The following is a 54,261-nucleotide window of genomic DNA, read 5'->3' as shown; positions in this document are numbered from 1 at the left end:
CGCCGGATATGCTGGCCCGCCACGGGTGCGCGCGCGCAGACCACGCCGCGATAGGTTTCCTCGGCATCCTCCAGCGCGACCACGGCATCGGCGCCGGGTGGAATCACGCCGCCGGTGTAGATGCGGATGGCCTGGCCGGGCAACAGCGGCTGCGGCTGCGTGCCGGCGTAGACGACCTGCTGCAGCGGCAGGCAGGCGTCAGCGCGGCAGTCTTCACAGCGCACCGCATAGCCGTCCATGGCACTGCGGTCCGCCGCGGGCGTATCCATGACCGCGGCCACGTCGCCGGCCAGCACGCGGCCGGTCAGCAGGCCCAGCCACACGGTTTCGGTCTGCCGCACGGGCTCCGCGCACATCGCGAAGACCGCCTGCGCCTCGTCAAAGTTCAGCATGCTGCGCCTCCGCGGGCGGCATCCAGTGCGGCGCCGGTATAGTCGACATAACCATCCTGGCGGCAGAAGCTGAGCAGGCGCAGACCGGCCTGCTCGGCGATGCGTATCGCCAGCGAGGTCGGCGCCGAGATCGTCGCCAGCATCTGGATATTCATGCGCGCCACCTTGCGCACCAGTTCATAGCTGGCGCGGCTGGACAGCAGCACGAAGCCGTCGTCCATCGCCACGCGCTGCATCGCCAGGTGGCCGATCAGCTTGTCCAGGCCGTTGTGGCGGCCCACATCCTCGAACACATGCAGGATCTCACCGCCCGCATCGCACCAGGCCGCGGCGTGGACGCCCCCGGTGGCCTGCATCAGCCGCTGGTGCGACGGCAGCGCCGCGACCGCGCGCTCGATCATCTCGCGCGACGGCGTCAGCCGGGTGGCCGGCTCGGGCATGCGCGCCGGCTCCAGGTCGAGCAGCTCGATGCTCTCGATGCCGCAGACGCCGCAGCCGGTGCGCCCCGCCAGCGCGCGCCGGCGGGCCCGCATGGTGGCAAAGGCGTGCTCGCTGATCTCCATCTGCACCTCGGCGCCGTGCGGGTGCACGCGCACTTCCAGGTCGTGGATCTCGGCATTGCGCCCGACGATGCCCTCGGTCAGCGAGAAGCCGACCGCGAACGCCTCCAGGTCCAGCGGCGTGGCCATCATCACGGCGTGCGAGATGCCGTTGTACACCAGCGCCACCGGGAGTTCTTCTGCCACGTTGTCCGTGGCCGGCTGCACCAAGCAGTTTTTGTGCCGCACGATGCTGCGCGCTTCATAGCCTGTGTGTTCGACCAGTTCGGTGCATTCCATGGGATCTCTCGTAAAATCATGTGCAGCGCCCGCTTGCATGCTGACGGTTTGTTCCCCTCTCCCGCTTGCGGGAGAGGGGAAGGTTCACCAGGGGTGTCAGTCGCTTGACGAGCGGTATTGCGCGCAGCGCGGGATCAGCTCGCCGCCGCGTTCTGGCGACGGGACGGCGTCAGCAACACCGGCACCGACTTCGACGTGGGCGTGCCGCAGCCATCGCCCGTGCTTTCCAGCGGCACCAGCGGATTGGTCTCGGGGTAGTACGCCCCCAGGCAGCCTTGCGGGATGTCGTATTCGACCAGCACGAAGTCCTCGACCTGGCGCTGCACGCCGTCGTCCCAGACACTGGTGATGTCCACGTGCTGGCCCGCCTTCAGGCCAAGCCGCGCCAGGTCAGCGGGGCTGATGAAGACCACCCGGCGCAGGCCGAACACGCCGCGGTAGCGGTCGTCCAGGCCATAGATCGTGGTGTTGTACTGGTCATGCGAGCGCGTCGTCATCATCACCATCAGCTTGTCGCCATACTTCTGGCGGGCCCGGCTGATGGGGGTGTCCTTGTCGATGCGGTTGACCAGGAACTGCGCCTTGCCCGACGGCGTATGCCAGACCCGGTTGCATGCCGCCGGCGTCAGGTGGAACCCGCCCGGCACCGCCACGCGCTCGTTGTAGCTCTCGAAGCCGTCGATCACCTGCTCGATGGCGTCGCGGATGCGGGCGTAGTCCTGCGCATACCAGAGCCAGTCGATCTTCTCCGAGCCCAGCGTGGCGGCCGCCATGCGCGCGACGATGGCAATCTCCGACAACAGGTGCGGCGACGCCGGCGCGTTCATGCCAAAGGAGATATGGACCATGCAGACCGAGTCCTCGACCGTCACGCCCTGCGCCACGCCGTCCTGCTGGTCGATCTCGGTGCGGCCCAGCGTCGGCAGGATCAACGACTCCCTGCCGTGCACCAGGTGGCTGCGGTTGAGCTTGGTGGCGATGTTCACGGTCAGGTCGCACTGGCGCAGGGCCTCGAAGGTGCGTGGCGTATCCGGCGTGGCGGTGGAGAAATTGCCGCCCAGTCCGACAAAGACCTTGACCTTGCCCTCGAGCATCGCCGAGATGGTGTGGACCACATCATAGCCATGCTTGCGCGGCGGCTCGAAGCCGAAGGCGGCCTGCAGGCGGTCCAGGAATTCCGGCTCGGGCTTCTCTTCGATACCCACCGTGCGGTCGCCCTGCACGTTCGAATGCCCGCGCACCGGCAGCAGCCCGGCGCCGGGGCGCCCGATGTTCCCGCGCATCATCATCAGGTTGGACAGGATCTGCACCGTCGGCACAGAGTGCTTATGCTGCGTCAGGCCCATGCCCCAGCAGGCGATCACGCGCTTGCCCTTGGCGTAGACCTGGGTCAAAGCATCGATGTCTTCCTGCGACACGCCCGACTCGGCGACGATGTCGGCCCAGCTCTCCGCGCGCAGGTCTTCGATGAAGTCGCCGTAGCCGATGGTGTGCTCGCGCACGAAATCCACGTCGATCAGGCGCTCGCGGCCGTGCCGGATGGCCTCTTGGTCGAGTTCGTCCAGGCGCTTGGCCATGCCCTTGATCAAGGCAAAGTCGCCGCCCAGCTTGGGCTGCACGAACATCGAGGCGATCTTGGTGCTGGAGCCGGTCAGCATCTCCACCGGGTGCTGCGGGCTGGTGAAGCGCTCCACGCCGCGTTCGCGCAGCGGGTTGATCGAAACGATGGTGGCGCCGCGCCGCGCGCATTCGCGCAGCTCGCCCAGCATGCGCGGATGGTTGGTGGCCGCGTTGTGGCCGAACAGCAGGATGGTGTCGGCATGCTCGAAATCATCCAGCACCACGGTGGCCTTGCCCACGCCGATGGTCGGCGGCAGGCCCCGGCTGGTGGCCTCGTGGCACATGTTCGAGCAGTCGGGGAAGTTGTTGGTGCCATAGGCACGCACGAACAGCTGGTAGAGGAATGCGGCCTCGTTGCTGGCGCGCCCCGACGTATAGAATACGGCCTGGTTCGGGTCCGGCAGCGCGCGCAGGTGGCGCCCGATCAGCGCAAAGGCCTCGTCCCAGGCGATCGCACGGTACTTGTCGGTCTGCGCGTCATAGACCATGGGGTGTGTCAGCCGCCCGTGCTGCTCAAGCTCATAGTCCGTCTGCGCCATCAGCGACGTCACCGTGTGCTGCGCAAAGAACTCGGGGGTCACGCGCATGCTGGTGGACTCGGCGGCCACGGCCTTGACGCCGTTCTCGCAGAACTCGAAGGTGGAGGCGTGCTGCCGGTCCGGCCAGGCACAGCCGGGGCAGTCGAAGCCATCGGCCTGGTTCTGCTTGAACAGCATCTTGTACTTGCCACCGGCAACCTTCTCCTTGATCAGGTTGATGGCAACGTACTTCAACGCACCCCAGCCGGCGGCGGGGTGGGTGTAGGGGGCGATGTGGCCTTTTTCAGGGGTCGGGGAGCTCATTGGCGTGGTGTCCTGTAACGACGGGGGCGCTGTCCGGCGGCCTGCCAGTGCTGCGGCGGGGACCGGATCGTTGCGGTGTCACCAGATTAGATTTCCCGGGTGCCCCCGGGTACATACAAAGGGGCGCTTGCCCGGGGAGCACAGTTGCTTCAGACCAGCGGGAACGCCTTCACCACATGCCGCAGCAGGCTGTCGGCCACCGGGGACAGGTGCCGGCCGGTCCGGGTGATGATGTGGATGCGGCTGTTGTTCAGGATGGGATTTGCCAGCGGCAGCGACACCAGTTGCCTGAACTGCGGCTCCTTCAGCGCCACCGAGCGTGCCGTCATGATGTAGCCCAGCCCCATCGCTGCATATTCCCACAGCACCTTGAACGAGTTGGTGACAAGCATCGGCTTCAGGGTGACGTGCTCGTCCAGCTCCGCCGCCTGGATATGCTTGCGCACACCAAACGATTCCGTCAGCGCCGCTCCCTGGTGCGGCGCCAGATCCGCCAGCGTCAGTGCGCGGCGCTTGCGCGCCAGCGGGTGGTCTTTACGCACATGGACGCGGATCGGCGACAGCCGTGAATAGTGCGAGCGCAGGCGCACATCGTCGGGCGGCTGAAAGACGAAGCCGACATGCGCCAGGTCCTCCAGGATATGCCGGACCGTTTCATCGGTGCCGGCCACCTGGATGCTGCAGCTCACGTCGGGATGCTTGCGCAGGAAGCCCTGCAGCACGGGCTCCAGCACCAGGTCGACGAAGCCTTCGCCAAAGACCAGCTCCACGTGGCCGCGCCGCGCATTCTTCAGGTTGTTGACCTCGGCCAGAAAGGTATCGTTCAGGTCCTGCTGGCGCCGGGCAAACAGCGCCAGCAGGCGCCCGGCATCGGTGGCGACAACACCCCGGCCGCGCCGCTCAAGCAAAGTCAGCCCGGTTTCCTGCTCCAGTTTCGCCACGGCGCGGCTCACTACGGACGGGTCCAGCTCAAGCACCTCGGCCGCGCCGCGCACCGTGCCGGTCTCGATGATCTGCAGCAAGCACAGCGCCCGCTTGCGGTCCAGCACATCTTCCATGTCTTCCTCCTCTGGCTCGTGCCGCCCCCTCAGGACGGCAGCACGGACTTTTTAATGTTGCAAATTATGCAACGTTTCTGCCTCATCATTGTCATGGTTTCGGCAAGCGCCTGCGTAGAGAATGCTGTGGACGACCACGCTCCGATACCGCCATGAACCAGGCCCCGCTTGCCGAACTGCACCAATCCATCCAGACCCTGTCGCCGGAGTTCGTTGAGATCCGCCGAAAGATCCATGCGCACCCCGAACTGGCCTTTGAAGAGCGCCAGACCAGCGACCTGGTCGCCGGACGGCTGGCGGCATGGGGCTACGAGGTGCATCGCGGCATGGGCACCACCGGCGTCGTGGGCAGGCTAAGGAAGGGGCAAGGCAGCAAGGCGCTGGGCATCCGCGCCGACATGGACGCGCTGCCGATTCAGGAGAAGACCGGCCTTGACTACGCCAGCACCATCGCCGGCAAGATGCACGCCTGCGGCCATGACGGGCACACGGCGATCCTGCTGTGTGCCGCCAGGTACGTGTCCGAGTCCGTTGATTTCAATGGCACGCTCAACCTGATCTTCCAGCCGGCCGAGGAGAACGAAGGCGGTGCGCTGCGCATGCTGGACGATGGGCTGTTCGAGCAATTCCCCTGCGACGAAATCTATGCGCTGCACAATTCCCCGGGGCTGCCGGTCGGCCAGATCGGGGTCATCGCCGGCCCTGCCATGGCCTCGTTCGACCGCGCCACGGTCACGCTGCGCGGCCGCGGCGCCCATGGCGCCATGCCTCATCATGGCATCGACGCCATGCAGTGCGCCGCCAGCATCGTGCTTGGACTGCAATCGATCGTCAGCCGCGAGATCGATGCGCTCAAGTCCGCGGTCATTACCGTAGGCTCCATCCAGGCTGGCACCACCTACAACGTCGTGCCCGACAGCGCAACGATCAAGATCGGCGTGCGCACGCTGGACCCGCAGGTGCGTACGCTGGTCGAAGCGCGCATCAGCGAATTTGTCGCCGCACAGGCCCAGAGCTTCCGGCTGCAATCCGAGGTCGTCTACGAACGCAAGTACCCGGTACTGGTCAACCACGACGCGCAGACCGAGCGCGCGCGCCAGGCCGCGATCCGGCTGGTGGGCGCGGACAACGTGGTCGAGCGCCCGCCGGTGATGGGCAGCGAAGACTTCGCCTACATGCTGGAGCACCGGCCCGGTGCCTACATCCGGCTCGGCAACGGCCTGGGCGAGGATGGTGGTTGCATGGTCCACAACCCCCTGTACGACTTCAATGACAAGGCCCTGCCTGTCGGCGCCGCATTCTGGGCGCACCTGACGCAAAGCTATCTGGTTTGAACAACAATTCTTCGGGGACATCCACCATGGCTTCACTGAACCGCCGCCGCTTCCTTCAATATGCCGGTGTTTCCGCCGGCACCTCCGTGCTGGCCAGCCTGCCGGCCTTTGCCGCAAACAACTTCCCCGCCAAGTCGCTGTCCCTGGTGGTCCCCTACCCGGCCGGCGGTGCCAGCGACACTTCGGCGCGCATCTTCGGGGAATCCATCAGCAAGAGCGTCGGGCAGCAGGTGGTCGTCGAGAACTACGGCGGCGGCACCGGGCTGATCGGCGCCAACAAGGTGCTGGGCGCACCGGCCGATGGCTACACCTTCTTCCACGGCTCGATCAACGAGGTCTTCCTGGCTCCCATGCTCAACCCGGCGGCGCGCTACAAGCCGCAGGACTTCCAGCTGGCCGCGCCCATCAGCGACGCCAACATCGTGCTGATGGTCAGGAACGGCATTGCCGTGGATACCCTGGACAATTTCCTGGACTATGCGAAGAAAAGCAAGGGGAAACCGCTGACCTACGCCACGGTCGGCATCGACTCCATCTATCACCTCATGGGCGATGCGCTGGCTGCCCGGCTCGGCGTGCCCTTCCTGCACGTGCCGTACAAGGGCGGCGCTCCAGCGCTGCAAGGCCTTGCCGGCGGGGAGGTCGACTTTGCCATCCTGCCCTACCAGTCCAGTTTCGACAGCATGCAGCAACAGGGCCGGCTGAAGGTGCTGAGCAGCTTCGCCAAGGCCCTGCCCCCGGCGCTCAAGCATATTCCGCTGATCTCGCAAAGCCGGCTGGTGCCCGACTTCGAGTACTCGATCGGCGGCGGCTACTTCGTCAGGCAGGGCACGCCCGCCAGCCGGGTGGCAGTGCTGCGCAAGGCGATTGGCGAAGCCCTGGCCAAGCCCGAGATCCGGGCCAAGCTCGAAGCCGAGGGACGTACGGTCGCACAGCCGATCAACAGCCAGGAGCAGGCGAATCAGGTCTTCGACCAGTACCTGGGACGTGTCACGCAACTGATCCGGAACGTGGGCCGCAAGACCAACGCGTCCTGAAGTCATGTCGCAGCGCGCGCCTTAGCTGGCCGGCCAGGCTGCCTTGGGTGACACACCCGGGGCAAGCCGTTCCGCCAGGAAGGCCTGCATTGCCGCCCAGGACCGGCGGTCCGCCGCCGCATCATAGGCAATGCCACGATCCGGAAGATTCGCCCCCTCGAACGTGAATGCATGCAGGGCATGGCCATAGGCATGCAGCTGCCAGTCGGCGCCGGCGCCGGTCAGCTCCCCTGCAATGCCGAGAACATCGTTCGGCGGCGCGACCGGGTCTTCCCAACCATGCAGGAGCAGGATGCTGGAAGTGATGGGTGCTTGCGGGCCGATCCGCGGCGGTTGAAGCACCCCGTGGAAGCTGACGGTAGCCAGCAGGTTCGGCGGGGCCGCGCGCGCCAGGTCCAGGGCGCACAGGCCGCCGAAGCAATACCCAAGCGCAGCCATCCGCTTCGCATCGACCCCGGGAAACCTGGTGGCCGCATCGAACCCGGCCAGCAGGCGCCGGCGCAACAAGCGGCGATCGGCCATCATCGGGCCCATGAGATGCGCGTTGTCTCCCAGCTCGTCACCACGGACGCCCTTGCCGTACACGTCTGCGGCAAAGCAGATGTAGCCCAATGCCGCAAGCCGGTCGGCGCAGCAGCGCATCGCGGCGTTGAGTCCGCTCCATTCGTGGGCCAGCAGCACGCACGGCGTGCGTTGGGCCAGCCCGGCGGGCCGCGCTACATACCCTTCGAAGACAGTCGTGCCATCCGTGTATTCGACCAACGATTGTTCCAGCGGCAGATTCCCAGCGTCCATAGCATTCTCCTTTTGAGCCGCCAGCATGCGGCAGGCGGGGAACGCTGTATTGAACGTTTGGGACGCCAGGTGTTGCGTCGTCAGAGATAGAAGGCCGGGGCATCGTCTGGCAGGCGTCCGAAGTACTCGGCGAGCGGCGATGGCCCGTTGCGCGCATAGTCGCCCGGCGTCTGGGCCAGGCGCCGCCGCCAGCTCCGTATCTGATGTGGCTGATCGCTATAGCCTGACAGCGCGTCGCCCGCGCCGCGCTGCACCGCCTGGATGCTGGACTGCAGTCGCTCCAGGTCCATCAACTGCTTGGGGCCAACGCCAAGGTGCCGCTCGAACCAGCGGTTCAGCTGGCGCCGGTTGACGGCGGTCAGGCTGGCGACTTCCTGCACTTGCCGTCCCTGGCGCAGCAGCGCATGCGCCGCCCTGATCGTCGCCAGTTCCGCAGCCGGCCGGATAGCCGTCATGCGTCGCAGCAACCACGCGTCCAGCTGGCAGGCAACCCTCGCCGGGGTCCAGGCGGCGCTCAGGTCGGCGCTGAGCGCATGGGTCGCGCCATCGCCAAGGTATCCGGCCAGGTCCAGCAGCTGATCCTTGCAGTCCGGCCCGATGCCGGGGAACAGCCGCGCCAGGCCCGCGCCACTCAGCATCGCCATGACGAAATAGGTGTCCGGCCACGACCGCCATTGCCGGCTGGTCGACTGGAAGCCCAGCAGCGACACCTGCGGCACGGTCGGGCCGCCCTCCATCGCGTTCGGGCGTCCGAAGTTGATCGAGAGCACCGACCCCGGGTACGGGCAGGTCACGATCCGCCTGCCCGCGTAAACACCCGCCAGGTCCTCGACGAACCAGTAGCCGTTGACGTAGGGCGCCAGGGCGGCGCAAGGAGCAATCACCTGGAACATAGCGGACGTGTCGTGGCATGCGCCGGAAACAGGACAGCCGTACCTTTATCACAAAGCGTCGACTAGCGCCGGTGGTCGAACCGCCGCGCCAGCCGTTCACCGGCAAACTGCACCAGCGTGACCAGCGTCACCAGGATCGCGATCACATGGAACATCACGGCGGTCTCGTAGCGTTCGTAGCCATAGCGGATCGCCAGATCACCCAGCCCGCCGGCGCCGACCGCGCCCGCCATCGCCGACGAACCGATCATGGCGATCACGGTCACGGTGGCGCCGCCGATGATCGCGGGCATCGCCTCCGGCAGCAGCACGTGGCGCACGATATGCCAGCGGCGGCATCCCATGGCTCGGGCCGCCTCGACAAGCCCCGGGTCGATCTCATTGAGTGCAACCTGCGAGATGCGCGCGAAGAACGGTATCAGGTGGGCGCTCAGCGGCACCACCGCCGCCCACGTGCCCATGGTGGTGCCGACGATCATGCGCGTCACCGGAAGCATCGCGACCAGCAGGATGATGAAGGGAATCGAGCGGAACATGTTCACCAGCACCGACAAGCTCCGGTGCAGCCGCGGCCGCGGCGCCAGGCCGCCGGGAGCGGTCATGGTGAGCACGAGGGCCAGCACCATGCCGGCAGCGAACACCACGGCGCACGCGCTGGTGGTCATCAGCAGGGTCTCGCCCAGTGCCTTGAAATACTTGTCAGCCATTGGCAGCAGCACGATGTGCAGTCTCCTGTCTGGTTGTGTCCGGCACGGCGGCCATGCGGTGCCGCAATGGCCGCAGCAGCGCGATGGTGGCTTCCGCGTGCGGCTCGGCAAACACCTTCCAGACGGTGCCATGCTCGATGACGTGGCCGTGGTCGAGCACCAGCACGCGGTCGCAGGCTTCACTGATCACCGCCATGTCGTGCGTGATCAGCACCACGGTCAGCCCCAGCCGCTGGTTGATGTCGCGCAGCAGCGCCAGGATCTGTTCAGTGGTCTCCGGGTCCAGCGCGGAAGTGGCCTCATCGCACAGCAGGATCTCGGGCCGGTGCACCAGCGCACGGGCGATGCCCACGCGCTGCTTCTGCCCGCCGGACAGCATCGCGGGATAGGCACGCGCCTTGTCGGTCAGCCCGACCAGGTCCAGCAGCTCCATCACACGGACCGCGATCTCGTGGCGCGGCACACCCGCCACGCGCAGCGGCAGCGCGACGTTGTCGAATACGGTCTTGGCCGACAGCAGGTTGAAGTGCTGGAAGATCATGCCGATCCGGCGCCGCAGCGTCACCAGCCCGTTCTCGTCCAGCAGGCCGATATCGGTGCCGTCGATGCGGACGTGGCCGGTGTCGGGACGCTCCAGCATGTTGATGGTACGCAACAGCGTCGACTTGCCGGCGCCGCTGCGGCCGATGATGCCGAAGCGCTCGCCGCGGCCAATGGTGAAGGAAATATCGGCCAGCGCGGGGGCGCCTGCCCCCGCGTAGGTCTTGCCGATCCCCGCGAACACGATATGCGGCGCGGATTCGCGCAACGGTAGGACAGCGTGCATGCTGGCTCGTCAGAAGGCAGGGATCACGGAACCCTGGTATTTGGTCTGGATGAACTTGCGCACCTCGTCGGACTGATAGGCCTTGACCAGCCGCGCGACCCACGGCGCGCCCTTGTCCTTCTCGCGCACGGCAATCACGTTCACGTACGGGTTGTGCTCCCTCTTTTCCACCGCGATGCCGTCGCGCGTGGCGATCAGGCCGGCCTGGTACGCAAAGGTATTGACGATGGCGGCCGCATCGACGTCTGGCAGCGCGCGCGGCAGCACCACCGAGGCGCTTTCCACGAACTCCAGCTTCCTCGGGTTGGCCGTGATGTCGGCCAGCGACGCCGTGCCGGTATAGGGATCGAAACCATCCTTGAGCTTGACCAGCCCGTGGTCGCGCAGGATCACCAGCGCGCGCGTCTGGTTGCTCGGGTCGTTCGGGATGCCGATGCGCGCGCCGTTGGGCAGCGCCTCCAGCGACTTGACTTTGCGCGAATAGAACGCGATCGGCGAGATCAGCGTATCGCCGACATTGACGATCTTGTAGCCCCGCTGCCGGACCTGGTCGCGCAGGAACGGGATGTGCTGGAAGGCATTGGCATCGAGGTCGCCATTGTTGAGGGCCTCGTTGGGGCTGGCGGTGCCGGTGATGACGATGGTCTGCACCTTCAGCCCCTGCTTGTCGGCGACGCGCGTCACCACTTCCCAGATCTCTTCGTCGACCCCGCCGCGCACGCCGACCTTGAGTGGCCGGTCGCTGGCTTGCGCGTGGGCGTTGCCGATGGAGAGCGTGGCAAGCGCCGTCAGCGCGGCGAGTGCGAGGGTGGCAAGGAAAGGGCGTCGTGTCATGGCAGGTGGGCAGTGATAAGGAAGGACCAGTCTAAGAAACGCCCGTTGCCCAGTCCACGAAGGAATACGACGTAGCAAATGCGGACTTCTGCTTACGCCGCAGCCTGCGCCGGTACCCGTCCCGCGGGCCGTTCGCGGCCCAGGTGCGAGCGCAGCGTGGTACCCGCGTACGCAGTGCGGAAAATGCCGCGCCGCTGCAGGATCGGCACCACGCCATCGACGAAGGCCTGCAGCCCGTCGGGCAGCGCATCGGGCATCAGGTTGAAGCCGTCCGCGGCACCATGGCGGAACCAGTGTTCGATATCGTCGGCCACCTGCTCCGGCGTGCCCACGATCACGCGGTGGCCGCCGCCGCCCGCCAGCTCGCGGATCAGCGCCCGCACCGTCAGGTTCTGGCGCTGCGCCACCGCCACGGTGGCGCGGAAGAAGGTGTGGTTGCCGTTGGCCGGCAGCGCCAGGTCATCTGGCAGCGGCGCGTCCAGGCTCAGCCGTTCCACCGGGATGCCTAGTGTGCCGGCCAGCCGCACCAGGCTGTAGTCCCACGGAATCAGGTCGACCAGCTCGTCGCGGCGCTGCCGCGCCTGCGCCTCGGTGGCGCCGATGATGGTGGTCAGCCCCGGCAACACCTTGACCGCGTGCGGGCCGCGGCCCAGCGCTTCGGCACGTGCGTTGATCTCGCGCTTGTAGGCCAGCGACTCCTCGAACGACTGCGACGCGGAGAACACCGCCTCGGCATGCCGCGCGGCCAGCTCGCGCCCGTCGCTGGAGCCGCCGGCCTGGAACAGCACCGGATGGCCCTGCGGCGGCCGCGGCAGGTTCAGCGGGCCCTGCACGTCGAAGAAGGTGCCATGGTGCGCCACCGGCTGCAGCCTGGCGGTATCGACAAAGCGCCCGTCGTGCTTGTCGCCGATCAGGGCATCATCTTCCCAGCTGTCCCACAGCGCCTTGACAAGATCCGTGAACTCGTCGGCACGCGCATAGCGCTGTCCGTGGTCCGGCGGCGCGGCGCGGCCGAAGTTGCGTGCCGAGCCGGCATCCGCCGTGGTCACCACGTTCCAGCCCGCGCGGCCGCCACTGACATGGTCCAGCGTGGCAAAGCGCCGCGCGATGTTATAGGGCTCGTTGTAGCTGGTGGAGGCCGTGGCCACCAGTCCGATATGGGTAGTCGCCGCGGCGACGCAGGCCAGCAGCAGGGTCGGCTCCAGCGCCGTGATCGGCCGGAAATGGATCTGGTCGGCGATCGACGCATTGTCGGCCAGGAAGATCGCGTCAAACTTCCCCGCTTCAGCGATGCGTGCCAGGCGGATGTAGTGCTGCACGTCCACGAACGCACGCGGGTCGCTGGCGGGCAGGCGCCACGCCGACGGCACGAAGCCGGAATGGAGCGCGTTGATATTCAGGTGCAGCTGGCGCTGCGGTGAGCTTGTTGTCATCGTTCGCCTCCGGCGGCTCAGAACACCCGGCCTTCGGCCAGGTGCGTGGTGTCGCCGTTCAGGTGGTAGGCGCCGACCACGCGCGCCTTGTGCAGCAGCGGGTTGTGGCTGAAGATCGTGCGCAGGTTGCGCCAGTGCCGGTCGAAGTTGTGCTGCCTGGCGGTGGCCGAGGCGCCGCCGGCCTCGAACATGCGCTCGGCCACGTGCAGCGCCAGCTTGCTGACCACCAGCTGGGTCTGCGCGGTGGCCAGCGCGCCGGCCAGGACCAGCGCTTCGGCGTCTTCGGAGCGTGCCAGCAGCGCATCGGCCGAGCGGTCCAGTGCGCGCGCATTCTCACGCACGAGTGCGTCGATGGCATGGCTGTGCGCGGCCAGGTCGCCGATCACCTGCTGGATGAAATGGTCTTCGCGTGCCGAGGATGCCGGGCTGTGCAGCACCGGACGGCCATGCTCGCGCACATAGCGCAAGGCATCGGCCCAGGCATTGCGCACGATCCCCGCCGCCACCGCCACCAGGTGCAGCTGGCGCAGCGCGCCGCAGTGACGACCGACCAGCGTGCTGTTGGCGCGCCGCGTCACTTCATCGGCGAGCACCTGCACATCGTCCAGCACCAGGCTGCCGCTGGCGGTCATGCGCTGGCCCATGCCGTCCCAGTCGTCAACGACGTTGAAGCCGGGGCGATCGGTCGGGATGATGATCGAGGCATCGGCGCCATCGGCATCCTTTACATTGATGCGGGCGTAGTCGGCAAAGGCTGTGCCGGTGGAGTAATACTTCTTGCCGCTCAGGCGGTAGTGCCCGCCGTCGCGCCGCAGCGCCGTGCTGATTTCACCGGGACGCGACGTGCCGCGTTCGGTGGAGGCACCGCCGAAGATCGCGCCCCCGACAATGCGCTGCACCTGCAGGTCATTGAACGCCGAGCGCGGCGCCAGGCGCAGCGACTCGGTCTGGTCGAAGTGGATGCGCAGCGCGTGCGCGACGTTCGATTCCTCCGCGGCAAGCGCGGCAATGACCTCGAACAGGTCGGCCAGCGAGCCGCCCAAGCCACCCTGCTCCACCGGGAGCCGGAGCACGCCAAGCCCGGACTCGCGAAACAGCGCGAAGGCCTCATAGGGCAGCAGCCGCCGTGCCTCGCGGGCGGCCGCGTCGACGCCAATCTTCCGCGCCAGCGCCGGCACGGCGTCCAGCGCGGCGCGCAGCGCGTGCCGCGCATCGAAGTCCAACGGGGCATTCATAAAGGATTCCTTCCTTGCGGATGAGCAGGCTCACAAGATAGGGAACCCTGCATCACACGGGAACGAATGAATGCCTATATCGTTATCTACCCAATGGACTACAGCCGACTCCGGAATAAGTGCCACTAAGTGCACTCGACTGAAATTGTAGAGATCGCTACAGAGTTGATCCACACTCTACAAGCACTTAGTATCGGCCCATGGAACCAGCTCCGGAACTGTGGACCCTCCTCGTCATCAGCCTGCCAACCAAGTGCGCCACTGCCCGGATGCGCATCTGGCGGGCCCTCAAGGCACTAGGCTGCGCTGCACTGCGCGACGGCGCCTATCTGTTGCCGACGCCAAGCGCGCAAAGCGCTCAACTACGTGACCTGGCCGATGAAGCCATCCAGGAAGGCGGCCAGGCCTGGCTGCTGAATGTGCGCGCGCATGATCCGGCGGAGGCTCACGCCTACCGGACCCTGTTTGACCGCACGACCGACTACGCCGTCTGGCTGGCCTCCCTCTCCGAAGACCGCAAGAACTTGTCCGGCCAGGACGAAGCCGGGATCGCCCGCCTTCTGCGCCGGCACGGCCGTGCCTTTGATGCCATCGCCGGGACCGATTTCTTCCCCAATGACGCATCGGTCAACGCCTCCTTGCAATGGCGGGACTTCACCAGTGCGATCGAAACCCTGCGTTCGCCAGGCGAGCCCCAGCCTGCAAGCGGCGGCATCCCGCGCCGGGATCCTGCCCAATACCAGGGGCGCGATTGGGCAACGCGGCGCCACCTTTGGGTGGACCGGGTCGCCAGCGCGTGGCTGATCCAGCGTTTTATCGACCCCCATGCGCGCTTCCTGTGGCTGGAGCATCCCGCGGACTGCCCGCATGACGCGCTGGGTTTCGACTTCGACGGCGCCGCCTTCACGCATGTGGGCGACAAGGTTTCATTCGAGGTGCTGCTGGCCAGCTTCGGGCTGGACGCCGACCGCGGGCTGGCCCGCCTGGCCAACATGGTCCACGCCCTGGATATCGGCGGGGCCCAGGCGCCGGAAGCCAGCGGCTTCGAAGCTGTGCTTGCCGGCGCGCGCGAGCGCCTGGCGGATGACGACGCGCTGCTGGCCGAAATCGGCCGTACCCTCGATTCTCTTTATGTGCATTTTTCCGGAAAGCGATAGCACCATGCCCCTGAGGTCCACGACGTGAGCAACGTCTCGCAGGCCCCAACCCCTAAGGCCGCGCTCACGGAACGGCCGCGCTACACCCTCTGGCAGCTGGTCGGCTACATGCTGCGCCTGGGTACGCTCGGCTTCGGCGGTCCGGTGGCGCTGGCTGGCTATATGCATCGCGACCTGGTGGACCGGCGCCAGTGGATCACCGACGCCGACTACAAGGAGGGGCTGGCCCTGGCACAGCTGGCACCCGGCCCGCTGGCCGCGCAGCTGGCCATCTACCTGGGCTATGTCCACTACCGCATCGCGGGCGCGACGCTGGTCGGGATCGCGTTCGTGCTGCCGTCATTCCTGATGGTGCTGGCGCTGGGCTGGGCCTATGTGCGCTTTGGCGGCCTGACGTGGATGCAGTCCGTGTTCTACGGCGTCGGGGCCGCGGTGATCGGCATCATTGCGATCAGTGCGTACAAGCTCACGACCAAGAGCGTGGGCAAAGACCGCCTGTTGTGGGCGATCTACCTGGTGCTTGCCGCGGTCACGGTGGTCACCGAATCCGAAATCGCGTGGATGTTCCTCGCGGCCGGGCTGCTGGTGTGGTTCTGGCGCGCCCCGCCGAAATGGCTGCGCCAGGGCGGCCTGCATGCGGCCGCGGCGACACAGCTGCCCCTGGCCGGGGGCGTGGCTGGCACCATTGACTGGCCCCTGTTGGCACAGATCGCCGTGTTCTTTGCCAAGGCGGGCGCATTCGTGTTCGGCTCGGGGCTGGCCATTGTGCCGTTCCTGTACGGCGGCGTGGTCACCGACTTCCACTGGCTCAATGAAAAGCAGTTCGTCGATGCCGTGGCGGTGGCCATGATCACGCCCGGCCCCGTGGTGATCACCGTCGGCTTTATCGGCTACCTGGTGGCCGGCTTGCCCGGCGCGTCGGTTGCGGCGCTGGCCACCTTCCTGCCGTGCTACCTGTTCACCGTCCTGCCGGCCCCCTACTTCAAGAAATACGGCAAGCTGCCCGCCATCCTGGCCTTTGTCGATGGCGTGACCGCTGCCGCGGTGGGGGCCATCACCGGCGCCGTGATCGTGCTGGCCAGGCGTTCGATCGTGGATGTGCCGACGGTACTGCTGGCGCTTTGCACAGTGGCGCTGCTGCTCAGGTTCAGGAAGCTGCCCGAACCCGTGATCGTGGCCGGCGCGGCGCTGATCGGCCTGGTGATCTATCCGCTCATGCATCATTGACGGGAGCGCCGCGCCGGGTCCATGAAATCGCTTTGCGAGCTTGGGCGCACAACCGGCCCACTGCCCTGGTGGCCGAAGCCACTTGCGATGGACGGCTTTGGGGAATCTAATCCGACGGAGAGGCGTCCCGAGGAGGGTCCCATCGCGCAATGCACAAAATGCGGATCTGAGAACCCCGTGGGCGCCGATTCTTGCCAAACGCCATGCCAGCCTCCCGCTCAGGAACCACCGGCTTCCCCACGATCCTGTTTGGCGCTTTCGATCGCCACAACTTCGGCGACTTGCTGCTGCCGCATGTGATGCGAAGCCTGATCGGGCCGGCCAACCCGTTCTACGGGGGCCTGGCCGAGCGCAACCTGAGAATCCATGGCGGCCATCGGGTCCACACCCTGGCGCGGCTGGCAGCCAGCGTGGGCGACAGCGCCGTCGATGTCATCCATGTCGGTGGCGAAACCCTGACCTGCTCGCTCTGGGAGGCGGCCGTGATGCTGCAGCCTCCCGGGCAGGCCCGGGCAGTAGTGGCGATGCTCGATGCCCGGCCGCACGAGCGGACGGCCTGGGCCCAGGCGCAGCTGGGCATACGGGACCTGGTCCCCTACCTGTTGCCGGCCGGCATCTTTGCCAACGTCCGGCGTGTCATTGTCCACGCCGTCGGCGGCATTGAACTTGGATCGGTTGAGCCTGCCATGCGGGCCGAGGTGATGGCCAAGCTCGGGGCCGCCACCAGCGTCGGGGTACGAGACCATCAGACCCGGGCCATGCTCGCGGAGAACGGCATTGCCTGCCGCCTGGAGCCCGATCCGGCAGTGCTGGTGGCCGAGTTGTTCGGCCCCTGCATCCGCCGGCGCGCCCGCCAGGGCGAGTGCGCCCGCATCGTGTCAGGGTTCTCGGGCGGATACCTGGCCGTGCAGTTCAGCGCGGATTTTGGCGACGACGATACCCTTTCACAGCTGGCGGCCCAGCTCGAACGTATCGCCCGGGCCAGGGCCCTGGGCGTGGTGCTGTTTCGCGCCGGCGCCGCGCCCTGGCACGACGACCTGGCTTGCTACCAGCGCCTCGCGGCACGGCTGCGCGGCACGCCTGTGGTCCTGTTCGAATCGCTCAATCTGTGGGATATCTGTGCGCTGATTGCGCACAGCCAGGGCTTTGTCGGCAGCAGCCTGCACGGCGGCATTGTCGCCGGCGCCTTTTTCCTGCCACGGCTTGGCCTGCTCCGGCCCGCACAACCTCCTGGCACCAGCAAGCAGGTCGCCTTTGCCGCGGCCTGGGGCGCGGCCGGGGCGCCGGCCGCGGTGATCGTTCAGGATCTTGCGGACGGCCTGGACGAAGCGATGGCAACCCGGACCGCGCAGCGCAGGGAACTGGCCTGGGAATGGGCCAAGGCATGCAGGAGCGCATTCCAGCTGGTTCAGGAGAACTAGCGCGATCGAAGTGCCCGCCCGAGACGCAAGTCCCCGGTACGAAAAAGCGGGCTTCCGAAGAAGCCCGCCCGGTTTGCTGCTAGACGCCTGTATATCGGCCGGTCAGGCTGGAACCTGCGTCCCCGCCGCCGCCGTCTCCTTCGAGAAAAGACTCCTGGAAGTCGCTACATGGCTGGCCAGCACCGGCCGCAAGACCATGATCGCCAGGAAGGCCGCGCTCAGGTCCATGGCCGCCACCGTGTAGAGGACCGTCGACCAGGTGCCGCTCGCCTCCATCATCAGGTTGCCGACCGGCACGAACAGTGCGCCGATGCCCTTGGCCGTGTAGAGCACGCCATAGATCTTGCCGATGTGCTTGGTGCCGAAGGCATCGCCGGCCAGTGCCGAGAACAGCGAGTAGACCTCGCCCCAGGCCAGGAACACCACGCCCGACAGGATCAGGAAGGCGTACGGGTTGCTGCCGAAGTAGCCGAGCGCGATGATGCCAAGGCCTTCCAGGGTGAAGGCGATGACCATGGTCTTCTCACGGCCGATGTTGTCCGAGATCCAGCCGAACAACGGACGCGAGATGCCGTTCATGATCCGGTCCAGCATCAGCGCGAGCGGCAGTGCGGCCATCACGAAGAAGTGCAGGTCGACCTTGAACTCCTTCACACCCAGGTCCTTGGCGATGACGCCAAGCTGGGCCACGGCCATCATGCCGCCGGTGACGACCAGGATGAACATCACAAACATCAGCCAGAACAGCTTGGTGGACATCGCTTCCTTGAGCGTGTAGTCGCGCGTGGCCTGGACCAGCTTCTGCGATGCCTTCACCTCGCTACCCTTCGGTGCGCGCAGGAACCACGCCGCGACAAAGGCGAGTCCGCCCTGCAGCAGGCCGAAGAACAGGAAGGTGTGCTGGAAGCCCTGCGACTCGATCATGGCCGCGATGGGCAGGATGGTTGCCGCGGAACCGGCGCCGTAACCGCCCGCGGTCAGGCCCACCGCAAGGCCACGGCGGTCCGGGAACCACTTGAGCGCGTTGTTGATGCAGGTGGCGTAGATCGAGCCCACGCCAAGGCCGCCAACGGCTGCGCCGACGTAGAAGCCCATCAGGGTGGTGGCCTGGGAGTTGATGCACCACGCCGCGCCGATGAAGACCGCGCCGAAGGCGACCATCATGCGCGGGCCGAACTTGTCGATGAAGTAGCCTTCGATCGGCGCCAGCCAGGTCTGCACAAGGACGAAGACGGTGAAGGCGATCTGGATGCTGGCGCGCGACCAGCCGTAGGTACTCTGGATTTCAGGGACGAAAAGGGTCCAGGCGTATTGAATATTGGCGGTGGCGATCATGCAGATCACACCGACAATCAATTGCAGCCAGCGTGTGCCTTCCGGGACCTGGCGATTAGCGCCCAGCGCTGCGGACGGATTACTCATTTGCGCGCTCCTTGAATCATTTGGCCATTCAGTTGCGGGGGTGCGGGCGGGTATGCGGACGCACTGCGCCTCAGCATAAGGGTGGCTGCTGGCATTTCATGTCTCCTGTGTCATTGGCATTTATTTGCCTCTTATTCCGACGCCGACCTGAGGTCTCCGCCCTCACCTCTCTCAAGTTCGGAGTGGCGATGGGATACACAGTATGTGATATATCAGGTAAGTCAAGGGAAAGGCATGGCAGGGTTTTCACTGAATTTATGATTGCGAAGGATGGGTTCCGGATATTCACGCTGAAAATGCATCATCGCCCCTGGAAGGAGGCCCGGCCGAGCACCGCCGGATAACCATGAAACCCTTTACTGGAGCCACTTCCGGGCGCGTCGCCGCCGATAGATGAGGGTTCGTTTTGAATGGATGAGGAAAACGACTTAAATCCCATCATTACAAATTTGTCATACCCGGAAGCCGTCCGTTCCGGCCAGAACAGCATGATTACGAAAATGTCATGATTACAGAAATGTCATGATTTTGACCGCACCGAATGATGAACGAAATAAATCAGAGCGATTAATACGGCATAAACCGCACCGGTGCGCCAAAAAAAATGCCCGCAGGCAAGCCTGGCGGGCGTAGGCATGATGCGTGACATCAGCCGCAGCATGTAGATGCAGTTATAGGCGATTATTCGGGCCAGACAAATAAATAAAAACGCTTAGCGCGGGGTGGCGGTCAGGGATTCTCGAAAACCCTGAGGGATTTACCGAAAAACCCTGAGCGCGATTTGGCGAGATTCAGCAGATGGCAACTTGTCATGATGGATTTCGATTTGCTGGCCAGATGCGCTGCTGCCCGGGTCGGCAGGCAAGCACTGTAGACAAGATCATCCAGGCTGCCCATGAAAGTAGATGAAACGGTAAGTACTGTAGAACTCCTGGAAGCCCGGCGGCCAGGTTGCCCATCCATTGCTATAGATAGAATGGAAAGCAGCAGGCATAGAAGTAGATCTTTTGGTAAGTTCTGTAGAAACTCTGGTAAGCTCCCGAGCAAACCGGCATCCAGAAATTGCGACCATCCATGTCTCATGCGCCACTTGGCTACGACGCGCTTATCCGCAAGTTCGGGCTGCGCGTGCCGCCGCTGCGCTCGACGTCCGCCCTTGCCGACAAGACCGGGGTCCTCAGCACGCACACCGGACCGGACGGCACCACGCGCACCGTGTACCCAAGGAACCGCTACCGCGGCGGCGATACGACCGTGGACCACCTGACTTTCGCGCTGAAGAAGGAGCAGCTCGACCTGACCGTGCTGGCGGCGCTGTTCGAACATGCGCCAGCGGTGCAGGCCGTACGGGAGTGGCTGGCGGCCACCCCGACCTCGCGCTATGCGAGGCTGAGCGCGTTCTATGCCAAATGGCTTGCCGGAGCGCAATTCGACTACAAGCTGCCGGCCGGGGCGCCCAGGGTACTGGCGCTGGACGAGAGCCGGTACCTGACCGGCCCGGCAACGCCGGACCTGCAGTTCGGCATCCAGAACAACCACCTCGGCCCGGCCGCGTTTTGCCCCCTGGTGCGCCGCACCGAGAAGCTGGCGCAGTACATTGCCGCCGACCTCCCCGGCCGCGTGGCCGCGGCCATCAAGCGGCTCGAGCCAGAGTTGCTGGCGCGCGCGGTGGACTACCTCTACCTCGCGGAGACACGATCGACCTACTCCATCGAGCACGAGATCCCCGATAACCAGCGGGTTGCCAAGTTCAGGCGGCTGCTGGAATATGCCGGCAATCCCGCGCCGTTGACCGAAGCCCAGCTGTGCGAGTGGCAGAACGAAATCATCTCGGGGCTGCGCGCCGAATTCTCCTACCGCGACAAGCAGAACTGGCTGTCCCGCGGCGGGCGCATGCGCAACATCGCTGACTATATTCCCCCGCCGCCCGGGCAGCTTGGCGCGATGATGGACGGGATTGCCGCGGTCGCGGGCCTGGTCGAGGCACAGGCGGCGAACCCCATCGTGGCCGCGGCGTGCGTATCGTTTGGCTTTGTCTTCGCCCACCCGTTCTACGACGGCAACGGCCGGCTCCATCGATTCCTCATCCACCATTTGCTGCGCCAGGCCGGTGTCACGCCAGATGGCGTCGTGCTGCCGGTGTCGGCACGGATGCTCAAGCAGATCGATACCTATGCCGCGCTGCTGAAGTCCTATTCCGCCCCGCGGACGGCCCTGCTCAACTACGCGCTGGATTCGGACAGCGACACGATCCTGATCAAGTCGCCACAGCCCGGCTGGCTTTACGCATCCTTTGATGCAACAGCGCTGTGCGAATTCGTCTTCGAATGCATCGAGCAGTGCGTCGAGCAGGACCTTGCGCAGGAGATCCAGTACCTGCGCGCTTACGATGCCAGCGTCGCACGCCTGGAAAGCTGGCTCGACCTGCGCCAGTCACGCCTGTCGAACCTGATCGACCTGATCGTCCAGAACCACGGCGAGCTGTCCAGGCGCAAGCGCAAGCTGTTCGAAGACATCACGGACGACGAGCTCGCCCGCATTGAAGCCGTCGTGCGCGACGAGTTCACGGAATACCTCGAGCTCAACGGCAGCCGCTGAAGCGGCGGCACAGCATTGGCACTGCCCGGTGCCGCCACCATGGGGCGGCACCGGCGCCACTATGTATCGCTTTGTATCCCGGGCCACGGCAGACATGAAAGCTTGCACGGATGCCGGGAAGCGGAAACAACCCGGATACGTGCGGACGGTGGAATGCGTCTATCGCCAACACCGGGAGTTCTCCGCCATGTCCGTCGTCGCCATCCATCCGCCGCCGCCCTGCCCCTGCTATCGTGCCTGCCACGGCACCGCGCACGCCGACGGAAGCCATCCATGATCGACGCCTTCCTTGCCTTTGCCGCCGGCGTGCTGACTATTGCCTCGCCCTGTGTGCTGCCGGTGCTGCCCATGCTGCTGGCCGGCTCGGTGGGCGAATCCGGCCGGCTGCGCCCGCTGGCGATAGCGCTTGGCTTCGTCAGCGCGTTTTCCGCGCTGGGCATAGTCTTTGGCGCACTGTCCAGCGCCTTCAGCGAAGCCCCAGGCGTGGTGCGCAACGCGGCCATCCTGTTGCTGCTGGGTGCCGGCCTGGCACGGCTCTGGCCGGCGGGCTTCGAGCGCCTGGCGGCCCCGTTAGCCGGCGTGGTCGACCGCCTGGCGGGCGCCGGCGGCCGGACCGGCACCGGCGTGGCCGGCGGCTTTGTGCTGGGCATGACGCTGGGCGCGGTGTGGACCCCGTGCGCCGGGCCGGTGCTGGCGTCGATCCTCGCGCTGGTGGCCAAGGCGCAAGACCTGCATCGCGCCGCCGGCCTGCTGGCGCTGTTCGCGGCTGGCGCGGCCATCCCGATGCTGGGCATTGCCTATGGCGGCCAGTTCGCCACCACTCACGTGCGCCGGCTGGCGCGTCACACGCACCGGCTGCAGCAAGGCTTCGGCGTGCTGGTGGTGGCGACCGCCATCGCCATGTACTTCCAGTACGACACCCTTGCCGTCGCCTGGCTGACCTCCCTTTTCCCTGCCTCCCAACCTGGAGCCTGAACCATGCATCGCTTGCTTCGTACCCTGCTTGCCACTACCGCCATCGTCGCCGCCCAGCATGCCGCCGCCGCCCCTGCCGACTATGGCAAGGCGCCGGAATTCACCGGCATCGACAAGTGGCTCAACTCTGAACCGCTGACCGTTGCCGGGCTGCGCGGCAAGGTCGTGCTGGTCGATTTCTGGACCTATAGCTGCATCAACTGCATCAACACGCTGCCCCATGTGCGTCAGTGGTACGACAAATACCGCGACAAGGGCCTGGTCGTGGTCGGCGTCCACACCCCGGAGTTCCCCTTCGAGAAGTCCACCGCCAACGTGCAGGCAGCGCTCAAGCGCTTCGATATCCGCTACCCGGTAGCGCAGGACAACGCCTATGCCACCTGGAACGCCTGGCGCAACCAGTACTGGCCGGCGCTCTACCTGGTCGACGCCAACGGCACCGTGGTCTACAAGCATTTTGGCGAAGGGAATTACGCCCAGACCGAAGCGGCCATTCAAAAGGCGCTGGGCAAGAACAAGTAAGCCTGCCATATCGCTTACAAGCGACCATTGAGCGCGAATGGCGAACGAGCCTGCCGCGCGCTGGGCCGTGCTCTCCGGCACGGCCCAGGCCTTGGAGCCTGTTCTCGCTTCCAAGACACATCCGAGCCGGTTCCCCGGCACACCTTACGAAAATTCAGATTCCCCAATCTCTAGTTAATAGGAATCATTCTGATTATAATTCGCGGGGTTTTCAAAAGCACATTAGACACATCACTACGTTCGCCTGACCATAACCATGCAAACCGCAACGCGCTCAGTCACCCTGGAGGGGCCGGCCGGCCGCTTCCGGGTCCGTCCGCTCGCCCTTCTCATGGCCGCCATCGGCGCGGGCACTCCGCTGCTGTCAGAAGCACAGGAGGTGGCCGCCGGCGCCGCCGTGGCACAAACCGGGACGTCCGGTGCGGGCGCGAAGCAGGAAGGCCCGACCGCTAAGGCCGACGGCGGCGAGCTGAATGCGGTGGAGGTCAGGGTCGACCGGATCAAGAGCGATCTCGTCAGCCCGACGCGCCAGGTGACGGTGCTGGAGCGCGAGGAAATCGAGGAGCTGAAGGTGGGCTCCACCAATCTCGCGACCATGCTGAGCAAGCTGATCCCGGGCATGGCGGACTCCAGCCGCACGGTCACGGACTTCGGCCAGACGCTGCGCGGGCGCGGCACGCTGATCCTGGTGGATGGCATTCCGCTCAACACCAACCGGGATTCGGCGCGCAACCTCGCCACCATCGATTCCAGCAACATCGAGAAGATCGAAGTCATGCGCGGCAGCAGCGCGATCTATGGCGCCGGCGCCAACGGCGGCATTATCGCGATCACCACGCGGCCCGCGGGCGGCGCGCCCAGCGCGGATACCACGGTGACGCTCGGCACCCCGCTGACGCGGCTGAGCAAGGAAGGGCTCAGCGCCAATGTCCAGCAGCATTTTTCAGGCAGCCAGGGGCCGATCGACTACGCGTTCCACCTCGGCGCGCAGCGTATCGGCGGCTCCTACGACGCGCACGGCCACCGCATCGCGCCGGAGCCCAGCCAGGGCGACCTGTTCGATTCCAACGTCTACAACGTCAGCGGCAAGCTGGGCTGGCGCATCGACAGCCAGCAGCGCATCGAACTGAGCGTGAGCCAGTACCAGGCCAAGCAGAACACCGACTACGCCTCCGATCCGTCGGTGGCCAGGCTGACGCCGGGCACCGCCGCGGCGCGGGCGATCAAGGGGCTGCAGCTGGAAAACCAGAACGAACTGCGCAACACCGTGGTCAATCTGGGCTACCAGAACCTGGACCTGCTCGGCAGCACGGTGTCGACGCAGATCTACTACCGCGACTACTTCACCCGCTTCCCCCCGTTCGATGCGCGCGCGGTGGCCACGCGTGGCGGCAATGTGGACCAGGTCAGCCAGAACAGCGACGTGTTCGGCGGGCGCCTGACCATCAGCACCCCGCTGGGTGCCGACAAGAAGACCAAGCTGCTGTGGGGCGCTGACTACAATCAGGAGCGCAGCGACATGCCGCTCGACGTGTTCGATCCGCGCGCCTACGACCAGAGCGGCGGGCTGGTCTTCAACAAGACCGGTTCGCTGACCTACATGCCGCCGCTGACCACCCGCAGCGGCGGGATCTTCGGGCAGCTTCAGCACAAGTTCAACGAGCAGTGGTCGATGGAAGGCGGCGCGCGCTATGAACGCGCCAGCGCCACGTTCGACGACTTCGTGCCGCTGTCGCAATCGCGGGTCAGCAACCCGGTCGCGGTCCAGGGCGGCACCGTCAACTACGGCGCGTGGCTCTTCAATATCGGCGGTGCGTACGCGCCGGTGAAGAACCAGGAGTTCTATGCCTCGTTCGGCCAGGGCTTCCAGTTGCCCGATATCGGCCTGCAGATCCGCAATGCGCGGCCGGGCTTCAATATCAATTCGTCGGGCCTTGAGCCGGTCAAGACCAACAACTATGAAATCGGCTGGCGCGGCGCATTCGGCAATACGATGGCGAGCCTGGCGCTGTTCTACACCACCTCGCAGCTGGGCGACGTGCAGAGCTTCAACAACGGCCTGATCCTGACCCGGACCAAGGAGCGCATCGCAGGCGTTGAGGCTTCCGCCGACTACCTGAGCGACAGCGAGACCTGGAGCGCCGGCGGCACGTTCACCTGGATCAACGGCCGCGAGCAGCCGCAAGGCAGCAGCAGCTTCCAGAACATGACGGGCTATCGCATCCCGCCGCTGAAGCTGACCGCCTACGTCCAGTACCGGCCGATCAGCACTTGGAGCAACCGCCTGCAGGTGACCTACTACGGCGGCCGCGACTACCGGCTCAACGACCAGAACAGCTTCGGGCGGCGCGAGGTCAGCAGCTACGCCACCGTCGACCTGATCAGCCGCTACCAGGTCAGCAAGAAGGACACGATCACTGTGGGGATCGAGAACCTGTTCAACCGCTACTACTACCCGTTGTACAGCCAGCTGATGCGCAACAGCAATAACACCAGCCGCCTGCCGGCTGCGGGCATCACGCTGACCGCGATGTACCAGCACCGCTGGTAAGGCTGCCGCCGGACGGCGCTGGCCTGGTCCCTTGACCGGCCGCGCCGTTTGCGCCGGGTTGGCGCAACGGCCGCGGAAGCGGCACGCCGGCGCACGGCGCCTCTCCCCCGCTCCTATATCCTCCCACGCAAGGGAGTTGATACAAATTGTATGCAATTTTTGTATCACGGAGTGCTTATCCCTGCTATTCTTGCTCCCCGGTTGCGGCCTGGAATTGGATCCAGGCCACGCTCGCGGCAGGCGGTCTCCGCCTTGCCCGTCAGCGCGCAATGACAGGGCCGGGGGCAGCCCCTTCCCCGGCGCCAGAAGAACAAGACAGTCCGGAAACCTATCCGGCCAGACAACAGGAGACATGAATGGCGCCCTTGCTATTCAAAGTGGAAGACCGCCCCCCTCGGCTGACGACGTTTTTGCTTGCGCTCCAGCATCTGCTGGCCGCCCTGGGCGGCATCATTGCGGTGCCGCTGGTCATTGGCGGTGCGCTGAAGCTGCCGCCGGACCAGGTCATCGCCCTGGTGAATGCGGCCCTGCTTGGCTCGGGCATCGTCACCATCATCCAGTGCAAGGGCATTGGCCCGGTGGGCATCCGCATGCCATGCGTGATGGGCACCAGCTTCGCCTTTGTCGGCGCGGCCATCAGCGTGGGCGTCGAACACGGCGTAGCTGGCATCCTGGGCTCGGCGCTGGCGGGTTCGCTGGTGATGATCCTGGGCAGCTTCTTCATGCCGGCGATCCGCAAGCTGTTTCCGCATACCGTCACCAGCGTGGTAGTCACCATGATCGGCCTGTCGCTGATTCCGGTGGCCATCGACTGGGCCGCAGGCGGCCAGGGCAGCAGCCGCTATGGCGCACCCGGCAACCTGGCGATTGCCGTCGCGGTGCTGGCGCTGGTGGTCGCGGTGGTGCAGTGGGGCAAGGGCATGCTGTCGGCCTCGGCCATTGTGGTCGGCATTGCCGGCGGCTACCTGCTCTGCCTGGCGCTGGGCCTGGTCGACTTCACCCAGTTTCACCAGGCGCCGATCATCGCGGTGCCGCAGCCGCTGCACTTCGGGATGTCGTTCCCAATCTCCGGCATCGTCGCCATGTCGATCGCTTTCCTGGTGACCATCGTCGAATCCACGGGCACGTTCATGGCACTGGGCGCGGCCACGCAGCGGCCGATTTCCGGTAAATGCCTGTCGCGCGGCATCCTGTGCGATGGCTTTGGCTCGGCCTTTGCGGCACTGGTGTCGAGCCCGCCGCTGTCCACCTTTGCGCAGAACGTCGGCGTGGTTTCGCTGACCGGCGTGGCCAGCCGCCATGTGGTCGCGCTGACCGGCGTCATGCTGCTGCTGGCGGGGCTGTTCCCGGTGCTGGGCGCGCTGGTGGTGACGATTCCGCAGCCGGTGCTGGGCGGCGCCGGCCTGATGATGTTCGCGATGATCGTGTCGGGCGGGATCCAGATGCTCAGCACCGTCAAGTTCACGCAGCGCAATACCCTGATCGTGGCCGTGTCGATCGGCTGCGGCCTGGCGGTGACGTTCCGCCCGGAACTGCTGTCCAAGCTGCCTGCCTTCGTCCATGAAGTGTTTGGCTCCGGCATCACGGTGGGCTCGCTGTCGGCGGTGATCCTCAACCTGCTGCTGCCCGGCGGCAAGGACGAGCCTGCCGAACAAGCCGGCCACGGCACCGTCGGCGAGGCTGCCTGAGCAGCCTGCCTTGAAGCCCGCGGGCGCGCGCTAGCGTGCGCCGCCTCGCGCGGCCGCCCCGCCCCCTGGCGCGGGCGCCTTCAGCAGCGGGTAGGGATTGATCGCCCCGCCCGCGGTGTAGACGCCATAGTGCAGGTGGGGCGGCGTGCCCCGCGCATTGCCGCTTGTGCCGACATAGCCCAGCACCGTGCCGGGCACAATCACGTCGCCGGCACGCACGCCGGCGTAGTCGTCAAGATGGGCGTAGTAATGCAGCTGGCGCCCGGGCCCCATCACCCACACCACCTTACCGCCCAGCTTGTTGGTGCCCACGCGCGTGACAATGCCCTCGGTAGCCGACACCACCGGGCGGCCGCGCGGCGCAAAGATATCGATGCCCTCATGCTTGCGTCCGCCGGAGCGCGCGCCGTGCCAGGTATCGCGCAGCGCGCCCGGGACAATGCCCTGGACCGGCACCGGCAATGCCACCGGCGCGGGGCGGACCGAGAGCCGGGCCACGTAGATTGCGCGTTCGAGTGGCGGCCGCAACCAGGGCCAGGCGAGCCAGATCAGGCCGATGCTCACCACCAGCCAGATCAGGCCGGCGAAAGCGCGGGGACGGGAAGACAGAGGGGAGGCATGCATATGCCTTCGACGGCAGCCAGCCCCGCAAATTCCCCGTCAGGCGGGCCTGCGCGCCACATCAAACGGCCCCGGCACCACTTTCGAAAGCACTCTCCGGCCGAACCATACGGGCTGGCGCCGGTCATACCCTGACTGTTTTCACTGCAATGAGGAGAAGCAATGGATTGTCCGGTGTGCCCGCAAACGCAACTCGTGATGTCCGAACGCCAGGGCATCGAGATCGATTACTGCCCGAAATGCCGCGGTGTCTGGCTGGACCGGGGCGAACTCGACAAGATCCTTGAGCGCTCCGTGGCAACCGCCCCGGCACAGCAGGCGGCGCCGATGCAGCAAATGCCGCAGCAAACCCCGCCCCCGCGACAGGAATACCAGCGCGGCCATGGCGACCGCGACCGGTACTATGAGCGCGAGCAGAAGCACTATAAGAAGAAGAGCATCTGGCACGAACTGTTCGACTGAAGCCGGATTGCTAGTGCCACTGGTTCCAGCACAACGTTTGTGTGCTCGCTCTCCCGCTTGCGGGAGAGCAACCGTGTCAAGTCGGCATGCTGTCGAGCAATTCGACCTTGTTCTTCCACACGTCGCTGGTGCGCAGCTTGTGCGTCATGTCGATGTCGTGAGACTTAATGCGGGCGTCCAACCACGCTATATGCTCCTTCAAACTCTTAAGTGCGACTGGCGGGGCAGTGGCAACCCATGCCTTCTCCTGCGCGCGCATCGCCACCAGTTGGCTGCGTCTATCCAGTAGATCGGCAAACTCGCGCTGCGCCTCGTCGGGCAGCGGCCGCGCCGGCGGGCGAATCTGCAGGGCGAAGCGTGCCAGTACCATCGCATCAAGCCGATCGGTCTTGGCCAGGATCCCGCAGGCCGAAGGCCCGGCTTGATGTCGTTTCTAGCTAAACCACCCCTCACCCCGGCCCTCTCCCCATGAGGGGAGAGGGAGAACACCTTGCTTAGGCTAGTTCGGGCGGCTTTGGCGCACCCAAAACCGTTGGCTTGCTGTCTGGGTGCTCCCAGCCCTCACGCCGCCTTGCGCCGGCGCCGCGAAGCTTCCGCGGCAGCATCGCGCAACTCAGGCGGCAAGGCACGCAATTCCACGGTGAAGAAGGCACGCTCGGCCGGCCGCAGCGCCGGCAACTGGGCGGCCAGCCGCTCCACCGCGGCACACGCTATGGCGGTAGCGCCTTGCTCGTGGGTGAGGTACCAGGCCGATTCGAGCAGCAGGTTGGCCAGCTGCAACGGCCCCAGCCTGACGTGGCCGGCGTCATGGTCTTCCAGCGCGAACGCAGCCACGGCGGACCAGCGCACGAAGCCCTTGGCCGGTGCGAACGGCGCGTGGAACGGCCGCAGTGCGTCGACAGCGTCGGCAACGGACAGCGGGCGCTGGCGGCGGAACGCGGCCATGCTGTCGTTGGCCCTGGCTGGCCGGTCGGACGGCGGGGTATCGGGCCCGCAGCTGCCGCGTGCGATGCGCAACAGGAAGATTGCGTTCCACGCCGTGCCACCGCCCACGCCGAACCGGTCGCAGATCCACTCCGACAAGCCCAGCCAGCGCATCGCCTGCCGCTGCACCGCGCTGGCGGACAAGGTGCGCGCGGCATCGACCAGGCCGTGCTGCCAGAACAGCCACAGGCACAGGCCGATATTGGCCGCGGCATGCTGCACGGCGTCGACGGAATCCGCCTCGTAGGCGGCCTGCAGCGCACCGGCGAAGGTATCCAGCGCCAGCTGCGTGGCCCGCGCCGTGCCGGCATGACCGGCGCGCATGGCATCGGCCTTGTGCAGCAGCGCTTCGAGGTTCAGCACTTCAAAGCGCACGCGCGGGTTGTAGCGCACCACCAGGCGCAGTTCCGGATCGGACTGCAGCCCTTCCAGGCCGGCACGCGCGCCGTCGCTGTCACCGCGGGTATAGCGTTCCCAGGCCCGCACGATATGCGCCATGGCGCAGAACGCGGGCGTCGCTGCGCCGGCCTCAGCCGCCTGCACCAGGCGGTCGACACGCCTGAGTGCCGCCCGGCTCTGATCGAGGCGGCCGCAGCGCCGCCACGCCAGGCTTTCCTTGAGCAATGACAGTGCTTGCTGGAATCCGTCGCCGGCACTGCGGCCTGCCGCGCGGAAGGACTCGGCCACGGCCGAGCCGTGCATGCCCGCGTGGCCGTCCTGCGCGCCGCGCATGGCCTGGGTCAGCTCGCTCCAGAAGGCCATGTCGCGCATCACGTAGCCGACGCCGTCCGGCTGGCCCGCCGGCGCCGCTTGCGGCCCCGTGGGAAAGCCAAGGCGGCGGGCCAGCGCGGCCGGGCCCAGCGTGCGCCCGTCCGCCACAAAGCGCAGGTGGCGCGCGCACGCTGCCGTGATCCAGAACGGCCCGCGGCTGCGCTGCGCCGGATTGGCCGCGGCCGGGTCGCGCTGGCGGTCGGCCCCCCATCCGACCACCACCTGCCAGCGCGCAAAGTCCGCGAACGCGCGCGACACCAGCATGCGCAGGTTGGCCGCCGTCGGGAAGGCGCTGCGCACCACCGCCGCGGTGACACCGCCCTCCCCGGTGCGATGCGCATGCCAGATGCGCGCCAGCAGCCAGACCGACTGGTAGCGCGCGGGTTGGCCGTCGACCCGGTACGGGGCCGACACGTCGATATGGATCGGAGCAGGCGTGGCTGGCATCAGGTAGGCAGGGATCGAGTGAAAACCGCTGGTGGCGCCCGTCATGTTACGCAAGTTACAGCCAACGCGGTTGGCCTTATCCGGACGCTCTCCTATGCTGCGCACCACGGTCCGGGCCCGGATTGCCATCCCCTCAACTCTTCTGCAAAGCCATGAACAAACATCTTGCTCGTCTGCTGACACCGATGGCGATCGGCTTCGGCCTGCTCGCCTCCACCCTGCCCGCCCTGGCGGCACCGAAAGAAGTCCCGCTGGATGCCGCGGCGCTGTTCCGCCAGGCCGATGCCACCGGCACCATGGTGATCTACGACCTGCGGCGCGACCGCATGCTGACCTACAACAAGCCGCGTGCGGCCACGCAGTACTCGCCGGCGTCGACCTTCAAGATCCTGAACTCGATGATCGGCCTGGAGAGCGGTGCCGTGGCCGACGTCGACCATGACAAGCTGCCGTGGGACGGCAAGGTCTGGCTGGTCGGCGGCAAGGTTGTCCTGCCCGACGCCTGCAACGCTGACGTGCCGCTGCGCGTCGCCTTCCCGAATTCGTGCGTGCCGGCCTACCAGGCGCTGGCGCGGCGGGTTGGCAGCGCGGCCTACCAGCGCTACCTGACCGCATCGCACTATGGCAATGCCAACAGCTCCGGCCAGGTCGACCGCTTCTGGCTGAACGGCACGCTGCAGATCTCCGCCTACCAGCAGATCGACTTCCTGAAGGGCGTGGTACAGCGCACGCTGCCGTTCTCCCCGACCACCTTCAAGGCCGTGGACGACATCACTGTGATGGAGCGCACCGCCGGCTACACCCTGCACGCCAAGACCGGGTGGGCCGATTCGGCCAAGCCCGCAGTGGGCTGGCTGGTGGGCTGGGTTGAGCGTGGCGACGACGACTACCTGTTTGCGCTCAATCTCGACATGGTGCAGCCCGAACACGCCAAGGCGCGCATGGAGATTGCGCGCGCGGCGCTGCGGCAGGCGGGGGCGTTGCCGGATTGACGCAGCCGAAGGCGCCCGCCGCACGTGCGGCCGCCTGCAGTGACTGCCCTCGGATATTCACACAGGCAATTTCTCCCCCGTATTTCAGATCCGTCTGATTTACCTGCCGACCCCGGATCGATAGCTTTGGCCGGCCGGCATTTCCCACCGCGTCGCCCGACGCAACCATTCCGTAGTGGGATCTGCCCGACGCCCATATGCAACGGGACAGCTAGACCTTTCCCACAATCCGGAGGTGAAATCCAATGAGAAAAATGGCAATGCCGGCAGCCCTGCTGTCGGCCATCGCGCTGCTGGCCGCCTGTGGCGGCGGCGGGGACGACGCAACGACCACACCGGCGGCACAAACGCCACCGTCCGAAAATAATCCGGCACCGGCACCGGCGCCTGCACCAAAGCCTGAGCCCTCGCCCGAAGCAGCACCGCAACCTGCACCCACTGGCGAGCTGCCGCCGAGCCTGAGCGCACCGCAACCGGGCTCGACGGCAGCGGTCGGCAATGGCAGCGAAGGTCTCTGGGTCGGCCTCATGAACGCCACGCTGGTCGACAACAGCGGAAAGTTCGTGCACGCGAGACTGACGGGCGTGCTGGCAGGCGCGTTCCAGTTTTCTGGCTCGGCCTGGACGCTGGGCCCCGGCACGCTGTACGAAACCGGCTTTGCCTACCCGGCCACCGGGGCCGGCACCATTACCCCGGGGCAGCGCTTTGACGGCAATTTCGTCGCCACGCCAAGCAACCCTATCAATTTGCTATCCGGTACCTATGATCCGTCCAACGCGCTAGCCGTGGACCAGGCTGCCATCGCCGGCAACTGGAAGCAAGACGGCTTTGCCATGCAGATCGATGACGCGGGCAACGTCACCGGTACCTATACCAGCGGCACCCGCATTTGCGACCTGCAGGGCACGGCAACGCTTGCCACCCCGGGATCGGCCAAGAACCTGTATGCGGTCAGGATCGTTGCCGAAAACTCCACGCAGCCGGGCAGCACCGGCTGCGCGCTGTCGACCGGCGTGCCGCACAACGGCTTTGCCGCGATCCGCCTGATGCCGGCCGACGGCAGCATCATCGTGAGCAGCAGCACGCGCTATGCACGCACGCTGGTGATGGCCGCCAGCACCGGGACCGGCGGGTACTTCACCATGCAGATGTCCAAACAATAAGCCCGCCCCCCGCAACGCCCCCGGGCGGTCCTCCTGCGGGCGGACCGCCGCTACCTTCTTCCTTCCGAGCCATGGCAGTGGCTTCCCGATCACCTGACACCCAGGCGGCGCATCCGCCCTCCGGGTTTCCCCGCGGTTGAGTTCTGCGCACCCATATCATTTAATTCAACATGAATTAATTAATAGCGGACGGAGACAAGATGACCGCATCCAAAGCGGGCCGTGGCGTGAATTCCGCCAGCCTGCGCCTGTACAACGAACGCGCGCTGCTGCTGGCGCTGCGCCGTGCCGGCGAGGCCTCCAAGGCTGACCTGGCGCGCATGGCGCAGCTGACCAATACGGCGGTGGGGAGCATCGTGCAGACCCTGTCCGAGGAAGGTCTGGTCGAACAGTCCGGGCGCCGCACGGAAGGCCAGCGCGGCCAGCCGGCCAGCCTGATCCGGCTGCAGCCCAAGGGCGCCTTCGGCATTGGCGTACGGCTGGACCGCGGCAGCATCGAGGTGGTGATGGTGGACTTTGCCGGCCATATCCTGGCCAGCCGCGCCCACCAGCTGGTCCTGCCCCACCCTGACCAGGCGCTGGAAATGGTGCGGCACGATATTGCCGAGCTGCGCGCCCTGCTCACCCCCGCCGAACAGAAGCGCCTGCTGGGCATCGGCGTGGCGCAGCCCTATAACCTGGGTGCCTGGCTGCGCGAGCTGGACGTGCAGGGCGAAGCCTTCCAGGCAAGCTTCCGCGCCTGGGACCAGGCTGACTTCCCGGCAATGCTCAACGCCGCCACCGGCTTGCCGGTCTTCGGCGAGAACGACGGCACCGCCGCCGCGGTGGCCGAACTGTTCTACGGGCGCCACCATGCCCGGCATTTCCTCTATGTCTTCCTTGGCCCCGCCATCGGCGGCGGCGTGGTGCTCAATGGCGACTGCGTGCGCGGTGTCTCCGGCAATGCCGGCGATATCGCGATGATGCCGGTGCCGCCCAGCACCCTGCCCTCCGCGCCGGTTGCCACCGGCACCGGCAAGCGGCGCGACATCCTGATCTCGCGCGCGTCGCTCAACGCCCTGACCCGCCACCTGCGCCACCACGGCGTGGTGGTCAACGGCCATGCCGACCTGCAGCGCCAGGTCGAGCTGGGCCACCCCGCGGTCGAGGAATGGATTGCCGACTGCGTCGATGCGCTGGCGCCGGCGCTGCAGTCCGCCCTCGCCGTGCTCGACGTGCCGCTGGTGATCTTCGATGCCGATATCGACGGCGGCCTGGTCGCCACGCTGATTGCGCGCCTGCAGCAGGTGCTGGATGAAAGCGCCCCCGAAGCCCGCGCGCCCGCCACCGTGGTGCGCGGCTGCTTTGGCGCCAACGCCGGCGCGGTGGGTGCCGCGTCGCTGCCGATGTTCATGAACTTCTCGCCGCGCGCCGAACTGCTACGGGGCGCGTCTGCCATCGTTCCGGAGGCCGGCCATGCCATTGTCTGAAGCACCGCGTACCTCGCCCATGGCAGCGCACCTGCATGGCGGCCATGCGGGCCCAGCGCCGCTGCTTGAACTGCGCAATATCTCCAAGACCTTCCCCGGCGTGAAGGCGCTCAGCAACATGGAGCTGACCGTCTACGCCGGCGAAGTCCATGCCCTGATGGGCGAGAATGGCGCCGGCAAATCCACGCTGATGAAGATCCTGTCCGGCGCCTACATCGCCGACCCGGGCGGCGAGTGCCGCATCGCCGGCAAGCCGGTGGCCATCGACGGCCCGGCCACGGCGCGCGCCCACGGCGTGGCCGTGATCTACCAGGAGCTGAGCCTGGCGCCCAACCTGAGCGTGGCCGAGAACATCTACCTGGGCCGCCACCTGCACCACCGCGGCATGGTCAACCGCGCCGCCATGGCGCGCGCCTGCGAGGCCACGCTGGCCCGGCTGGGCGCGGACTTCACGCCGCAGACGCCGGTGCATACGCTGTCGATCGCGCAGCGCCAGCTGGTGGAGATCGCGCGCGCGGTGCATTTCGAGACCCGCATCCTGGTGATGGACGAGCCCACCACGCCGCTGTCCACCCGCGAGACCGACCGCCTGTTCGCCCTGATCCGCCAGCTGCGCGCCGAAGGCATGGCCATCATCTATATCAGCCACCGCATGGCGGAAATCGATGAGCTGGCCGACCGCTGTGGGGGGGTGAGTGGTTTGGCACAAAACAAAAACGGCCCGAAAAGTCGAAAAAGCCAATAGACACAAGGATTTGCAGCCGAAACCGGCTTCCGGGCAATTTGGCACAAAATCGGCAGAATCGAGCCATTCATAGGCGCAGATTGCGCGCGCTTTGGCACAGGACCACTCACCTTTCGCATCACTCCCCCGGCTTTCTGTCCATTACCGCACGATAGAGCTTCCCGACCTCGTCATTCGACAGGTCGATCATGGACACCTTCCCGAATACCTTGCGCATGTAGTTGAGCCGCCAGCGGTCGCACCGCAGCTCCTTGCACCGTGCGTGAATCGCCTGGATGCGGCGATCGCGCCAGCCCGGCGACTTTGTTGCGCCAGGCATGCCCTCCAGCCTCGCACGCCAACGCACCAGATATGTCTCGGCGCGATCGAACAGATCCGCGGAGATCTCGGCGTAGGAATTGACGTCCATATGGGCGTTAAGCTTGCGCATGACCATGGCTGGCGTCACGTGGTGCTCGTCCAGAACCCTTGCCACGCCTACGATCTGGTCCCGCAGATCAAGAAGCCGGCGCTTCTGCACAGCGTCTAGGACGCCATTGCCCGTCTGCACGACGGTGACCTTTGGGCGAACGTTGTAGACGTTGTGTACGTTTCCGTTGCCCACAAAGACAGTGCCACCACTGACGGTGACATTCGGTATGACCTGCCTTGGCGACTCTTCGTGCGCCGACCCTGGATTTTCCCCGACCAGTCTGGCCCAGGCGTCGGCGAACCGGCGCCCTTTTTCTTCGACTACCACCTGCAATACCTCCTGAGCGGCCGAAGTCAGGAGCATGGCACCTTCCACCGGCCGCACTATGGAAGGGCCAGTTGTTGTTCTTGTTATCGACTGCTGTTGAGCCGGCATTAACCGGTCCCGATGATGCTGAAAACGTCAGGCGACCAGCCTCAGAATTCGCTCGACGCTAGGCCCTTCGGCTCTGCCAGTCTCGACGATGTAGTCGTAAAGCAGCGCGGCCAGCTCGGCTTTCTTCTTTGAACTCACGCGCTTACCGGTTGCTGCGATTTTCTCCTCAAGCCTATCTAGGACGACCTCGAGCAGTTCGACATCCAGGGGGCTCGGTGGGATATGGGCGCCAGCGCGGGCATCGCTCAGAAGCATTTCACCTTCCCCGGAGAGCAGCCAGTCCACGCTGATCCCAAGGGAATACATGCTCGCAAGGATCTGTCCACCTGGCACACTTTTTCCAGCCTCGTTGGCCTGTAATCCTGTCTTGGAGGCACCGATACGGTCAGCCAAAGCCTGCTGAGACAAGTGAAGCGCCATCCGCGCCTGCTTCAGGCGCGCGCCTACCGCGACCGGGTCAGTTCGCGTCGCACTATCGCTCATGTCGTCATCCCCCGTAGTGCGACACGTTTGTCGCACTTTCGCCTCGTTGTCGCACTTCCGGAAATCTCCTTTTCATTCAAGGAGATATGAAATATTCGGCCGGCCGACTCAAAAAAACCAAGTGCGACACGTTTAGTGGTGTTGAATGGCACTAAATTTAGTGTTATGTTTGACCCCATGGACACGTTAAACACCTCAAAAAAACCAGCCCTCGCTGACCGCGAGGACTGGCATCGGGTCGATATCAAAGCCGCTCTGGAGAAGGCAGGGTACTCCTTGCGCCAACTCAGCCTGCAGCAGGGTTATGCCCCCGGCTCACTCAAGGCCACGTTGGACAAGCCCTGGCCCTGCGCCGAGCGACTCATCGCCGCTGCAATCGGCGTACCCCCCTCCGAAATCTGGCCCAGCCGCTACGACGCCAACGGCAATCCCAAGAGCGGCCGGAATCAACGCGGCCTTGGCCGCTGGTCTACCCGTAAGTCTATCAGCGCACTTAACCATCGCAATGTTGAAAGCGCGGTGGCGGCTTAACCACGTCCCGTCCCAAGGATTTGACATATGAAACGGCGAGCAAATCAGGCGAAGGCGAGCAATCAGCTGGAGCTGTCCTTCTATGAAGTCCCCCCGCAACCCAAGAACGAGGCAGGCAGCTTGGATATTGCAATGAACATCCGCGAGGCCCTGGTCGACACCCTGGCTGGCGCGGCCGGCCGCGGTATGGATCGGCATGACGTGGCGGCACAGATCTCCCGGCTTGCCCACTACGACATCAGCAAAAACATGCTGGATCGTTACTGCGCGCCGAGCGCCGAAGGCTGGCGTTTCCCTGCGGAGGCAATTCCGGCTCTGGTGGTGGCCACCGGCGACTACCGTCTTCTGGAGATTCTGGCCGCCGCTTGCGGCTGCAAGGTCTACCGCGGCCAGGAAGCCATGCTGGCGGAGATCGGCGCACTGACGCTCCAGGAGCGCACGGTTAAGGACCGGCTGGCGGAGCTACGTCGTACGGTTCCGAAGTCGGTGCTGGATCGCCTGATTGACGAAGAAGTGAAGCGCCAGGGGAGCCGTCAATGAAGCTGAGCATCCGTCAGATTGCGTCGGCATTAGGCGTGACCACTGAAGCTGTGGGAAGGCGATCAAGGCAAAGTCGCTGGCCATTCGTAACTGAGCCAGTCCGCGGTGGCCAGCGCAAGGTATTTAGCCTTGCAGACCTCCCAGCAGACATTCAGGAGGCGATCCGGCGCCAGGCTTCGGGCAGCGATCGCACTCATCAGCGCCCCGACTCTCAATCAGTATCACCCCAAACTGCTGGGCTTAACACCCTTGTGGAACTGCTCGTGGAGCGAGTTGCGGACCGAGTCGTGGAGAAGATCGTCGCTCGATTTGCAGAAATGGCATTGAAGCAGCGCGGGGACCAGGCATGAATGTCTGCTTTGACCAAATCGCTGCTGCGCTGGACATTTCCAAGCGGTCTGCGGAACGCCTTGCGATGCGGGATGGCTGGCCATTCAGCTTGCAGACGGTTCGCGGGGGCCATCAAAAGGTCTTCTCCGTTGCTGTCCTGCCTGCCGAAATCCGGCGAAAGATTGAGCGACGCTTGGACATCGATGCGCGTGCGGATGCTGCTGCGGTTGTAGACGCTGTAGTTGCCCATGTCCGCCAAACGGCTGCCGAGAAGGCCGAGCAGCGCCGCCTGCAGGGCGAGGCCAACCTCAAGAAGCTCCTGGACAGCATGTCGGAGGGTGTTAAGTCCCGCCTGGACGCCCGCTTCGCGGTCGTCCGCAGCTGGGAACAATGGTTCGCCGCGGCCCAGCCGATGACCCGCTCAGTCAGCTGGGAGGCCTATGCGCAGGCCTACAACGCCGGTGAGCTGCCGGTTGCCCACGAAGTCATCGTCGTCTTTCCGAAGGTGTCTGCCCGCTCGGTCCAGCGCTGGGTGCTGGACTTCGAGCGCGACGGCATGGCCGGTCTCATTGATGAGAACGACGGGCGTCTTCGCAAGGATGTCAACGTGTTCACCACCCAGCCGATGCTGGAGAAGGTGACGATCGCGCTGCTGATCGAGCGCCCGCACCTGGGTGTGCAGAACCTGCTGGACCTGATCGAAGCGTCCGCCAAGGATCCGAAGACCAGCGCGCTGCTGTTTAACGTGCCGACGTACCACCAGGCGTATCGCTTCCTGAAAGCCTGGAAGGCGAAGAATGCCGAGCTTTTCGTCGCGGCCACGAACCCCGACGAGTGGAAGAACACCAAGATGGTCGCGTTTGGCGACGCCTCGGCTGGCATCGTGCGCCTTAACCAGCGCTGGGAAATGGATGCCACGCCGGCAGACTGGATGCTGACCGACGACGACGGCCGTCAGCGCCGCTATAGCGCCTCGGTGGTCATCGACGTGTTCAGCCGCCGCATGATCGTCGTGCTGTCACCGACCCCGAAGACCGAGACGCACAAGTTCGCGCTGCGCCTGGCGCTGTTGGCCTGGGGCGTGCCGGAGGAGATCGTCACTGACAACGGTAAGGACTACCAGAGCGCCGACTTCCAGGAGACGCTGCGCCAGTTGCAGATCCGGCACGTCACCACCAATCCGTTCTCGCCCTGGGAAAAGCCCCATGTCGAGCGGGGCATACAGACCCTGCTGCACTCCAACCTGGAGGCGCTCTCTAACTTCGTCGGCCACAACGTGGCTGAGCGGTCCGCCATCGAGGCCCGCCGGACTTTCGCCGACCGCCTGTTCAAGAAGGACCAGGTCGTCGAGCTGGCACTGCCTGCGGCAAAGCTGCAGGCGCTGATTAACGATTGGCTGGCTGGCACCTATGAGCATCGGGAGCACGGCGGGCTGGAGGCTACGCCGTTCGCGGTCGCCGCATCGTATCGCGGTGAGATCCGCCGCATCGCCGACCTGCGCGCCCTGGACATCCTGCTGGCCCAGCCGGCCGGCAAGGGCACTTATGTCGTCACGAAGAAGGGTCTGACGATCGAGGGCGCCAACTATATCGCCCCCGAGCTGGCGCTGTATGTCGGCCGGGACGTCGCCGTCCGTCAGGGCGAAGACCTGGGCGAGCTGGTGGTCTACCACGACGGCGAATTCGTCTGTGTCGCAGTCTGCCCGGAGCGCACCGGCGTGTCCCGCAAGGAGATCGCCGCCCACGCTCGCGAGCTGCAACGCGCCAACGTTCAGGAGCAGCGCAAGGCCGCGAAGGCGGTCAAGGTCAACCCCGACCAGGCGTTGGAATCCCTGCTGCGCACCCGCGCGGAAGCCGCCGGCAAGCTGGCCACGCTGCCCAACCCGACGGTCGTGCACGAAACCAGTGCGCTGGCCGCAGCGGGCGCCGCGCACCGCGCGCTGTCCGGCCGAACCATCGCCGCGGCGGTCCCGGCCGACCTGCAACGAATCCTCGACGGCCGGAAGCGGGCCGAATCCACCCCGGCGGACGTGCCGCCGCCGGCCACCAACGTCCACGCCATCCCGGAGACCGCGCAGCTGCGCTTCCGGAAGTGGCTGGAGCTGGACCAAATCGTCGCCAACGGAGGAGCGATCGATGATCCACGCCTGATTCGCTGGTACGGCACGTACCCGCAGACGCCTGAGCATGCGTCCATGAAAAAACGCCACCTGGAAGCAACCCAGGCGGCGTCGTCCAACGGTGCCGGCACGGTAGCAGCCGTCCGGCACGCCTTCCTGTAACCCCAAAAAGGCAAATTCATTATGTCCAAAAACACCAACGCAGGCAAACCTGCGACCGCCAGGCTGCCCAGCGGCGTCGCCAATATCGGCACACTGGATCTGGTGTCCGCCACCCTGGAACGCCTGGATACCCGCCGCTCGGGCCTGCCCGGCATGGCCGTTCTCTACGGCCCGGCCGGCTGGGGCAAGACCTTCGCGACCAACGTCTTGGCCATCGAGAGCCGCGCGTACTACGTCCAGATGCGCAGCGCCTGGCGCTCCAAGACCCTGCTGGAGAAGATTCTCTTCGAGATGGGTGTTAAGCACGGCCGCGCGACGGTGCCCGATCTGCTGGACATGGTATGCGAGCAGTTGAGCACCTCGGGGCGGACGCTGGTCCTCGACGAATTCGACTACGCCACCAAGTCGGACAGCCTGATCGAGCTCGCCCGCGACATCTACGAGGGTTCGCAAGGCTCCCTGCTGCTGGTGGGCGAAGAGTTGCTTCCCAAGAAGCTGGAGCGCTGGGAGCGCTTCCACTCGCGCGTCCTGACCTGGGCGCCCGCGCAGCGCGTCACCCTGTCCGACGCGGTCCAGCTCGCGGCCATCTATGCCCCGAATCTGCCGATTGCCGAAAACGTCCTGGCACGCCTGGTTGAACTCGCGAATGGCTCGGTCCGCCGCGTGTCGGTCAACCTGACCCAGTTGCATGAGCACTGCCTGACCTACGGCGCCGAGGCCTGCACGATGGCCGAGCTCGACCAGGTCGCCATCTACACCGGCCGCTCGCCGGATCGGAGGGCGTGATGAACGCCGGAACCTTGACCCTCTCGACGTTCGATCACTGCCGCTACCAGATCGGACGCACAGACGCACCGGAGCTCAAAGCCCGCGGCGTGATCCAGACCACGGTGCAAAGCGAGCCGGCTGCTGTCCTGCTGGACCTGACCCTGACCGGCACCCGTCGGCACCAGCGCGTCATGGCCACGGTGCTGCTCCTGCCGCCTGACCTGGACGGACTGATCGGTCAGCTGATCGCCGTTCGCGAAATGCTCCACCGGCAACAGGGAGAGAAGCATGGGGCGTAAGCGCACTGAGCTTGAAATGAAGGGTGGCAAGTCCCCCCGCCAGCGCATTTGGGAAGCCATTCGCGCCAATCGCAAGGGCTTCACCCTGGAATCGATCGCGGAGGTCGTTGGCGGTCTCGAAGTCAGCATCGGGCACTACTTCCGCGCCCTCGATGCGGCCGAAATCATCGAAGTTATCGCAGAAGAGAGGGTCGGCAAGCTGGGCAAGCGCAAGACCTACCGTCTCGTCCGCGATAACGGTGTTGAGGCACCTCGCGTGAAGCGCGACGGTACCCCGGCCGTCCATGGGGCCGGTTACCAGGCCATGTGGGGGACGATGCACCGGCTGTTCGAGCGCAACGACTTCTCCTGTGCCGAGCTGGCCAGCTTTGCGAGCACGGCCTCGGTGACGGTTGCCGAGTCGTCTGCCACGAAGTACGTGAAGGCGCTGCACGCGGCCGGTTATCTCGACCGCACGCAGGACGCGATCTCGGGTGGCCGCAACCCCAACGCCCGCCAGGCGCGCTACCGGCTCAAGCCGTCGAAGTACTCGGGGCCGCGCGCGCCGATCATCCAGCGCCCGCAGACCGTCTACGACGCCAACCAGGGCCGCATCGTGTGGACCGACATGAAGGAATTCGAAGATGCCGAATGACAGCACGTCCCGCCCGGCGTACATGAGCGCGCCGTGGTTCGAACAGCTGGCGCGCGAGGTTAAGGCGTCCACGCAGGCCAAGGTGGCCGAGCGAATGGGCATCTCCCGCGTGACGCTGAGCATTTTCCTTAACGGCAAAGGCGAATACGGCAACGGCGGTGCGAAGCCGGACCGCATGGAGCTGCGCTATCGCAAGGCATTCGAGCAGCTCCTGTGCCCGCACGACGGTGCAACCGTCGGCGTGCAGCACTGCCGCATCAAGGCCCTGGGCACGCCGCCAACGCACAACCCGCTGCAACTGGGCCACTGGAAGGCATGCCAGGCCTGCCAGTTCAAGCCGGCGCCGGAGGAGAAGGTGGAACTGATCCGCCGGCCTCGCGCGCTCAAGCAGGAGCTGCCCATGGCCGCACTCGACACCAAGACCTTGCCCCTTCCCGAAGTGGGCGCACCGCAGATCCAGCCGACTATCGAGGAGCTCGCATGAACCGCACCAACCGCACCGTCCTGCTCAAGCGCCAACGTGGCGCCATCGTCCTGCCTGCTGCGCTGCGCTTCGAAGGTCCGATTGCCCAGGAACTGCGCGACGGCCTGTCCCGCGCTGCAGCAGAGATCCGCCGCATGGCAACTCGGGTGCGCATTCGCCGCGAACTGCGCCGCATCGACCTGGAGGAGATCCGGGCCATCCGCGAGGTCGACTGGTTGCGCGAAGAGCTGGTCCAGCAGGAACGCAACTTGTCCTGGCTGGAATTCGAGCACCGTGAGCGCCGTGAGATCCTCACCGCCCGCCTGCAACACCTGGCCGAGGTGTCGCAATGAAGCCGCGCTCCTCATTCCTCGCGTTCCTGCACACCCGCCTGGGCATCCTCGTCTGGACGCTCCTGGTGGCCGTGCTGGCCTATCAGTTCGGCCAGACCTCCAACCAGACGCAGGGTGTTAAGTCCACCCGTCCGCGTGTGATCGCCTGAAAGGACCCATCATGACCAACAAGCAAATCATCATCGCTGCGATCCAGGCCCGGCCCGGCATCCGCACGCCGGAGCTCGCCGAAGAAACGGGCATTGACAATCCCCGCTCCTACATCGCGATGGAGATCGACCGCGGCGAGATCCTGGTAGAGCCAATTTCATCGGAGCTGGGTGGCCGTCCGATCAATACCTACCGCATCAACCCGGCCCTCCCGCCCGACGAAACGCTCAACCCGCGCCAGCGCGTGGTTAAGGCGCGCGCATCGGCGCCGGCGACCGAAGCTGCGTTCAGCGCAGCGCTGTCGTCCCGCGGCGATCTGCACATCAGCGACGGCCGCAAGACCGTACAGCTCTCGCCATCGCAGACCGCGGATCTCATCGCCTACCTGGACCGCATCAACGTCGACCAGGTCATGAAGGCCGCGGGGGTCGCCTGATGCCGCTGCCGACCTTCCGCTGCCCGGTGTGCCGGAACGCGCTGACGCTCGATGTCGTGTTCGCACACGACGGCGTGCGCGACGCAATCCTGCACCTGGTCAATACGCACCCGGAGGCCGGCCGGCTGCTGCGGCCCCTCCTGGCCTACGTCGGCCTGTTCGCGCCGGTGAAGACCGAGATGCGCTATGAGCGCGTCGCGGCCCTCCTGGGCGAGCTGGTTCCGATGATCCATGCCGGTACGGTCTGCGATGCGCACGGCCAGACCTGGCCCGCGCCGCTCGACTACTGGCGCCAGGCCTTCGAGGAGATGGTAGCCAGGCGCGATGCTGGCAGCCTCAAGCTGCCGCTCAAGTCGCATGGCTACCTGACCGCCATCGTCGCCGGCATGTCGAACAAGGCTGCGGCGTCGGCCGAGCGCAGGACCGAAGCGCAGCGTGCCGGCCATGCTGGCGCGGGAACTCCGACTGCGCGCATGCAGCCGGTGACCGTGGCCGAGCCCGCTCCGCGCACCCCGATGTCCGAGCAGGCCCGTCAAGAACTCCTCCGCGCGGCCGGAAGCCGGCGCGCGGACACCATCGGAGAGAACCAATGAGTACGCAAAGCAAGGCCGTCTTTCAGCGCGCCTGCATGGACGACAACGTCAACTGGTCGCCCGAACTGGAAAAGCTAGCCATCGGCTACCTGAGCATGCTCGACATCATCGTGTCGACCAACGACCCATTGTCGGCCTACGAGTGCGCGGCGATCGCCTCTGGGCTCACCAATTTTGCGGTCAATGTGGGCTGGATCTCGCACCATTCCTATCAAGCCCTCGTGGCGAACACCAAGCACGTGCGCGCGCAGGCCATGGCCAAATGGGCCGGTCAAACGGTCTTCGTTAAGGCGGGCGCCGTTGCCGCTCCCGCCACGACCCACTAACAGCATTCAACAACGAATTGGAAATCGAAATGACGCACGCAGCAATTGATACTCCGGCCGGCTACATGCAGGACGCCCACGGCCGGCTGGTCCCCGAGAACATGGTTAAGCCCATCGACCGCGCCCGCGACCAGGTTGTTGGCGAACTGATTGCGCTTGCCAAGGCAGAGAACGCAGCCCTGGCGGCGTTGAAGAAGCGCGTCTTTGGCGACGCCGAAGCCTTCATCTCGATGTCGGCAGAGGAGTACGGCGCCAAGGTCGGCGGAGCCAAAGGCAACGTCACGCTGTACAGCTTTGACGGCAAGCACAAGGTGCAGATCGCCCGCGCGGACAACATCACCTTCGACGAGCGCCTGCAGGCCGCCAAGGCGATGATCGACGAGCTCCTCGCCGAGTGGACCGAAGGCTCGCGGCCGGAGATCCAGGCAATCATCCAAGGCGCCTTCGACACCGACAAGGAAGGCAACTTGAACACCGGCCGCATCTTGTCGTTGCGCCGCCTGGACATTCAGGACGCCCGTTGGAAGCAAGCCATGTTTGCTATCAGCGACAGCGTCCAGGTGATTGGCACCAAGACCTATGTGCGCTTCTACGAGCGAATCGGCGATACCGAAAAGTACCAGCCGATCTCCCTCGACATCGCCAGCATCTGAGGGAAGCCATGGCAACCACGAAGAATGCTCCCATGTGCGTCGTCAGCATTGGCTACCAGGACTTCCTGATGACGGTCTCCGTCGGCATGAAGGTCGTCGAACTCATGTCGAAGGCAGTCGAATGCGAGTCGCGCGGTTACCCACGTGAGGTACTCATCCGAGACCAGCCCCAGGTCGGCATGGAAACCGTCAAGGCAAGCCAGATCCGCCAGCGGCCGGCACCCATTGACGATGACCTCACGCTGGAGAACAACCCGAGCCCCGTGCTCCGACTGCGCTAAGCGTTAAGTCCGCACCGGGGCGGCTCCAGACCCGGACACATCTCTCACCCTAGAAGGAAATCGCACCATGAACAAGACCGACCTGATCGCCCACATCGCCAATGAAGCCAAGCTGAATAAGAGCGAGGCGGAGCGCGCCTTGAATGCCGTCATCAGCGGCGTCACCCATACCCTGGCCGGCGGCGGCACGGTCGCCATCACCGGCTTCGGTGCATTCGCAGTGGCCAACCGTGCGGCACGTGTCTCCCGCAACCCGAAGACCGGCGAATCCATCCAGGTGCCAGCATCGCGTGCCCCGAAATTCAAGCCTGGCAGCAACCTGAAGGCAGCGGTCGCCTGATGGCATGACGCGAAACACCCGCCGCGGCGGGTGTCTGCCAGGCGTGGTGGCCCGGCACTGATGAGCAGCCAACAACAACAGATCAGAAGGGTTAAGAAATGAAAGAGCTGATTCTCGCTGGCGCAATGCTGGTCTCGATGCTTGTGATTGCCGGCGTCGCCGTCATCGGTGTTAAGCGCTACGACAGGAAGAATGAGCGCAACGATACCGAGTGACATGCGGAACGAAACCACCAACTCACTGTCACTTCGCTAGCACCGACAACACACTACTGACATGCTCGATCGCGCCATTCTCGCCAAGATCCACGTCGCCAAGAAGCAGCTGGCGATGGAGGATGACGCCTATCGCGCAATGCTCCAGTCAGTGGCGGGCGTGCAGTCCGCGAAGGACCTGACCGTCGCGCAAGCCGAGAAGGTACTGGCGCATCTGCGCAAGTGCGGTTTCACACCGGCTGCGAAGTTCGGGCGCCGCCCCACGCCGCCGCGTGATCGTCAGGCGATGGTCAGCAAGATCGAAGCGCTGCTGGCCGAAGGCAAGCGCCCCTGGTCGTACGCCGATGCCATGGCCCGCCGCATGTTCCAGGTCGACAAGATCGACTGGTGCACTCCTGACCAGCTCTGGCGCATCGTGGCCGCGCTGCAGATTGATGCCAACCGCCGGGGCTAACATGGACCTGTCAGACGTTAAGAATCTGCTGCCCGCCCTGATTCGCGCCGTGGTTGATGCCATCGGCATCGCGGCGGCCCTCAAGCTGGTGGAGCAATTCGGTGGTTCGACCTTCCCGGTGCCAATGCGCAAGAACGCGGCCGGCAAGATCCGGTACCAGGTCCTGGCTGAGGCGGTCGGCGAGGAAGCGGCGTCGCGTCTTGTGCAACTGCTCGGCGGCCAAGAGATCTATGTCCCGCTGTGCTCGATGGCGTTGCGCGAGCTGCGTGATCGCGAGATCCGCGCCGACTTCGACCAGATCACGCGAGAGCACAGCGCCCTGCATGCAGTGGCTACGCTGGCCGTGCGCTTTCGCATGTCTGACCGCCAAGTGTGGCGGATCTTGAACCAGACCGATCGAGATGGACCACCGGTGCAATCGCAGGCTACACTGTTCTGATCGCCGCAAATTGACGTTAAGCCCCGCCCCGTGCGGGGCTTTGTCTTTTCCGACTGCTGACACCGAATGAGGTAATCACCTCGCGTGCGCACCAGCAGACTGGCACCTACATCATTCGTCACATGTAGGGGCATACCGTGCAACCACGCGGCATCCGCAACAACAATCCGGGCAACATCCGCTGGGGCGACGGCTGGCAAGGTCTGGTCGCGCCCCACATGCGCACCGACAATTCCTTCTGCCAGTTCACCGAGCCGAGCTTCGGCATCCGTGCCATCTGCAAGGTCCTGCTCAACTATGGCAGCAAGACCGGGCAGCCCGGCATCGGCGCGCCCGGCATCGACACGGTGCGCGAGATCATCAGCCGCTGGGCGCCGCCCAACGAGAACGACACCGAGGCGTACATCGCCAGCGTGGCGCGCGCGCTGGACGTCCATCCCAACGCCCACATCGACACTACCGAGCCCCGCATCATGCGCGGCCTGGTGGTCTCCATCATCCGCCACGAAAACGGCCAGCAGCCTTACAGCCCGGCCCTGATCGACAACGCCATGCGGATGGCCGGCATCGTATGACGCGCCTGGCCGATCTCATCACCGACGCGAACACGGGCAGGTTGTCCCATACCAAGCTGTGGCCGAACGTGGCCAACCTGGTGGCGACGGTCCTGTTCGTTCGCGCCGGCTGGCTCAACCAGCTCACCACCGAAGTGTGGTGGGCATACCTGGGCTGTGTCGGCGGCTACACCGCCATCATGCGGCTCGCCCAGGTGGCGCGCGAAAGGAAGGCCAATGATCCAGCTTAGCCGCCTCGAAGCCATCGTCGTGGGCGTTCTCGCGCTCCTGGCCGGCTTGACCCTCGGCGCCCCCGTAGGGCTGTGGTACGGCACCAGCCGCGCCACGGCGATTGGCGATAGCCGCATCGCCGAGCTGAAGGGGCAGTATGCCGACGCCAATCGAAAGGCTACCAAGGAAGCCGCAGACCGCCTGAAAGAAGAGACGGAACGCGGTAACCGCCTGAGCGCAGACCTTACCCAGGCTGAGAGCCAGATTGATTCGCTTTCCCAGCATCTCCATACGAGGGTCGACCGTGTCACAACCGTCTATCGTGAAGCGCCTGACGCGGCGCTCAAGCCTGTTCCTCAGTGCATCTTTACTCGCGGCTGGCTGCGGGACTACAACGCCGCCATCGGCGCTGCAGTGCCCGCCGCCGGCGAAGGCGCCAGCGCACCTGCTGAAGCGCCCGCTGCCGGCGTCACCGCTGATGGAGACGACGAGCTCGCCGCGGCCGGCATCGACTCCCGGTCGATCCTGAGCCACCACATCGACTACGGCGCCCGCGCGCGCAAGCTGGAAGAGCAGCTGAACCGTCTGATCGACTACGAAGAGGGCAAGGATGCTCAGTAATCGCGCCCTGGACCATGCGGCTGCCATCGAGTTGGCGGACCGGGAGAAGGCCATCAGCGAGGTTCGCGCCCGTGTGCGGAGTGGCCCGTCGGCCGAGTTCTGCCAGGACGAGACCTGCGGCGAGCCCATTCCCGAGGCGCGCCGCCTGGCGGTGCCGGGCTGCCGCTACTGCATCGACTGCCAGGCGCGCCTGGAACAACATTTCTCTCCCCGGAGATACGGATGAACGACAAGGAACAGTCGCAGGCCCTCGGCCGCATCGAAGGCAAGATGGACATGATGCTGCAGAACCAGAAGCGCCAGGACGACAAGCTGGAAGAGATGGACGGCCGCCTGCGCGCTGTTGAGGTTAAGGCCGCGACCAGTGGTGCCGTGGCCGGTGCGCTGGCGTCCGTCTTAACCTCGGTCGGCGTGGCCATGGCCAAAGTCAAGCTGGGCCTGTAAGCAGCATATGGCCCACGACAAGGCAACCCGCGACAAGGTCCGCAGCGCATTCGTGTTCGATCGCCTCACCCTTGAGGTGGCATCGATGAAGGCCGGCGTTTCCTATGGCACCGCCCGACGGTGGAAGACGGATGCGCGGACTGCGGGCGACGATTGGGACAAGGCCCAGGCTGCGCAGCTGATGGCCGGCGGCGCGATCGAAGACATCGCCCGCCAGATGCTGGCCGGCCTGGTGACCCAATACCAGGCGTCGATGGACGCCATCGCTAAAGACGCGGATCTGCAGCCTGGCGCGAAGGTCCAGATGCTCTCCAGCCTGGCCGATGCGTACAACAAGACCATCTCGGCCAGCAAGCGCATCCTGCCCGAGACGTCCGAGCTGGCCACGGCCATGGACGTGCTGCAGCGCATGGCGGCGTACGTTAAGGATCGCCACCCGCAGCACATCAAGGCGTTCGCTGAGATCCTGGAGCCCTTCGGGGCCGAGCTGAGCAAGGCCTATGGCTGAGAACCTGACCGACCGCGAATTCAAGAAGGAGCTGGCGCTACTCTCTGCCCAGCTCCTTCGCGATATTGAGGCCCACCAATCCGGCCTGGACGCCAGCCCCGAAGCGATCGCCAAGCGGCGGCGCCGCGTGCTCAAGGACGGCGACTTCCAGTTCTTCGCCTACACCTACTTCCCGCACCACATCCGCGGCACGCCTTCGAGCTTCCAGGGGCATTTCTGCCAGCGCTTCCCTCGGCTGCTGGAGCAGCCCCGCGGCGCCCTGGAATGGTGGGTGGCGCCCCGCGGCGAAGCCAAATCCTCCCTGGCCACCAAGATCGGGCCGGCGTACTGCGTGGTGCGCGGCCTGCTGCAGCGCCCTGAGATCCAGCAGGAAATCGGCTGGGAAGGTCCGCTGCCGCCGTTTATCGACTACGTCATCCTGCTGGGCGCCGAGACCAAGCTGCCTGCCAAGCTGATCGAGGTTGTTAAGACGGAGCTGACGGCGAACGCCATGCTGCTGCTGGACTTCCCCGAAGCCTGCGGCAGCACCACGCTATGGCGGATCGGCGAAGCCGTCTTCAACACCAACGTCAAGCTCGAATCGTTCGGTGCAGACCAAGCCATCCGCGGCACGTTCCACGGCGCCAGCCGCCCGAAACTGCTGATGGGCGATGATCTGATAACCGATGCCGAGGCCAAGAGTCCCACGGAGCGCGCCAACCGCTGGAACTGGCTGACCAAGGCCATCGACTATCTGGGCCCGCCAGATGGCAGCGTTAAGTATGCCGGCGTCGGCACCGTCCTGGACAAGGACGATCCGATCTCGCGCGCCAAGAGGACCATCGGCCATGTCGTGCATCACTTCCGCGCGATCGAGCAGATGCCGACCAACATGGATCTGTGGGCGCAGTGCGAGGAGCTGATGCGCAACCACGACCGCGCGGTCATCGAAGAGGCCTCGCGGGACGGCCGCGTCGTGCCCGAGGATGAGCTACCGTCGTACCGGTTCTACCTGGCGAACAAGCTGGAGATGGATGCCGGGGCGCGTATCTCCTGGCCGTCGGTGCGCCCGCTCTTCTGGCTGATGCGCCAGCGGGCCAAGGCACTCAAGGCATTTAACACTGAGCTCCAGGGGGACCCGCGCACCGACGAAGACAAGGTCTTCGGCAACATCACCTACTGGGTGAAGCGCCTGGATCACTGGATGATGTTTGGGGCTTGTGACCCGTCCATGGGCGCCAATGAAAAATCAGACCCGTCGGCACTCCTGGTCGGCGGCTTTGACACCTGGAACGGCAAGCTTCACGTGATCCACTCCGAGATCAAGCGGCGCGTGCCGTCCAAGCTGGAGGCCGACCTGGTCGCCATGCAACGGGAGTTTCGGTGCCGGGCGATCGGCTTCGAGAACAACAACGCCTACGAGCATTCTCGCCAGACCTTCATCCAGGCGGGAATGCGGGCCGGCGTGCCGCTGCCTCTCGTCGGGGTCACGGCCACGGTGCCGGCCGAGGTGCGGATTGATTCCCTGGAGCCGTTCGTCACGGACCGCCTGGCGCCCAGCATCCTGCTCCACGCGGATTTGCGCCAGCTGCTCGACGAGCTGGACACCTGGCCGGAGAAGCAATCGCACCACCACTACGACGGCCTGACCGCCTTGCACATCCTGTGGATGATCGCTTCCACGCGCGCCCACGGGTCCTATGAGTACACCGCTGTGCCAAAGCGCTCGCAAGACGACGGACGCGCGGATGACGACAACATGATTTCCGGCGCCGGCGGCGCCTGGTAGGAACCACCATGGCAAAGATCGTAGACCAGTTCGGCCGGCCCTTTGAGCGTACTGTCCTGGCCGAATCCCAGTCCGCGCGACTGCAGGCGCTGCAGCACGACTATGCCGGGCACCCCTCGCGCGGGCTTACGCCGGCGCGGCTGGCCCGCATCTTGGAGTTGGCCGAGCTCGGCGACCTGCTCGCCCAGGCAGACCTGTTCCAGGATATGGAGGAGAAGGACGGCCACATTTTTGCAGAGATGAGCAAGCGCAAGCGCGCGCTGCTCACGCTCGACTGGAACATCGTGCCGCCGGTGAACGCTTCGACCGAGGAGAAGCGCCAGGCCGAGCTGATCGACAGCTGGTTCCGAGATCTGCAGGACTTCGATGACGTGCTGCTCGACCTGCTGGATGGCATCGGCCATGGCTTCTCGGCGCTGGAGATCAGCTGGGACCGTGTCGACGGGGTCTGGCTGCCAGTTAAGTTCACCCACCGGCCGCAGCGCTGGTTCATGACGCCGTTTGGCATGCCGGACGATCTGCGCCTGCGTGGCTACGCCGCGCAGGGCGAAGAGCTCTGGCCGTTCGGCTGGGCGGTGCACCGCCACAAGGCCAAGTCCGGCTATATCGGCCGCTCAGGCCTGCACCGGGTGCTGGCCTGGCCGTACCTCTTCAAGAACTTCGCCGTGCGCGATCTGGCCGAGTTCCTTGAGATCTATGGTCTGCCGCTGCGCGTGGGCACCTACGGCGCCGGCGCAAGCAAGGACGAGAAGCTGGCGTTGCTGCGCGCCGTGTCCGAGATCGGCCACAACGCCGCCGGCATCATCCCCGAGGGCATGAAGATTGATTTCCAGGCCGCGGCGCAGGGCACGCAGGTCCCCTACGAGACGATGATCGGCACCATGGATCGCATTCAATCCAAGGTGATCCTGGGCGGCACGCTGACCAGCCAGGCCGATGGCAAGTCGTCGACAAACGCCCTGGGCAACGTGCACAACGAGGTCCGGCACGACCTGATGGTCTCCGACGCACGCCAGCTCGCCGGCACCATCAAACGCGACATCATCTTCGCCATCTGCGCCCTTAACTTCGAGCTGGGCGACCGGCGGCGCATGCCGGACTTCGTGTTCGACACGCGCGCGCCGGAGGACATGAAGCTGTACGCTGATGCCTTGCCCAAGCTGGTCGGCATCGGCGTGAAGGTGCCGCGCGCCTGGGCGCACGAGAAGCTGGCCATCCCGGAGCCCAAGGAAGGCGAGGACGTGCTGGCCGTCGCACGCCCAGAGATGGCGGTACCGCCCGAGCTGCGCCCCAAGGAAACGGCACCCAGGACGGCCGCCATGACCTACCGCGCCGTGCTCACGAACGACCAGGGCGAGATCGTCTATCCGGACCAGCACGCCCTCGATACCGCCGCGGGCAACTTGCCGGCGGAGGCGTTAAGCGCGGAGATGGCAAAGCTGCTGGCGCCGGCCATCCAGGCGATTCAGGCGGGCGAGGAGCCAGACCAGGCCATCGAGGCGCTGGTGGCGGCGTACCCAAATCTCGATGAATCTGCCGTGGCCGAGCTGCTCGCGCGGGCCATCTTCGTGGCGGACGTCTGGGGGCGCCTGAATGGCAACGCCTGACCTGGCCTATGCCATCGGCCTGAAGCCTGAGGAGGCCATCCGCTACTTCGAGAGCAAGGGCTACGCCATCGGGTTCAAGTGGGAGGACGTCTGGCAGGAAGCGCACGCCCGTGCCTTCACCGTCGCTGGCATCATGAAGACCGACGTGCTCCAGGACATCCGCGGCGCCGTGGACGGTGCGTTAACGGATGGTAAGACCTTCGCCGAGTTCAAGAAGGCGCTCATGCCGCTCCTGGAGCGCAAGGGCTGGCTGGGCAAGGGCTACCTGGTCGACGAGCAGACCGGCGAGATCGAGGGCAAGCGCCTCACGCCGCGGCGCCTGGAGACCATCTTCCGCACCAATATGCAGTCTGCCTACATGGCCGGCCGCTTCGCCACCCAGCTCGAAAACGTCGACAACCGCCCGTACTGGGAATACGTGGCGGTGATGGATAACCGCACGCGCCCGGCACACCGGGTGCTCAATGGTCGCGTCTACCGGTACGACGATCCCTTTTGGCGCACCTTCTACCCGCCCAACGGCTACCGCTGCCGCTGCCGGGTGCGTACGCGCAGCCAGGCCGATATGGACCGCCTGGATCTGCCGCGCTCCACCAGCGATGGCCGGCTCACTGAGGTCGACCAGGTTATCAACCGGGATGGTGAAACCCGGCCAACCGTGGCATTCAAGGACCCCGTCACCGGGAAAAACTTCACCGCCGACCCCGGATTCGGCTTCAACACCGGCCAGGCCTGGGCCGCGCCGCTCACGCCGCCTCCACGCGCCGATCTGATCCGCAGCATCCCGCACGGTGCCCCGATGCCGTCGGCGCCGGCTCCCACGCCGATTGCCGCCGAGCGACTGCTTGCGCCTGGTCAACCGTTCGAGCGGTATAGCACGGCATTCCTGGAGCGCTTTGGCGTCACGCCTGGTACGGCAACCGCGTTCGAGGACGTCACCGGCGCCAGGCTGGCCATCTCCGATGCGCTCTTCGCCTCGGCTCCGCCCGAGTGGAGCTGGGGCCAGCGTTATGCCGGCCTGCTGGCCGATGCCGTGCGCACGCCCGATGAGGCCTGGCTGTCATGGGAGCAGTTCGACGGCGCCTGGCGGCTCACGCGCCGCTATGTCAAGACGTACCAGGTCGACAATGGCGACTGGATCGCGGCCGGCTTCGAGTACAGCAAGGACGGCTGGAGCTACCGCGTGGCCTCGGCGCGCGCGCCGTCCGCCGATGACCAGCTGCGCGCGGTCGATGCCATGCGCGGCACGTTCCTCCAATATAGGAAGCCGCAGCCATGATCGAGATTGGCGTTGACTTCAAGAACATAGACGAGGCGCTGAGTCGGCTGGCCGGTTTCTCGCGCAGCAAGCGGCCGCTCATGCGTGCGATCGCCGGCATCATGGCCGACTCGGTCGAGGAGAACTTCGCTCAGGAGGGGCGCCCCAAGTGGCTTGGCCTGGCGCCGGCCACGCGCAAGCGCCGCGGTGACGGCAAGATCCTGCAGGACAAGGGTCGGTTGGCCGCCTCCATCGTTTCGCGAGCCGACGGAGAATCGGCGGCCGTTGGCACGAATGTTCGCTATGCAGCCATCCACCAGTTCGGTGGCGAGATCACGCGCGCCGCCCATTCGGGCTGGGTCAGGCTGCGCACGGATGCGCGGGGTAACCTGATCCGGCAAGGCAAGGAAGGCAAGGCCGCCCGCCTTGCGGTGTTTGCCAAGGACTCGCACAAGCGCGCCCGCACCGTGCGCTACACGACCAACGGCAGTAAGGTCAAAATCCCCGCGCGCCCGTTCCTTGCGCTCACGCAGGTAGACGCCGACAATATCGAGCGAACGGTCTCCGACTACCTCGCCAGCATGCTGAGGTAGCCCTTTCGGAAATCCGGCCAGTAGCGCGTTTTTGCATGCCTGGGGCACCGATGGTACGTCCCAGGCACCGCCACCCACGTTAAGGGCATGTTAAAACCGCTCCCAGCGGCATCCGTACCCGCCACCCTCCCGCGCAACAGCACCCATCTCCCCGGGTGACACGTTTCCACCTCATCGCATGACCATGCCGCCGCCAATATG

Annotated in this window: 59 protein-coding genes, 1 other RNA gene and 1 pseudogene (1 of these 61 cut by a window edge); 44 read left to right on the top strand and 17 right to left on the bottom strand. The window is 65.6% G+C overall.

Features of this window, described 5'->3' with window-relative positions; all coding sequences use genetic code 11:
* The 4 genes from AC3WQZ_RS01065 to AC3WQZ_RS01050 form a co-directional block, all read right to left on the bottom strand.
* On the bottom strand, positions 1–392 hold the beginning of the coding sequence (locus tag AC3WQZ_RS01065; protein ID WP_058696777.1) for a molybdopterin molybdotransferase MoeA. 820 nt of this gene lie to the left of the window's left edge; only the first 392 of its 1,212 coding nucleotides appear in the window; the start codon lies at positions 390–392; its stop codon lies beyond the left edge, outside the window.
* Entirely contained in the window at positions 386–1,231 is an 846-nt protein-coding gene (gene fdhD, locus AC3WQZ_RS01060) for a formate dehydrogenase accessory sulfurtransferase FdhD (protein ID WP_010814455.1), read from the bottom strand. Before fdhD ends, AC3WQZ_RS01065 begins: the two co-directional genes overlap by 7 nt.
* Positions 1,232–1,365: 134 nt before the next feature.
* Entirely contained in the window at positions 1,366–3,693 is a 2,328-nt protein-coding gene (locus AC3WQZ_RS01055; protein ID WP_492299834.1) for an FdhF/YdeP family oxidoreductase, read from the bottom strand.
* A gap of 149 nt (positions 3,694–3,842) precedes the next feature.
* Positions 3,843–4,751: a LysR family transcriptional regulator gene (locus tag AC3WQZ_RS01050; protein ID WP_010814457.1), complete on the bottom strand. Its 909-nt coding sequence runs from the start codon at positions 4,749–4,751 to the stop codon at positions 3,843–3,845.
* A gap of 152 nt (positions 4,752–4,903) precedes the next feature.
* Between AC3WQZ_RS01050 and AC3WQZ_RS01045 the strand changes: the two genes are divergently transcribed.
* Both AC3WQZ_RS01045 and AC3WQZ_RS01040 read left to right on the top strand, forming a co-directional pair.
* On the top strand, positions 4,904–6,085 hold the full coding sequence (locus AC3WQZ_RS01045; RefSeq protein WP_439671860.1) for a M20 aminoacylase family protein: 1,182 nt from the start codon (positions 4,904–4,906) through the stop codon (positions 6,083–6,085).
* 26 nt (positions 6,086–6,111) lie between these two features.
* Entirely contained in the window at positions 6,112–7,122 is a 1,011-nt protein-coding gene (locus AC3WQZ_RS01040) for a tripartite tricarboxylate transporter substrate binding protein (protein ID WP_492299833.1), read from the top strand.
* A 21-nt stretch (positions 7,123–7,143) separates the two neighbouring features.
* On the opposite strand, the gene AC3WQZ_RS01035 is transcribed toward AC3WQZ_RS01040, so the two are convergent.
* The 7 genes from AC3WQZ_RS01035 to AC3WQZ_RS01005 form a co-directional block, all read right to left on the bottom strand.
* Positions 7,144–7,917 (bottom strand): dienelactone hydrolase family protein, encoded by a 774-nt coding sequence (locus AC3WQZ_RS01035; protein WP_010814460.1) that lies wholly within the window; start codon positions 7,915–7,917, stop codon positions 7,144–7,146.
* Positions 7,918–7,997: 80 nt separating this feature from the next.
* Entirely contained in the window at positions 7,998–8,810 is an 813-nt protein-coding gene (locus tag AC3WQZ_RS01030; protein WP_010814461.1) for a helix-turn-helix domain-containing protein, read from the bottom strand.
* A gap of 62 nt (positions 8,811–8,872) precedes the next feature.
* On the bottom strand, positions 8,873–9,529 hold the full coding sequence (locus AC3WQZ_RS01025; RefSeq protein ID WP_010814462.1) for a methionine ABC transporter permease: 657 nt from the start codon (positions 9,527–9,529) through the stop codon (positions 8,873–8,875).
* The gene (locus tag AC3WQZ_RS01020) at positions 9,510–10,343 is read right to left on the bottom strand and encodes a methionine ABC transporter ATP-binding protein (protein WP_492299832.1); all 834 of its coding nucleotides are present in this window, start codon (positions 10,341–10,343) and stop codon (positions 9,510–9,512) included. The genes AC3WQZ_RS01025 and AC3WQZ_RS01020 overlap by 20 nt, the downstream gene beginning before the upstream one ends.
* 9 nt (positions 10,344–10,352) lie before the next feature.
* Entirely contained in the window at positions 10,353–11,177 is an 825-nt protein-coding gene (locus AC3WQZ_RS01015) for a MetQ/NlpA family ABC transporter substrate-binding protein (protein ID WP_010814464.1), read from the bottom strand.
* Between the two features lie 92 nt (positions 11,178–11,269).
* Positions 11,270–12,610 (bottom strand): LLM class flavin-dependent oxidoreductase, encoded by a 1,341-nt coding sequence (locus tag AC3WQZ_RS01010; protein ID WP_010814465.1) that lies wholly within the window; start codon positions 12,608–12,610, stop codon positions 11,270–11,272.
* A 17-nt stretch (positions 12,611–12,627) separates the two neighbouring features.
* Positions 12,628–13,845, bottom strand: coding sequence for an acyl-CoA dehydrogenase family protein (locus tag AC3WQZ_RS01005; protein WP_010814466.1), 1,218 nt, complete (start codon positions 13,843–13,845; stop codon positions 12,628–12,630).
* Between the two features lie 200 nt (positions 13,846–14,045).
* Here AC3WQZ_RS01005 and AC3WQZ_RS01000 point away from each other — a divergent pair, with 200 nt between their 5' ends.
* From AC3WQZ_RS01000 to AC3WQZ_RS00990, 3 genes are all read left to right on the top strand, one after another.
* Complete coding sequence (locus AC3WQZ_RS01000; RefSeq protein ID WP_010814467.1) at positions 14,046–15,002, top strand: chromate resistance protein ChrB domain-containing protein; 957 nt, start codon at positions 14,046–14,048, stop codon at positions 15,000–15,002.
* Between the two features lie 24 nt (positions 15,003–15,026).
* Complete coding sequence (locus tag AC3WQZ_RS00995) at positions 15,027–16,229, top strand: chromate transporter (RefSeq protein WP_011617267.1); 1,203 nt, start codon at positions 15,027–15,029, stop codon at positions 16,227–16,229.
* A 203-nt stretch (positions 16,230–16,432) separates the two neighbouring features.
* Positions 16,433–17,650 carry a polysaccharide pyruvyl transferase family protein gene (locus tag AC3WQZ_RS00990; protein ID WP_492299831.1) on the top strand — a complete coding sequence of 406 codons (1,218 nt, stop codon included), beginning with the start codon at positions 16,433–16,435 and terminating at the stop codon, positions 17,648–17,650.
* A 102-nt stretch (positions 17,651–17,752) separates the two neighbouring features.
* On the opposite strand, the gene oxlT is transcribed toward AC3WQZ_RS00990, so the two are convergent.
* The gene (gene oxlT, locus AC3WQZ_RS00985; protein WP_010814470.1) at positions 17,753–19,072 is read right to left on the bottom strand and encodes an oxalate/formate MFS antiporter; all 1,320 of its coding nucleotides are present in this window, start codon (positions 19,070–19,072) and stop codon (positions 17,753–17,755) included.
* A gap of 1,074 nt (positions 19,073–20,146) precedes the next feature.
* Between oxlT and AC3WQZ_RS00980 the strand changes: the two genes are divergently transcribed.
* The 5 genes from AC3WQZ_RS00980 to AC3WQZ_RS00960 all read left to right on the top strand — a co-directional run bounded on the left by AC3WQZ_RS00980 (position 20,147) and on the right by AC3WQZ_RS00960 (position 27,406).
* Positions 20,147–21,670, top strand: coding sequence for a Fic family protein (locus AC3WQZ_RS00980; RefSeq protein WP_010814471.1), 1,524 nt, complete (start codon positions 20,147–20,149; stop codon positions 21,668–21,670).
* A 273-nt stretch (positions 21,671–21,943) separates the two neighbouring features.
* The gene (locus AC3WQZ_RS00975; protein ID WP_010814472.1) at positions 21,944–22,645 is read left to right on the top strand and encodes a cytochrome c biogenesis CcdA family protein; all 702 of its coding nucleotides are present in this window, start codon (positions 21,944–21,946) and stop codon (positions 22,643–22,645) included.
* A 3-nt stretch (positions 22,646–22,648) separates the two neighbouring features.
* Positions 22,649–23,167, top strand: a complete 519-nt coding sequence (locus AC3WQZ_RS00970) for a thioredoxin family protein (RefSeq protein ID WP_010814473.1) — start codon at positions 22,649–22,651, stop codon at positions 23,165–23,167.
* A gap of 256 nt (positions 23,168–23,423) precedes the next feature.
* Positions 23,424–25,718, top strand: coding sequence for a TonB-dependent receptor (locus AC3WQZ_RS00965; protein WP_492299829.1), 2,295 nt, complete (start codon positions 23,424–23,426; stop codon positions 25,716–25,718).
* A 356-nt stretch (positions 25,719–26,074) separates the two neighbouring features.
* Positions 26,075–27,406 (top strand): nucleobase:cation symporter-2 family protein, encoded by a 1,332-nt coding sequence (locus AC3WQZ_RS00960; RefSeq protein ID WP_010814475.1) that lies wholly within the window; start codon positions 26,075–26,077, stop codon positions 27,404–27,406.
* Positions 27,407–27,436: 30 nt separating this feature from the next.
* Here the strand turns inward: AC3WQZ_RS00960 and AC3WQZ_RS00955 are convergent, their stop codons facing one another.
* Complete coding sequence (locus AC3WQZ_RS00955; protein WP_492299828.1) at positions 27,437–28,030, bottom strand: M23 family metallopeptidase; 594 nt, start codon at positions 28,028–28,030, stop codon at positions 27,437–27,439.
* Between the two features lie 159 nt (positions 28,031–28,189).
* Between AC3WQZ_RS00955 and AC3WQZ_RS00950 the strand changes: the two genes are divergently transcribed.
* Positions 28,190–28,489 (top strand): TFIIB-type zinc ribbon-containing protein, encoded by a 300-nt coding sequence (locus AC3WQZ_RS00950; RefSeq protein ID WP_010814477.1) that lies wholly within the window; start codon positions 28,190–28,192, stop codon positions 28,487–28,489.
* A gap of 76 nt (positions 28,490–28,565) precedes the next feature.
* Here AC3WQZ_RS00950 and AC3WQZ_RS00945 read toward each other — a convergent pair whose 3' ends face one another.
* Together AC3WQZ_RS00945 and AC3WQZ_RS00940 are read right to left on the bottom strand one after the other, a co-directional pair.
* Positions 28,566–28,886 (bottom strand): IS110 family transposase, encoded by a 321-nt coding sequence (locus AC3WQZ_RS00945; protein ID WP_492296263.1) that lies wholly within the window; start codon positions 28,884–28,886, stop codon positions 28,566–28,568.
* Positions 28,887–29,050: 164 nt separating this feature from the next.
* A complete protein-coding gene (locus AC3WQZ_RS00940) occupies positions 29,051–30,691 on the bottom strand; it encodes a hypothetical protein (RefSeq protein ID WP_492299923.1) in 1,641 nt (546 codons plus the stop codon).
* Positions 30,692–30,843: 152 nt separating this feature from the next.
* Here AC3WQZ_RS00940 and blaOXA point away from each other — a divergent pair, with 152 nt between their 5' ends.
* From blaOXA to AC3WQZ_RS00920, 4 genes and pseudogenes are all read left to right on the top strand, one after another.
* On the top strand, positions 30,844–31,683 hold the full coding sequence (blaOXA, locus tag AC3WQZ_RS00935; protein WP_492299826.1) for an OXA-1206 family carbapenem-hydrolyzing class D beta-lactamase: 840 nt from the start codon (positions 30,844–30,846) through the stop codon (positions 31,681–31,683).
* A 245-nt stretch (positions 31,684–31,928) separates the two neighbouring features.
* Positions 31,929–32,846: a hypothetical protein gene (locus AC3WQZ_RS00930; protein ID WP_492299824.1), complete on the top strand. Its 918-nt coding sequence runs from the start codon at positions 31,929–31,931 to the stop codon at positions 32,844–32,846.
* A gap of 200 nt (positions 32,847–33,046) precedes the next feature.
* A complete protein-coding gene (locus tag AC3WQZ_RS00925; protein WP_454750053.1) occupies positions 33,047–34,315 on the top strand; it encodes an ROK family protein in 1,269 nt (422 codons plus the stop codon).
* A gap of 19 nt (positions 34,316–34,334) precedes the next feature.
* Positions 34,335–34,997 (top strand): annotated as a pseudogene (locus AC3WQZ_RS00920) (ATP-binding cassette domain-containing protein); the annotation flags it as partial.
* 181 nt (positions 34,998–35,178) lie between these two features.
* Here the strand turns inward: AC3WQZ_RS00920 and AC3WQZ_RS00915 are convergent.
* Both AC3WQZ_RS00915 and AC3WQZ_RS00910 read right to left on the bottom strand, forming a co-directional pair.
* Positions 35,179–35,835, bottom strand: coding sequence for a hypothetical protein (locus AC3WQZ_RS00915; protein ID WP_492299823.1), 657 nt, complete (start codon positions 35,833–35,835; stop codon positions 35,179–35,181).
* A gap of 99 nt (positions 35,836–35,934) precedes the next feature.
* Positions 35,935–36,390, bottom strand: coding sequence for a helix-turn-helix domain-containing protein (locus AC3WQZ_RS00910; protein ID WP_492299821.1), 456 nt, complete (start codon positions 36,388–36,390; stop codon positions 35,935–35,937).
* Between the two features lie 177 nt (positions 36,391–36,567).
* Here AC3WQZ_RS00910 and AC3WQZ_RS00905 point away from each other — a divergent pair, with 177 nt between their 5' ends.
* From AC3WQZ_RS00905 to AC3WQZ_RS00765, 29 genes are all read left to right on the top strand, one after another.
* A complete protein-coding gene (locus AC3WQZ_RS00905) occupies positions 36,568–36,921 on the top strand; it encodes a helix-turn-helix domain-containing protein (protein ID WP_492299819.1) in 354 nt (117 codons plus the stop codon).
* 27 nt (positions 36,922–36,948) lie between these two features.
* Entirely contained in the window at positions 36,949–37,461 is a 513-nt protein-coding gene (locus AC3WQZ_RS00900) for a hypothetical protein (RefSeq protein WP_492299817.1), read from the top strand.
* The gene (locus AC3WQZ_RS00895) at positions 37,458–37,811 is read left to right on the top strand and encodes a hypothetical protein (protein WP_492299816.1); all 354 of its coding nucleotides are present in this window, start codon (positions 37,458–37,460) and stop codon (positions 37,809–37,811) included. The genes AC3WQZ_RS00900 and AC3WQZ_RS00895 overlap by 4 nt, the downstream gene beginning before the upstream one ends.
* Complete coding sequence (locus tag AC3WQZ_RS00890) at positions 37,808–40,072, top strand: TnsB C-terminal domain-containing protein (RefSeq protein WP_492299815.1); 2,265 nt, start codon at positions 37,808–37,810, stop codon at positions 40,070–40,072. Before AC3WQZ_RS00895 ends, AC3WQZ_RS00890 begins: the two co-directional genes overlap by 4 nt.
* A 21-nt stretch (positions 40,073–40,093) precedes the next feature.
* Positions 40,094–40,858: an AAA family ATPase gene (locus AC3WQZ_RS00885; protein ID WP_492299814.1), complete on the top strand. Its 765-nt coding sequence runs from the start codon at positions 40,094–40,096 to the stop codon at positions 40,856–40,858.
* Positions 40,858–41,139 (top strand): hypothetical protein, encoded by a 282-nt coding sequence (locus tag AC3WQZ_RS00880; protein WP_492299813.1) that lies wholly within the window; start codon positions 40,858–40,860, stop codon positions 41,137–41,139. The genes AC3WQZ_RS00885 and AC3WQZ_RS00880 overlap by 1 nt, the downstream gene beginning before the upstream one ends.
* Positions 41,129–41,773, top strand: a complete 645-nt coding sequence (locus AC3WQZ_RS00875; protein ID WP_492299812.1) for a hypothetical protein — start codon at positions 41,129–41,131, stop codon at positions 41,771–41,773. The genes AC3WQZ_RS00880 and AC3WQZ_RS00875 overlap by 11 nt, the downstream gene beginning before the upstream one ends.
* The gene (locus tag AC3WQZ_RS00870) at positions 41,763–42,257 is read left to right on the top strand and encodes a MarR family transcriptional regulator (RefSeq protein ID WP_492299810.1); all 495 of its coding nucleotides are present in this window, start codon (positions 41,763–41,765) and stop codon (positions 42,255–42,257) included. The genes AC3WQZ_RS00875 and AC3WQZ_RS00870 overlap by 11 nt, the downstream gene beginning before the upstream one ends.
* The gene (locus tag AC3WQZ_RS00865) at positions 42,254–42,589 is read left to right on the top strand and encodes a hypothetical protein (protein WP_492299809.1); all 336 of its coding nucleotides are present in this window, start codon (positions 42,254–42,256) and stop codon (positions 42,587–42,589) included. The genes AC3WQZ_RS00870 and AC3WQZ_RS00865 overlap by 4 nt, the downstream gene beginning before the upstream one ends.
* Complete coding sequence (locus AC3WQZ_RS00860; RefSeq protein ID WP_492299808.1) at positions 42,586–42,738, top strand: hypothetical protein; 153 nt, start codon at positions 42,586–42,588, stop codon at positions 42,736–42,738. The genes AC3WQZ_RS00865 and AC3WQZ_RS00860 overlap by 4 nt, the downstream gene beginning before the upstream one ends.
* 11 nt (positions 42,739–42,749) lie before the next feature.
* A complete protein-coding gene (locus AC3WQZ_RS00855) occupies positions 42,750–43,175 on the top strand; it encodes a hypothetical protein (protein WP_492299806.1) in 426 nt (141 codons plus the stop codon).
* Positions 43,175–43,768 (top strand): HI_1489 N-terminal domain-containing protein, encoded by a 594-nt coding sequence (locus AC3WQZ_RS00850; RefSeq protein WP_492299804.1) that lies wholly within the window; start codon positions 43,175–43,177, stop codon positions 43,766–43,768. Before AC3WQZ_RS00855 ends, AC3WQZ_RS00850 begins: the two co-directional genes overlap by 1 nt.
* Complete coding sequence (locus AC3WQZ_RS00845) at positions 43,765–44,094, top strand: hypothetical protein (RefSeq protein WP_492299802.1); 330 nt, start codon at positions 43,765–43,767, stop codon at positions 44,092–44,094. Before AC3WQZ_RS00850 ends, AC3WQZ_RS00845 begins: the two co-directional genes overlap by 4 nt.
* Before the next feature lie 29 nt (positions 44,095–44,123).
* The gene (locus AC3WQZ_RS00840; RefSeq protein WP_492299801.1) at positions 44,124–44,747 is read left to right on the top strand and encodes a DUF3164 family protein; all 624 of its coding nucleotides are present in this window, start codon (positions 44,124–44,126) and stop codon (positions 44,745–44,747) included.
* Positions 44,748–44,755: 8 nt separating this feature from the next.
* Positions 44,756–45,028, top strand: a complete 273-nt coding sequence (locus AC3WQZ_RS00835; protein WP_492299800.1) for a hypothetical protein — start codon at positions 44,756–44,758, stop codon at positions 45,026–45,028.
* A gap of 67 nt (positions 45,029–45,095) precedes the next feature.
* Entirely contained in the window at positions 45,096–45,368 is a 273-nt protein-coding gene (locus AC3WQZ_RS00830; protein WP_492299798.1) for an HU family DNA-binding protein, read from the top strand.
* 7 nt (positions 45,369–45,375) lie between these two features.
* Positions 45,376–45,442, top strand: an RNA gene (locus tag AC3WQZ_RS00825) — hammerhead ribozyme type II.
* Positions 45,443–45,644: 202 nt separating this feature from the next.
* Positions 45,645–46,037: a gp16 family protein gene (locus tag AC3WQZ_RS00820; RefSeq protein ID WP_492299797.1), complete on the top strand. Its 393-nt coding sequence runs from the start codon at positions 45,645–45,647 to the stop codon at positions 46,035–46,037.
* A 1-nt stretch (position 46,038) separates the two neighbouring features.
* Positions 46,039–46,476 (top strand): Mor transcription activator family protein, encoded by a 438-nt coding sequence (locus tag AC3WQZ_RS00815; protein WP_492299795.1) that lies wholly within the window; start codon positions 46,039–46,041, stop codon positions 46,474–46,476.
* Positions 46,477–46,613: 137 nt separating this feature from the next.
* On the top strand, positions 46,614–47,051 hold the full coding sequence (locus AC3WQZ_RS00810) for a structural protein P5 (protein ID WP_492299794.1): 438 nt from the start codon (positions 46,614–46,616) through the stop codon (positions 47,049–47,051).
* Positions 47,048–47,281, top strand: coding sequence for a DUF2644 domain-containing protein (locus tag AC3WQZ_RS00805; RefSeq protein WP_492299793.1), 234 nt, complete (start codon positions 47,048–47,050; stop codon positions 47,279–47,281). Before AC3WQZ_RS00810 ends, AC3WQZ_RS00805 begins: the two co-directional genes overlap by 4 nt.
* Positions 47,268–47,882 (top strand): hypothetical protein, encoded by a 615-nt coding sequence (locus AC3WQZ_RS00800; protein WP_492299791.1) that lies wholly within the window; start codon positions 47,268–47,270, stop codon positions 47,880–47,882. The genes AC3WQZ_RS00805 and AC3WQZ_RS00800 overlap by 14 nt, the downstream gene beginning before the upstream one ends.
* Positions 47,872–48,108 (top strand): TraR/DksA C4-type zinc finger protein, encoded by a 237-nt coding sequence (locus AC3WQZ_RS00795; RefSeq protein WP_492299790.1) that lies wholly within the window; start codon positions 47,872–47,874, stop codon positions 48,106–48,108. The genes AC3WQZ_RS00800 and AC3WQZ_RS00795 overlap by 11 nt, the downstream gene beginning before the upstream one ends.
* The gene (locus AC3WQZ_RS00790; RefSeq protein ID WP_492299789.1) at positions 48,105–48,326 is read left to right on the top strand and encodes a hypothetical protein; all 222 of its coding nucleotides are present in this window, start codon (positions 48,105–48,107) and stop codon (positions 48,324–48,326) included. The genes AC3WQZ_RS00795 and AC3WQZ_RS00790 overlap by 4 nt, the downstream gene beginning before the upstream one ends.
* A gap of 7 nt (positions 48,327–48,333) precedes the next feature.
* Positions 48,334–48,834: a DUF1804 family protein gene (locus AC3WQZ_RS00785; protein ID WP_492299787.1), complete on the top strand. Its 501-nt coding sequence runs from the start codon at positions 48,334–48,336 to the stop codon at positions 48,832–48,834.
* Positions 48,827–50,602, top strand: a complete 1,776-nt coding sequence (locus AC3WQZ_RS00780) for a hypothetical protein (protein WP_492299786.1) — start codon at positions 48,827–48,829, stop codon at positions 50,600–50,602. Before AC3WQZ_RS00785 ends, AC3WQZ_RS00780 begins: the two co-directional genes overlap by 8 nt.
* A gap of 8 nt (positions 50,603–50,610) precedes the next feature.
* Positions 50,611–52,209, top strand: coding sequence for a DUF935 domain-containing protein (locus tag AC3WQZ_RS00775; protein ID WP_492299785.1), 1,599 nt, complete (start codon positions 50,611–50,613; stop codon positions 52,207–52,209).
* Positions 52,196–53,488 carry a phage minor head protein gene (locus tag AC3WQZ_RS00770; RefSeq protein ID WP_492299784.1) on the top strand — a complete coding sequence of 431 codons (1,293 nt, stop codon included), beginning with the start codon at positions 52,196–52,198 and terminating at the stop codon, positions 53,486–53,488. The genes AC3WQZ_RS00775 and AC3WQZ_RS00770 overlap by 14 nt, the downstream gene beginning before the upstream one ends.
* On the top strand, positions 53,485–54,060 hold the full coding sequence (locus AC3WQZ_RS00765; protein WP_492299783.1) for a phage virion morphogenesis protein: 576 nt from the start codon (positions 53,485–53,487) through the stop codon (positions 54,058–54,060). The genes AC3WQZ_RS00770 and AC3WQZ_RS00765 overlap by 4 nt, the downstream gene beginning before the upstream one ends.
* Positions 54,061–54,261: the final 201 nt, after the last annotated feature.

The sequence above is a fragment of the Cupriavidus sp. FW305-26 genome (assembly GCF_058787975.1).
The sequence above is the reverse complement of the archived record's forward strand: the minus strand, read 5'-3'. Positions and strand labels throughout refer to the sequence as shown.

Coding starts and splice junctions, on each gene's coding strand:
- AC3WQZ_RS00795 (WP_492299790.1), top strand. CDS start 47,872: ATGCTCAGTAATCGCGCCCTGGACCATGCGGCTGCCATCGAGTTGGCG.
- AC3WQZ_RS00960 (WP_010814475.1), top strand. CDS start 26,075: ATGGCGCCCTTGCTATTCAAAGTGGAAGACCGCCCCCCTCGGCTGACG.
- AC3WQZ_RS01020 (WP_492299832.1), bottom strand. CDS start 10,343: ATGCACGCTGTCCTACCGTTGCGCGAATCCGCGCCGCATATCGTGTTC.
- AC3WQZ_RS00870 (WP_492299810.1), top strand. CDS start 41,763: ATGCCGAATGACAGCACGTCCCGCCCGGCGTACATGAGCGCGCCGTGG.
- AC3WQZ_RS00800 (WP_492299791.1), top strand. CDS start 47,268: ATGATCCAGCTTAGCCGCCTCGAAGCCATCGTCGTGGGCGTTCTCGCG.
- AC3WQZ_RS00990 (WP_492299831.1), top strand. CDS start 16,433: ATGCCAGCCTCCCGCTCAGGAACCACCGGCTTCCCCACGATCCTGTTT.
- AC3WQZ_RS01040 (WP_492299833.1), top strand. CDS start 6,112: ATGGCTTCACTGAACCGCCGCCGCTTCCTTCAATATGCCGGTGTTTCC.
- AC3WQZ_RS01015 (WP_010814464.1), bottom strand. CDS start 11,177: ATGACACGACGCCCTTTCCTTGCCACCCTCGCACTCGCCGCGCTGACG.
- AC3WQZ_RS00880 (WP_492299813.1), top strand. CDS start 40,858: ATGAACGCCGGAACCTTGACCCTCTCGACGTTCGATCACTGCCGCTAC.
- AC3WQZ_RS00820 (WP_492299797.1), top strand. CDS start 45,645: ATGCTCGATCGCGCCATTCTCGCCAAGATCCACGTCGCCAAGAAGCAG.
- AC3WQZ_RS00910 (WP_492299821.1), bottom strand. CDS start 36,390: ATGAGCGATAGTGCGACGCGAACTGACCCGGTCGCGGTAGGCGCGCGC.
- AC3WQZ_RS00815 (WP_492299795.1), top strand. CDS start 46,039: ATGGACCTGTCAGACGTTAAGAATCTGCTGCCCGCCCTGATTCGCGCC.
- AC3WQZ_RS00790 (WP_492299789.1), top strand. CDS start 48,105: ATGAACGACAAGGAACAGTCGCAGGCCCTCGGCCGCATCGAAGGCAAG.
- AC3WQZ_RS00955 (WP_492299828.1), bottom strand. CDS start 28,030: ATGCATGCCTCCCCTCTGTCTTCCCGTCCCCGCGCTTTCGCCGGCCTG.
- AC3WQZ_RS01050 (WP_010814457.1), bottom strand. CDS start 4,751: ATGGAAGATGTGCTGGACCGCAAGCGGGCGCTGTGCTTGCTGCAGATC.
- AC3WQZ_RS00835 (WP_492299800.1), top strand. CDS start 44,756: ATGGCAACCACGAAGAATGCTCCCATGTGCGTCGTCAGCATTGGCTAC.
- AC3WQZ_RS00805 (WP_492299793.1), top strand. CDS start 47,048: ATGACGCGCCTGGCCGATCTCATCACCGACGCGAACACGGGCAGGTTG.
- AC3WQZ_RS00950 (WP_010814477.1), top strand. CDS start 28,190: ATGGATTGTCCGGTGTGCCCGCAAACGCAACTCGTGATGTCCGAACGC.
- oxlT (WP_010814470.1), bottom strand. CDS start 19,072: ATGAGTAATCCGTCCGCAGCGCTGGGCGCTAATCGCCAGGTCCCGGAA.
- AC3WQZ_RS00850 (WP_492299804.1), top strand. CDS start 43,175: ATGCCGCTGCCGACCTTCCGCTGCCCGGTGTGCCGGAACGCGCTGACG.
- AC3WQZ_RS00975 (WP_010814472.1), top strand. CDS start 21,944: ATGATCGACGCCTTCCTTGCCTTTGCCGCCGGCGTGCTGACTATTGCC.
- blaOXA (WP_492299826.1), top strand. CDS start 30,844: ATGAACAAACATCTTGCTCGTCTGCTGACACCGATGGCGATCGGCTTC.
- AC3WQZ_RS00965 (WP_492299829.1), top strand. CDS start 23,424: ATGCAAACCGCAACGCGCTCAGTCACCCTGGAGGGGCCGGCCGGCCGC.
- AC3WQZ_RS00830 (WP_492299798.1), top strand. CDS start 45,096: ATGAACAAGACCGACCTGATCGCCCACATCGCCAATGAAGCCAAGCTG.
- AC3WQZ_RS00905 (WP_492299819.1), top strand. CDS start 36,568: ATGGACACGTTAAACACCTCAAAAAAACCAGCCCTCGCTGACCGCGAG.
- AC3WQZ_RS00785 (WP_492299787.1), top strand. CDS start 48,334: ATGGCCCACGACAAGGCAACCCGCGACAAGGTCCGCAGCGCATTCGTG.
- AC3WQZ_RS00885 (WP_492299814.1), top strand. CDS start 40,094: ATGTCCAAAAACACCAACGCAGGCAAACCTGCGACCGCCAGGCTGCCC.
- AC3WQZ_RS00840 (WP_492299801.1), top strand. CDS start 44,124: ATGACGCACGCAGCAATTGATACTCCGGCCGGCTACATGCAGGACGCC.
- AC3WQZ_RS00855 (WP_492299806.1), top strand. CDS start 42,750: ATGACCAACAAGCAAATCATCATCGCTGCGATCCAGGCCCGGCCCGGC.
- AC3WQZ_RS00970 (WP_010814473.1), top strand. CDS start 22,649: ATGCATCGCTTGCTTCGTACCCTGCTTGCCACTACCGCCATCGTCGCC.
- AC3WQZ_RS00980 (WP_010814471.1), top strand. CDS start 20,147: ATGTCTCATGCGCCACTTGGCTACGACGCGCTTATCCGCAAGTTCGGG.
- AC3WQZ_RS00775 (WP_492299785.1), top strand. CDS start 50,611: ATGGCAAAGATCGTAGACCAGTTCGGCCGGCCCTTTGAGCGTACTGTC.
- AC3WQZ_RS01000 (WP_010814467.1), top strand. CDS start 14,046: ATGGAACCAGCTCCGGAACTGTGGACCCTCCTCGTCATCAGCCTGCCA.
- AC3WQZ_RS00915 (WP_492299823.1), bottom strand. CDS start 35,835: ATGCTCCTGACTTCGGCCGCTCAGGAGGTATTGCAGGTGGTAGTCGAA.
- AC3WQZ_RS00930 (WP_492299824.1), top strand. CDS start 31,929: ATGAGAAAAATGGCAATGCCGGCAGCCCTGCTGTCGGCCATCGCGCTG.
- AC3WQZ_RS01055 (WP_492299834.1), bottom strand. CDS start 3,693: ATGAGCTCCCCGACCCCTGAAAAAGGCCACATCGCCCCCTACACCCAC.
- fdhD (WP_010814455.1), bottom strand. CDS start 1,231: ATGGAATGCACCGAACTGGTCGAACACACAGGCTATGAAGCGCGCAGC.
- AC3WQZ_RS00865 (WP_492299809.1), top strand. CDS start 42,254: ATGAACCGCACCAACCGCACCGTCCTGCTCAAGCGCCAACGTGGCGCC.
- AC3WQZ_RS01030 (WP_010814461.1), bottom strand. CDS start 8,810: ATGTTCCAGGTGATTGCTCCTTGCGCCGCCCTGGCGCCCTACGTCAAC.
- AC3WQZ_RS00860 (WP_492299808.1), top strand. CDS start 42,586: ATGAAGCCGCGCTCCTCATTCCTCGCGTTCCTGCACACCCGCCTGGGC.
- AC3WQZ_RS00765 (WP_492299783.1), top strand. CDS start 53,485: ATGATCGAGATTGGCGTTGACTTCAAGAACATAGACGAGGCGCTGAGT.
- AC3WQZ_RS00925 (WP_454750053.1), top strand. CDS start 33,047: ATGACCGCATCCAAAGCGGGCCGTGGCGTGAATTCCGCCAGCCTGCGC.
- AC3WQZ_RS01035 (WP_010814460.1), bottom strand. CDS start 7,917: ATGGACGCTGGGAATCTGCCGCTGGAACAATCGTTGGTCGAATACACG.
- AC3WQZ_RS00940 (WP_492299923.1), bottom strand. CDS start 30,691: ATGCCAGCCACGCCTGCTCCGATCCATATCGACGTGTCGGCCCCGTAC.
- AC3WQZ_RS00780 (WP_492299786.1), top strand. CDS start 48,827: ATGGCTGAGAACCTGACCGACCGCGAATTCAAGAAGGAGCTGGCGCTA.
- AC3WQZ_RS00845 (WP_492299802.1), top strand. CDS start 43,765: ATGAGTACGCAAAGCAAGGCCGTCTTTCAGCGCGCCTGCATGGACGAC.
- AC3WQZ_RS00900 (WP_492299817.1), top strand. CDS start 36,949: ATGAAACGGCGAGCAAATCAGGCGAAGGCGAGCAATCAGCTGGAGCTG.
- AC3WQZ_RS00770 (WP_492299784.1), top strand. CDS start 52,196: ATGGCAACGCCTGACCTGGCCTATGCCATCGGCCTGAAGCCTGAGGAG.
- AC3WQZ_RS00895 (WP_492299816.1), top strand. CDS start 37,458: ATGAAGCTGAGCATCCGTCAGATTGCGTCGGCATTAGGCGTGACCACT.
- AC3WQZ_RS01005 (WP_010814466.1), bottom strand. CDS start 13,845: ATGAATGCCCCGTTGGACTTCGATGCGCGGCACGCGCTGCGCGCCGCG.
- AC3WQZ_RS01045 (WP_439671860.1), top strand. CDS start 4,904: ATGAACCAGGCCCCGCTTGCCGAACTGCACCAATCCATCCAGACCCTG.
- AC3WQZ_RS01010 (WP_010814465.1), bottom strand. CDS start 12,610: ATGACAACAAGCTCACCGCAGCGCCAGCTGCACCTGAATATCAACGCG.
- AC3WQZ_RS00875 (WP_492299812.1), top strand. CDS start 41,129: ATGGGGCGTAAGCGCACTGAGCTTGAAATGAAGGGTGGCAAGTCCCCC.
- AC3WQZ_RS00890 (WP_492299815.1), top strand. CDS start 37,808: ATGAATGTCTGCTTTGACCAAATCGCTGCTGCGCTGGACATTTCCAAG.